General features: G+C 60.4%; 48 protein-coding genes and 2 pseudogenes (2 of these 50 running past the window's edge). 25 read left to right on the top strand and 25 right to left on the bottom strand.

Features of this window, described 5'->3' with window-relative positions:
- On the top strand, positions 1-4 hold the final stretch of the coding sequence (locus ACJ7Z0_RS17310) for a hypothetical protein (RefSeq protein WP_434792744.1). It extends 155 nt beyond the left edge of the window; 4 of the gene's 159 nt are visible here — the last part of the coding sequence; its start codon lies beyond the left edge, outside the window; the stop codon is at positions 2-4.
- 1,211 nt (positions 5-1,215) lie between these two features.
- Here ACJ7Z0_RS17310 and ACJ7Z0_RS17305 read toward each other — a convergent pair.
- The 5 genes from ACJ7Z0_RS17305 to ACJ7Z0_RS17285 form a co-directional block, all read right to left on the bottom strand.
- Positions 1,216-2,460 (bottom strand): site-specific integrase, encoded by a 1,245-nt coding sequence (locus ACJ7Z0_RS17305; RefSeq protein ID WP_434790807.1) that lies wholly within the window; start codon positions 2,458-2,460, stop codon positions 1,216-1,218.
- A complete protein-coding gene (locus ACJ7Z0_RS17300) occupies positions 2,453-3,115 on the bottom strand; it encodes a hypothetical protein (protein WP_434790806.1) in 663 nt (220 codons plus the stop codon). Before ACJ7Z0_RS17300 ends, ACJ7Z0_RS17305 begins: the two co-directional genes overlap by 8 nt.
- The gene (locus tag ACJ7Z0_RS17295) at positions 3,063-4,088 is read right to left on the bottom strand and encodes a hypothetical protein (protein ID WP_434790805.1); all 1,026 of its coding nucleotides are present in this window, start codon (positions 4,086-4,088) and stop codon (positions 3,063-3,065) included. The genes ACJ7Z0_RS17300 and ACJ7Z0_RS17295 overlap by 53 nt, the downstream gene beginning before the upstream one ends.
- Positions 4,072-5,325, bottom strand: a complete 1,254-nt coding sequence (locus ACJ7Z0_RS17290; protein WP_434790804.1) for a hypothetical protein — start codon at positions 5,323-5,325, stop codon at positions 4,072-4,074. Before ACJ7Z0_RS17290 ends, ACJ7Z0_RS17295 begins: the two co-directional genes overlap by 17 nt.
- Positions 5,326-5,404: 79 nt before the next feature.
- Complete coding sequence (locus ACJ7Z0_RS17285) at positions 5,405-7,273, bottom strand: hypothetical protein (protein ID WP_434790803.1); 1,869 nt, start codon at positions 7,271-7,273, stop codon at positions 5,405-5,407.
- A gap of 94 nt (positions 7,274-7,367) precedes the next feature.
- Here ACJ7Z0_RS17285 and ACJ7Z0_RS17280 point away from each other — a divergent pair.
- The 3 genes and pseudogenes from ACJ7Z0_RS17280 to ACJ7Z0_RS17270 form a co-directional block, all read left to right on the top strand.
- Positions 7,368-8,060: pseudogene (locus ACJ7Z0_RS17280) on the top strand (ATP-binding protein); the annotation flags it as partial.
- A gap of 299 nt (positions 8,061-8,359) precedes the next feature.
- Entirely contained in the window at positions 8,360-8,611 is a 252-nt protein-coding gene (locus ACJ7Z0_RS17275) for a hypothetical protein (RefSeq protein WP_434790802.1), read from the top strand.
- An 18-nt stretch (positions 8,612-8,629) separates the two neighbouring features.
- Positions 8,630-9,298, top strand: a complete 669-nt coding sequence (locus tag ACJ7Z0_RS17270) for a Shedu anti-phage system protein SduA domain-containing protein (RefSeq protein ID WP_434790801.1) — start codon at positions 8,630-8,632, stop codon at positions 9,296-9,298.
- A gap of 149 nt (positions 9,299-9,447) precedes the next feature.
- Here ACJ7Z0_RS17270 and ACJ7Z0_RS17265 read toward each other — a convergent pair whose 3' ends face one another.
- Positions 9,448-10,254, bottom strand: coding sequence for a hypothetical protein (locus tag ACJ7Z0_RS17265; protein ID WP_434790800.1), 807 nt, complete (start codon positions 10,252-10,254; stop codon positions 9,448-9,450).
- Between the two features lie 182 nt (positions 10,255-10,436).
- On the opposite strand from ACJ7Z0_RS17265, the gene ACJ7Z0_RS17260 reads away from it, so the two are divergent.
- From ACJ7Z0_RS17260 to ACJ7Z0_RS17245, 4 genes are all read left to right on the top strand, one after another.
- Positions 10,437-11,258, top strand: coding sequence for an abortive infection family protein (locus tag ACJ7Z0_RS17260; protein ID WP_434790799.1), 822 nt, complete (start codon positions 10,437-10,439; stop codon positions 11,256-11,258).
- A gap of 422 nt (positions 11,259-11,680) precedes the next feature.
- Positions 11,681-13,108 (top strand): HEPN domain-containing protein, encoded by a 1,428-nt coding sequence (locus ACJ7Z0_RS17255; protein ID WP_434790798.1) that lies wholly within the window; start codon positions 11,681-11,683, stop codon positions 13,106-13,108.
- Positions 13,109-13,269: 161 nt separating this feature from the next.
- On the top strand, positions 13,270-14,049 hold the full coding sequence (locus ACJ7Z0_RS17250) for a hypothetical protein (RefSeq protein ID WP_434790797.1): 780 nt from the start codon (positions 13,270-13,272) through the stop codon (positions 14,047-14,049).
- A 284-nt stretch (positions 14,050-14,333) separates the two neighbouring features.
- Positions 14,334-14,996 (top strand): hypothetical protein, encoded by a 663-nt coding sequence (locus ACJ7Z0_RS17245; protein ID WP_434790796.1) that lies wholly within the window; start codon positions 14,334-14,336, stop codon positions 14,994-14,996.
- A 183-nt stretch (positions 14,997-15,179) separates the two neighbouring features.
- Here ACJ7Z0_RS17245 and ACJ7Z0_RS17240 read toward each other — a convergent pair whose 3' ends face one another.
- Positions 15,180-15,593, bottom strand: coding sequence for a hypothetical protein (locus ACJ7Z0_RS17240; protein WP_434790795.1), 414 nt, complete (start codon positions 15,591-15,593; stop codon positions 15,180-15,182).
- 134 nt (positions 15,594-15,727) lie between these two features.
- Positions 15,728-17,407: a hypothetical protein gene (locus ACJ7Z0_RS17235; RefSeq protein ID WP_434790794.1), complete on the bottom strand. Its 1,680-nt coding sequence runs from the start codon at positions 17,405-17,407 to the stop codon at positions 15,728-15,730.
- Positions 17,408-17,569: 162 nt separating this feature from the next.
- Here ACJ7Z0_RS17235 and ACJ7Z0_RS17230 point away from each other — a divergent pair, with 162 nt between their 5' ends.
- The gene (locus ACJ7Z0_RS17230; RefSeq protein ID WP_434790793.1) at positions 17,570-18,262 is read left to right on the top strand and encodes a phytanoyl-CoA dioxygenase family protein; all 693 of its coding nucleotides are present in this window, start codon (positions 17,570-17,572) and stop codon (positions 18,260-18,262) included.
- Between the two features lie 22 nt (positions 18,263-18,284).
- On the opposite strand, the gene ACJ7Z0_RS17225 is transcribed toward ACJ7Z0_RS17230, so the two are convergent.
- Positions 18,285-18,968 (bottom strand): sce7726 family protein, encoded by a 684-nt coding sequence (locus ACJ7Z0_RS17225; RefSeq protein WP_434790792.1) that lies wholly within the window; start codon positions 18,966-18,968, stop codon positions 18,285-18,287.
- Positions 18,969-18,993: 25 nt separating this feature from the next.
- Here ACJ7Z0_RS17225 and ACJ7Z0_RS17220 point away from each other — a divergent pair, with 25 nt between their 5' ends.
- Positions 18,994-19,317: a helix-turn-helix domain-containing protein gene (locus ACJ7Z0_RS17220; RefSeq protein ID WP_434790791.1), complete on the top strand. Its 324-nt coding sequence runs from the start codon at positions 18,994-18,996 to the stop codon at positions 19,315-19,317.
- 181 nt (positions 19,318-19,498) lie between these two features.
- Positions 19,499-21,121 carry a TniQ family protein gene (locus ACJ7Z0_RS17215; RefSeq protein WP_434790790.1) on the top strand — a complete coding sequence of 541 codons (1,623 nt, stop codon included), beginning with the start codon at positions 19,499-19,501 and terminating at the stop codon, positions 21,119-21,121.
- Positions 21,122-21,246: 125 nt separating this feature from the next.
- On the opposite strand, the gene eruA is transcribed toward ACJ7Z0_RS17215, so the two are convergent.
- The 5 genes from eruA to ACJ7Z0_RS17190 all read right to left on the bottom strand — a co-directional run bounded on the left by eruA (position 21,247) and on the right by ACJ7Z0_RS17190 (position 29,892).
- Positions 21,247-25,356, bottom strand: a complete 4,110-nt coding sequence (eruA, locus tag ACJ7Z0_RS17210; protein WP_434790789.1) for an NACHT domain-containing antiphage protein EruA — start codon at positions 25,354-25,356, stop codon at positions 21,247-21,249.
- A gap of 564 nt (positions 25,357-25,920) precedes the next feature.
- Positions 25,921-26,817, bottom strand: a complete 897-nt coding sequence (locus tag ACJ7Z0_RS17205; protein WP_434790788.1) for a TniB family NTP-binding protein — start codon at positions 26,815-26,817, stop codon at positions 25,921-25,923.
- Entirely contained in the window at positions 26,810-28,729 is a 1,920-nt protein-coding gene (locus ACJ7Z0_RS17200) for a TnsB C-terminal domain-containing protein (protein ID WP_434790787.1), read from the bottom strand. Before ACJ7Z0_RS17200 ends, ACJ7Z0_RS17205 begins: the two co-directional genes overlap by 8 nt.
- 1 nt (position 28,730) lies before the next feature.
- Positions 28,731-29,390 (bottom strand): TnsA endonuclease N-terminal domain-containing protein, encoded by a 660-nt coding sequence (locus tag ACJ7Z0_RS17195; RefSeq protein ID WP_434790786.1) that lies wholly within the window; start codon positions 29,388-29,390, stop codon positions 28,731-28,733.
- A gap of 244 nt (positions 29,391-29,634) precedes the next feature.
- Positions 29,635-29,892, bottom strand: coding sequence for a helix-turn-helix domain-containing protein (locus tag ACJ7Z0_RS17190; RefSeq protein ID WP_434790785.1), 258 nt, complete (start codon positions 29,890-29,892; stop codon positions 29,635-29,637).
- Between the two features lie 194 nt (positions 29,893-30,086).
- Between ACJ7Z0_RS17190 and ACJ7Z0_RS17185 the strand changes: the two genes are divergently transcribed.
- Genes ACJ7Z0_RS17185 through ACJ7Z0_RS17155 form a run of 7 tightly spaced genes read left to right on the top strand, consistent with a single transcriptional unit; the run spans position 30,087 to position 34,391 of the window.
- A complete protein-coding gene (locus tag ACJ7Z0_RS17185; protein WP_434790784.1) occupies positions 30,087-30,527 on the top strand; it encodes a hypothetical protein in 441 nt (146 codons plus the stop codon).
- Between the two features lie 30 nt (positions 30,528-30,557).
- Positions 30,558-31,391, top strand: a complete 834-nt coding sequence (locus tag ACJ7Z0_RS17180; RefSeq protein WP_434790783.1) for a metallophosphoesterase — start codon at positions 30,558-30,560, stop codon at positions 31,389-31,391.
- A complete protein-coding gene (locus tag ACJ7Z0_RS17175; protein ID WP_434790782.1) occupies positions 31,388-31,603 on the top strand; it encodes an antitoxin Xre/MbcA/ParS toxin-binding domain-containing protein in 216 nt (71 codons plus the stop codon). Before ACJ7Z0_RS17180 ends, ACJ7Z0_RS17175 begins: the two co-directional genes overlap by 4 nt.
- Before the next feature lie 26 nt (positions 31,604-31,629).
- Positions 31,630-32,136: an HAD domain-containing protein gene (locus tag ACJ7Z0_RS17170; protein WP_434790781.1), complete on the top strand. Its 507-nt coding sequence runs from the start codon at positions 31,630-31,632 to the stop codon at positions 32,134-32,136.
- Positions 32,137-32,156: 20 nt separating this feature from the next.
- Positions 32,157-33,092 (top strand): metallophosphoesterase, encoded by a 936-nt coding sequence (locus tag ACJ7Z0_RS17165; protein WP_434790780.1) that lies wholly within the window; start codon positions 32,157-32,159, stop codon positions 33,090-33,092.
- A 31-nt stretch (positions 33,093-33,123) separates the two neighbouring features.
- The gene (locus tag ACJ7Z0_RS17160) at positions 33,124-33,528 is read left to right on the top strand and encodes an HAD domain-containing protein (protein WP_434790779.1); all 405 of its coding nucleotides are present in this window, start codon (positions 33,124-33,126) and stop codon (positions 33,526-33,528) included.
- 44 nt (positions 33,529-33,572) lie between these two features.
- Positions 33,573-34,391 (top strand): metallophosphoesterase, encoded by an 819-nt coding sequence (locus ACJ7Z0_RS17155; protein WP_434790778.1) that lies wholly within the window; start codon positions 33,573-33,575, stop codon positions 34,389-34,391.
- Positions 34,392-34,549: 158 nt separating this feature from the next.
- Here the strand turns inward: ACJ7Z0_RS17155 and ACJ7Z0_RS17150 are convergent, their stop codons facing one another.
- Positions 34,550-34,981, bottom strand: coding sequence for a hypothetical protein (locus ACJ7Z0_RS17150; RefSeq protein WP_434790777.1), 432 nt, complete (start codon positions 34,979-34,981; stop codon positions 34,550-34,552).
- Positions 34,982-35,019: 38 nt separating this feature from the next.
- A complete protein-coding gene (gene dgt / locus ACJ7Z0_RS17145) occupies positions 35,020-36,402 on the bottom strand; it encodes a dGTP triphosphohydrolase (RefSeq protein ID WP_434790776.1) in 1,383 nt (460 codons plus the stop codon).
- Between the two features lie 479 nt (positions 36,403-36,881).
- Here dgt and ACJ7Z0_RS17140 point away from each other — a divergent pair, with 479 nt between their 5' ends.
- Positions 36,882-37,559, top strand: a complete 678-nt coding sequence (locus ACJ7Z0_RS17140) for a DNA adenine methylase (RefSeq protein WP_434790775.1) — start codon at positions 36,882-36,884, stop codon at positions 37,557-37,559.
- Positions 37,556-38,413 (top strand): 8-oxoguanine DNA glycosylase, encoded by an 858-nt coding sequence (locus ACJ7Z0_RS17135; protein ID WP_434790774.1) that lies wholly within the window; start codon positions 37,556-37,558, stop codon positions 38,411-38,413. Before ACJ7Z0_RS17140 ends, ACJ7Z0_RS17135 begins: the two co-directional genes overlap by 4 nt.
- Here the strand turns inward: ACJ7Z0_RS17135 and ACJ7Z0_RS17130 are convergent.
- Positions 38,383-38,991 carry a 7-cyano-7-deazaguanine synthase gene (locus ACJ7Z0_RS17130; protein WP_434790773.1) on the bottom strand — a complete coding sequence of 203 codons (609 nt, stop codon included), beginning with the start codon at positions 38,989-38,991 and terminating at the stop codon, positions 38,383-38,385. The genes ACJ7Z0_RS17135 and ACJ7Z0_RS17130 overlap by 31 nt on opposite strands.
- Positions 38,988-40,205 carry a PfkB family carbohydrate kinase gene (locus ACJ7Z0_RS17125; protein ID WP_434790772.1) on the bottom strand — a complete coding sequence of 406 codons (1,218 nt, stop codon included), beginning with the start codon at positions 40,203-40,205 and terminating at the stop codon, positions 38,988-38,990. Before ACJ7Z0_RS17125 ends, ACJ7Z0_RS17130 begins: the two co-directional genes overlap by 4 nt.
- Positions 40,206-40,812: 607 nt before the next feature.
- On the opposite strand from ACJ7Z0_RS17125, the gene ACJ7Z0_RS17120 reads away from it, so the two are divergent.
- Complete coding sequence (locus tag ACJ7Z0_RS17120; protein ID WP_434790771.1) at positions 40,813-41,253, top strand: helix-turn-helix domain-containing protein; 441 nt, start codon at positions 40,813-40,815, stop codon at positions 41,251-41,253.
- A gap of 27 nt (positions 41,254-41,280) precedes the next feature.
- Here the strand turns inward: ACJ7Z0_RS17120 and ACJ7Z0_RS17115 are convergent, their stop codons facing one another.
- On the bottom strand, positions 41,281-41,991 hold the full coding sequence (locus ACJ7Z0_RS17115; protein WP_434790770.1) for an NYN domain-containing protein: 711 nt from the start codon (positions 41,989-41,991) through the stop codon (positions 41,281-41,283).
- Between the two features lie 63 nt (positions 41,992-42,054).
- Here ACJ7Z0_RS17115 and ACJ7Z0_RS17110 point away from each other — a divergent pair, with 63 nt between their 5' ends.
- Positions 42,055-43,245 (top strand): hypothetical protein, encoded by a 1,191-nt coding sequence (locus tag ACJ7Z0_RS17110; RefSeq protein ID WP_434790769.1) that lies wholly within the window; start codon positions 42,055-42,057, stop codon positions 43,243-43,245.
- A 79-nt stretch (positions 43,246-43,324) separates the two neighbouring features.
- Here the strand turns inward: ACJ7Z0_RS17110 and ACJ7Z0_RS17105 are convergent, their stop codons facing one another.
- Complete coding sequence (locus ACJ7Z0_RS17105; RefSeq protein WP_434790768.1) at positions 43,325-46,006, bottom strand: S8 family peptidase; 2,682 nt, start codon at positions 46,004-46,006, stop codon at positions 43,325-43,327.
- Between the two features lie 3 nt (positions 46,007-46,009).
- Entirely contained in the window at positions 46,010-47,020 is a 1,011-nt protein-coding gene (locus tag ACJ7Z0_RS17100) for an AAA family ATPase (RefSeq protein WP_434790767.1), read from the bottom strand.
- 178 nt (positions 47,021-47,198) lie between these two features.
- Here ACJ7Z0_RS17100 and ACJ7Z0_RS17095 point away from each other — a divergent pair, with 178 nt between their 5' ends.
- The 3 genes and pseudogenes from ACJ7Z0_RS17095 (at position 47,199) to ACJ7Z0_RS17085 (ending at position 49,514) form a co-directional block, all read left to right on the top strand.
- Positions 47,199-47,495 (top strand): hypothetical protein, encoded by a 297-nt coding sequence (locus ACJ7Z0_RS17095; RefSeq protein ID WP_434790766.1) that lies wholly within the window; start codon positions 47,199-47,201, stop codon positions 47,493-47,495.
- Positions 47,496-47,591: 96 nt separating this feature from the next.
- A pseudogene (locus ACJ7Z0_RS17090) lies at positions 47,592-48,275 on the top strand (ATP-binding protein); the annotation flags it as partial.
- A 6-nt stretch (positions 48,276-48,281) separates the two neighbouring features.
- Positions 48,282-49,514, top strand: a complete 1,233-nt coding sequence (locus ACJ7Z0_RS17085; RefSeq protein WP_434790765.1) for an MFS transporter — start codon at positions 48,282-48,284, stop codon at positions 49,512-49,514.
- Here the strand turns inward: ACJ7Z0_RS17085 and ACJ7Z0_RS17080 are convergent.
- The 4 genes in view from ACJ7Z0_RS17080 to ACJ7Z0_RS17065 are tightly spaced (at most 1 nt apart) and all read right to left on the bottom strand, a layout consistent with a single transcriptional unit that may run on beyond the window.
- The gene (locus tag ACJ7Z0_RS17080; protein WP_434790764.1) at positions 49,507-51,669 is read right to left on the bottom strand and encodes a serine/threonine protein kinase; all 2,163 of its coding nucleotides are present in this window, start codon (positions 51,667-51,669) and stop codon (positions 49,507-49,509) included. The two genes, ACJ7Z0_RS17085 and ACJ7Z0_RS17080, sit on opposite strands and share 8 nt — an antisense overlap.
- Positions 51,666-52,388, bottom strand: a complete 723-nt coding sequence (gene tagF, locus ACJ7Z0_RS17075) for a type VI secretion system-associated protein TagF (RefSeq protein WP_434790763.1) — start codon at positions 52,386-52,388, stop codon at positions 51,666-51,668. Before tagF ends, ACJ7Z0_RS17080 begins: the two co-directional genes overlap by 4 nt.
- Before the next feature lies 1 nt (position 52,389).
- Positions 52,390-56,025, bottom strand: coding sequence for a type VI secretion system membrane subunit TssM (gene tssM / locus ACJ7Z0_RS17070; RefSeq protein ID WP_434790762.1), 3,636 nt, complete (start codon positions 56,023-56,025; stop codon positions 52,390-52,392).
- Positions 56,025-57,298, bottom strand: the 3' portion of a protein-coding gene (locus ACJ7Z0_RS17065) for a DotU family type VI secretion system protein (protein WP_434790761.1). It continues 88 nt past the right edge of the window; the window shows 1,274 of its 1,362 coding nt (coding positions 89-1,362); its start codon lies off the right edge, out of view; it ends in the stop codon at positions 56,025-56,027. Before ACJ7Z0_RS17065 ends, tssM begins: the two co-directional genes overlap by 1 nt.

Here is a 57,298-nt window from a genome sequence, read left to right as displayed (position 1 = left end):
CTGAGTAGTCATTCGCGCAACAAGGCCTGGATGAACCGCTCGGGCTTGCCATTGGTCCTGGGCGTGTAGGGTCGGGTGCGGATGTGTTTGATGCCCATCGACGCAGCGGCCTGCGAAGGACTCGTCGGCTTAGCCGTTGTCGGGCATCACCTGCTGGACCTTGACGCCGAAGTTCTTGCAGTAGGCAGCGCTGCCAGCAGGAACGCGCGGGCGCTGTTGCCCTCTCGTCGGGCAGCATCTGGCTGAAGCCCACGCACCCATGGCCATTTCCCCGGTCACTTTCTGAATGGCAGGCCTATTGTTGTCTGCAAGAAGGACAGGGGCGGCCATGCAAACAGTCAAACATCTGCATGTTTGTTCGATTGGCTCCTGCGGCGCCAGTCTTCCTAGCTGTTTCCGGCATTTCGCGTCGGGAAGGCGCAGAAAAAAGGCCGGATGAGTCCGGCCGATTGCTTAGAAGAGGTTGTCGTATATCCAGATGAGTAGATCAACTAGGGCGAGTACGAAGTTCAAGATTTCAATGAATCTCATGATGTGATATTCCTTTTTGTTGTTGTGTCACAAGATCGCGACCTAGTACTTACCCTTTTGACCTTCCTGATTTCTGGTACAAACATATACGTTTGTCGGAAAATGAACCATGCCATACGGTGCTCCACCGCCCACACTCGAGTACTTGAAGGCTCAATGCATGATCAATCGACAAATGCAAGTGCGCGTCAGCGCGCATCGAGACTTTGAAGGCGAGGCGGCTCTGGCCTCAGTGACGAGCGGCGCTGCGTCAAAGAATGTGGCGCCTCGCTGGTACTACACGGTGGACTTCCACCAGTCCGGACGAGGATGGCTCGCGGTGTGTGAGGCTCGAAGCGCATTGAGGGTGCGCACGTGGGCGCGCCTTGATGACTGCATAAGAGTCCTGCGCGAGCGAGGGGTGAGCCACGCCGATCTGTATCTTTTGGCGCGTCCCCCGGAAATGCCGCCGCTACGGAAGTTAGAGCCCACCAGGGGCCGCTCTAGGCGTCGCGCGCCATCCTTGCCGCCGGATCCTCCTGGCAGCACTTAAGCCAGGCCTAGGTTTACTAGGTGCGCTTCGACTTCGCCAGTTCGAAATGCGCTGGAGCAGAGGTAACACAAGCTCGCAGTGATGCTGGCACGGTCTTCAGGATGGCCCTTTGGGTACTCTTTTGTTGCCGTAGCCAGACTCGGATGCCCGAGCTATTGCTCGGAAGATTTTCGTAGCCTTTTGTTTTCCATTTGTAGCTCGCGCACCCGCGCAGTCAATCGATCTACATGTGCCGCCGCATCCGTTCTTTCTCGCAAGGCCGCAGAGGTCTGGGCGGCGACAACGTACGAGTAGATCGAGTCAAAGCTTTTCTGGCCAAGCTTCATTGCGACCGCTGCGGCGACCGCGCTGCTGCTTGTATCCATGCCGCTCCTAGTGCGAACATCTAGCTCTTGCTCGATCTGATCGTTTGCGAATTTGGCGCGAAAGGCATGCAAAGCGGCCCCCTTAGGAGCACCTACGGCACGCATTGCCTTGCTGAATATTTGCGTGATTGCTCTTTCCGAAAGGGGATGCGCATCACGAGAAGAGAGAAAAATGCGATCCTGAGTCTGTGTCGGCGTCACCTTTTTTTGTTCCACCAACGGTGCTCGATATGCTTCGCAGAAATCGCAAATGCGTAGAGCGAGCCATACCGGAAATGGAAAATCGTGCTCATAAGAAAATTTTTGAGACGGCGGGCGAACCAAGACGACTGCTTGCAACTCTCGCTCGAGTTCAGCACGGTCGAATTGTTTAGTACATAAGGACGCAATGGATCCTCGGCGAAATCCGACTGCATCCGCAATCGCTAGGATCAGAGCGTTGCGGTGCGCCGCATACAAACTCTGCCCCGCGAAGAACTTATCTGTGATCGCGTCATGCGTCTCTGCCGTTGCGACATAGCCGGACCGAGTTTTTGATCCGGAGCCGGTGCGGCGAAATGAAACCGTCCCGCGGCCCACTGCAGTCGCGATAGCCGGTGTCTTGCCATGGAGGACAGTGCGCCGAATTGGTCGTGTGGCGCCGCAGTGTGGCAGTCGTCCTGATCCGACCATCCATCCGAGCCATGCATAGACGGCGCCAAGTTTATCGTTGACGGTTCGCTTCGCCTTGAGCTCATTGCCGCGCGAAGTCTTTCTCTTCAGAACCCTTTGAAGCTCATCATCGCGAAATTGCACTAGCACTGCATCGGATATCTCTTCAACGAGGATATTCTCGCGTTTTAGAAACGCCCAGAAGTTTAAGAGTTGGCCGATCCTCTTCTCCAGCGTTAGTCGGGATAGTTGCAGGTCAGTTGAAGCATGAAGAGAATAGTCAGTCAGTTCCGCGATAGTCGATCCCCGAGCCAAGTCATACGCGATGACAAACCAGCGATCCCGGATTCGAACCGGCGAAAGAGCAAAGTGTTTATTCATTCGCCGTCGATGGTGGAGCGAGCGTGAGTTTAGTAGGGCTCACGGTGGACGGATTTTTCTGTGCGCGAGCTTGCGCCAACTGCGCGTGGAGTTTTTTCACCATCTCTTTTGATTCGCGCTCAGTCGCTTCCCTGCGACTCGTCTCCAGCGCGAGTAAATCCTTCAGCCGCTGTACTTCTTGACGACTTGCAACGAGTTCGCGCTCGGCGATTTGCCGCATTGTCTTGGCCCCCTCAATCCGCCTTCGCAACGAGGCCACACTATGCTCTCGCCGCGACTCCACGGTTGGCGTCAAGAGAGCTTTGCGCAAGGCCGTGATCACGTCTTCGACATTTGTCATCAGTTGGCGGTGACGTTTCAAAGTGACGCCGGCGTTGCGACGGAAGGAGGGCAATTTTCCCTTCAGGTCTTGCGGCACGGCTTCTGTATCCCACAGATTAAATTGCCGAATCGTTGTTGGCAGTGCACCACTCTCGATGGCAACGGCCATATCGGGAGCCCACGCACTGCGGACGTGCTTCGGTCGAGTCGACTGCATTAGCGCTTCGGTGAGGATCGTGAGTTTCCGCCGAATATTCGCCTCAGCTTCGGCTGCGTTTAGATCAGCGATCGCCGGTTTGACACTGCGAGTTTTTAGAGGATGAATCTGCTTCATTGACGTAACTTAGTTGAGCAAGCCGCCGAGCGTGAAGCTCTATAAGCTTGCGAAGTAAAGCAAGATCAGCGATTCTGCGGACCCGTTGAAGCGACGGTTGATCACTGTTTTTGCGAAGCTCCAACTCCGCCTGGTCGTACTCTGCCTGGAGCGCACAAAGATGCTGTTGCGTAACCACGTGATAGGGACAGCGTGCGCATTTCGTGGGGTTTGCGTTTGAACGATCTAGGGCCCCAGAATCAATATCAAAGCAATGACCACGCAGCCGCGAAACACTTGTTCCCGCCATGCATGTACCGTGCGCCATAGGCCGTGGTTCATGTCCACGAGAGATGAGCGTTTTGCCCAACTGCTTCGCTCGTTCCCGCAGATCCAGCGCCGAGTACGAGATGCTTCTGCCCAATTGTTGGTGAAACCGCTGAACAAGGCGCGCGTATCCTCCTGAGAAAGTCGCACGCCCCCCGACCACGCTCTGGACAAAAAGCATCAGCTTCTCGTTGGCCACGTCCTTGAGATCGACATCGAGCGAATCCCGATCGGTCTCAATTTGGTTCCTTTGTGCAGGGGTCAGGCGACCATAAAGCGATACGCCGGTGTCGGCCACCGCTGTCCCAGCGGAGTCGGATACGTAGACACGCGTGTTCTCGATGTCTTGATGCTGCAACTGCTGGGACAGCGCCTGAAGGGTCGCGTTTTCGTATCGATAGTGAAAGATCAAAGCGTATGCGCGCCTCAACATGTGTGGTCGCAGTGACTGGAACAGCCAATCACGTTGGAGCCTCTCCAGACCTCGATCCATTCTGCGCATCGAATGAAAATCGAACGACCTTGGTATATTGTTTCCTACCGTTGTAGGGAAGCTAGGCATCGCGAAAACAGACTGAGGGGCGCCACCATTCGGATTGGCGCGGCCATCTTGATTGAGAGCGGCAAGGTCTCGCGCAATATTGGAGAAACTAGTTAAGGTGTCCACGGCGGTAGCGGTGAGCTGGCCAACGTAGAACGGGACACAGCCCCGAACGGTTTTTTTCGATGTAGAACGAACAGATGTACAGCCCAAGTTGTTTGTCCACGACGGACAGGCTTCCGGTTTGCAGTCCGATGACCGGGTGCTGTACTTCGTCCTTTCGCCGTGCGTTGAAAAGGGCGATCACGATGAAACAAGCTGCATAAAGCAGCTTCACCACCGAGTGCAAGCTGGTCACTCCGTCGAGTGCAACTGGATCTCGAAGCTTATCAACCTGCGTTACCTTGCAGGCCAAGGCCTCTTCTAAGGCTGGAAGCGACCTGCATGTTAAGAACATCGCGGATCTGGCCTTAGCGCTGATGTGCGGTTTTGGTAGCAGCTTGTATTTTTCGAAAAATTCCAGCAGTACGTCCTGAAGAAGCGGTGCTATCGATTCAATCCATCGCACTGCTCCTTTGAGCAGTGCGGCTGCATCGTCTGGCCCCAGGGACGGCGTGCGCGTCTCTTGTGACGACGCGAAGCGCTTCACGAAGGTCTCAACGCGAGGAAAGGGGCGGAACGAAAGCGATGCATTCGATCCATCGGCAAAGAGATTGATGATCGCTAGCTCGGACCTCAGCGCCGTTCTAGACCAGGCGACAGGCTCTCGATCGACTGGCTGTGGTTTGGTTATTTTCGGTTGCGTTGGAGCACCCAACCGTCGAGCAACGTACTCTTGCAGCCGATACACTTCGTGCAATCCAATATTGCAGTGCATCAAGCGCGCCAGCTTCCGCCCATCAAGTCTGTACTGACTTGAGTGCGAAGGAAGCCATAGCGCGTGGATATCGCCTGCCGACATGTCATCTAGAAGTCGATCGACGCGCGCATGAACATCAAGTGCCTCGATCCAGCCTCCGCTGGCGAGCTTGGTAGCGAGTGTTTCGTAGGCTTTGACAGTCCAATCGGACATCCGATATATCCCCGTCAGCCAGCCGAATTCAATGGTTTTAACCAAGCATCTGGCCCTGAGGATCAGGGTACGGTGCTGTGATTTGCTAGGCCGAGTGACACGCAATGAAGCATTTAGGCCCTGAATAACCGCCTCGCGAAGGTCCGGCCGATCTGCCACGGACGTGCCGTAGGGAACAAACGGCGTTGGCGCCAACCGCGCCTCGCGCAAATCGAACCTGCTGTATTCCAAATGCGGTGATGGCGCCCAGGGACGGTGAACTGCGATCTCCCCTTCGGGAGAGACAAGCAATCGATGCTTCCCTCCGATCCCAAGATCCCAAGGGACTTCGGTAGGACATGGGCCGGTTGGCCGCTCCTTGCGCCTCGCGCTATGCATTGGGGCCTCCCGCTTCGACGCGGCGCAATAGATGACCGTATGGTCCTTTCGACACAAAACCGTGGAGCGCCATATTGAACAACATCGCGGGAAGATGCTTCCCACGGAACGCATCAATGTTCTGGCTGGCGAGTCGCTGCCAGTTGTTCTCGTAAAACCGCATCGTCAATGCGATTTCTTCGATGCGAGGAGCGTCAAGCGTCAACTTGCTGTTAGGACAGCCGCCATCAATGTGACAGTTCTCGGCTTTACATACCCCATCTTGGAGCCAACTTGCGTTGGGCGGCTCAGCCGGTTGGGAACACATTGTTCCATCTCCGACGGGGTAAAGCATCTCTTCATCGAAACATGAGGCACGGGCCCCACCTACGCTGGCAATGCGATAGCGCACATTTTCCTCTAGCCTTCGCTGAAACTCCAAATTAATCGCGCAATTTAGTCGATTTAACAAGAGTTGATCAAGATAGTGCGCCGTTGTTCGAATGCTTGCATGCCCCCCAGAGCGCCTTGCTGCTTCTAAACCTCCTTCGCTCACATAAATTCTCGCCAGGCATTGCACTCTGATTTGCTCAAACGAAAATATGGGCAAGCTGTGCTTGTCTATTAAATTTTTTAGAGACGACGAAAAGCCGCTTAATATTTGCGTGTTTAGGCTATTGGATCGACGGGAAGCCATCCAAATCCGATTCTCATCTGACGCAATTCGGCCTAGGTTTTTTAGGTACATCACGCGCGAAAGAAGCATTTCGACGCAATCAAAGATAATCCCATCTCGCGGAAATATCCACACCTTTGGAGTTTGGCTATTTGTTCGAGATTTGAATCCTTGAATCAAAAATCCTGCCCCTTCTTTTTTGATGCAATCCATGGTCAGCTCAAGAACAGAAGAGACATTCCAGCAGGAATGAATCTGAAGCAAAATTAGGAAATACACGAGCAAATTCGAGGTTAGGAGATGTGGCGAACGGACCAGTGAGGCCAGTCGCTTTGCGGTGGCTACTCCGGTCTCCTTTGCCACGTACTCTAAGATCCGCCCCTGATCGACATAGGCCGCGAATAAGCTGGGACGAAAGGCGGGAGCAAGTGCGTGCCTTAGTAAAAATTCTCGGAGCAAATCGCGCTCGGAGAACTGGCGCACGCTTTTACGCCATACATCACCATGACGACCTGCTAGCTCGTCCCATTTTTCTTTCAACGCCAGATTTCTAGGCTCATTTGAGATTCTTTCAAGCCAATCGAAGACGCCAAACTGATCTCGGATTTCCTTGGTGCATGCATCTTGAATTTTTCTAAGGTCGCCATCGAGCCTCTTTTCAATTTTGGCCTTGAGTTCTCTAACCGTAGAATGACGGAGCGCCCCTACCGGCTCCCGATCTTCTTTGTGACCAGGAAAGCTCTGATCGCTGATCAACTGACGAGCTTTTGAAAAACTGAACTTGGTATGCGGATAAAACGATCGCAACATTGACACTTGCGGGCAGTCGCCACGTTGTTCGAGATAGGTTTTAACGTGCCGCCGGATTCCGTCAAACATTTGCCGGGACGAGTTAGCTGAAAGTTTTAGCAGGGCGATCGCTACTTCCAGTTCCTGATACGTATCGAGCAGATCATCAACTCGGAGCTCTCGAGGGTGTTGTCGAATTAACATCTTCCAAGAGTGATTCGTAGACAGCAGTCTTAAGCCTTTTAATATGATTTCGAGTTCGTTACTTTGGATGGGGTTAACGAAGCTTTTTTTTGAGACTGTTCGCAATAAATCCAGCAACCAAGTATCGATCGTTGCGCCAATCTCTTCCAAGTCAATAGTTTTGGATTTCAATTTGCGGTTGGCATATCGTGTGGCAACGGTTTGGATATCCATGATTACCTGGTGTGATGTACGTACGGGTAAGCGCAGGAGCCGCTGCCAGCTCTGGCTTCAGGCTTCCTTGATCATTTACAAGAGTACATCTGCCCTGACGGTCAATCTCGCCCCGGCCGACCTGCCCAAGGATTCCGGCCGTTTCGACCTGCCTATTGCGCTGGGCATCCTCGCCGCCAGCGAGCAGATCCAGGCCGCCCGCCTCGCGGGCCACGAATTTGCCGGCGAACTCTCTCTTTCGGGCGAGTTGCGGCCCGTGCGCGGCGCGCTGGCCATGGCGCTGGCCCTGCACACCCGCGGCATCGCCACGCGCCTGGTGCTGCCCACCGAGAGCGCGCAGGAAGCCGCGCTGGTGCCCGGCGGCGAGGTGTACGGCGCCAGGCACCTGCTGGACGTGGTGCGGCGCTTCATGGCCGAGGACGCGGCGCTGCAGCAGGCCGAGCCGCCCGCCGCGGACGGCTGGGCCCGGGTCCACGTCGCGGCCGCCGCGGCCATGCCGCTGTATGCCGACCTGGCCGACGTGAAGGGGCATGCAGGCGCCAGGCGCGCCCTCGAGATCGCGGCCGCGGGTGGGCACAGCCTGCTGATGGTCGGGGAGCCCGGCTCGGGCAAGTCCATGCTCGCGCAGCGCTTTGCCGGGCTGCTGCCGCCCATGAGCGTGGACGAGGCGCTCGAAAGCGCGGCGGTCGCCAGCCTGGGCGGCAGCTTCTCGACCGCGCGCTGGATGACCCGGCCGACTTCAGCGCCGCACCATACGTCGAGCGCCGTCGCGCTGGTGGGCGGCGGTGTAAGCGCGGTCGAGAAACACGAACGCATTTAAATAAATGCGAATCTGCGCTTTCGTCGGTATTTAAATGAGAGTGTGGCCAGGACTTCAGGCCAACCCGCCAAGTCTTGACGGCCGGCGTTTTCAAGACAGCGGTTTCGACGCTGAAGGCGATGCCGTACTGGAAGAATTGACGGTGCGTGCTTGGACAGGTTTGTACGAGCCCGCGCACCCGATTAGGCTAAGACGTGTTGGTCAATTTCGCCCCAAATCAGCATCCGAGCGAGAATGGAACTGCTATTTGGATTCCCGAGGGACCGATGAAATTCCAAGACCAACTGCTCCTGCCCGATGGCCAGACCTTGAAACACGTGAGCTCCAGAGAGAAGGGCTTCATGGGTGAAACAGATGTGGACACTTACGACGTAGTGGACGCTGCGGGCGCAGTCGTAGGACGCGTTGTCTACGAGAAACACATCGCAGTCAAAGGCTTCAAGGTTACTGAGCGCGTGGAGCAGCGCGATGCCACGGGCAAGATTGTCGTCGAAACGAGCTGGCACCCAAAGGACTAGCTGCTCTCAGTAAGCGCGATGAAGCTCACGACAGTTGCCGAGATTAATGCTCAAACGCTCAGAGATGATCCTCTGGCGGAATTTCAAGTATGGTGGGATGACATCCTGCCGGAAGATGCATCCGCACTGCTTGCCGTTCTTGAACGTGCTACGCGTGAAGAAGATGTTCAGCAGTATCTGCAGCAGAACCCGAAGCTGCTGATTCAACACCTCGGCGGAGGCCATGGTCGATGGGTAATTCCCAAACAGCGACTGGGCGCGGACCATGTGACCGATTTTCTTATTGGCGAGAAGCATTCCTTCGGCTTCGAATGGCAGGCTGTCGAGCTCGAGAGCCCATTACGACCGATGTTCAACAAGAGCGGCGACCCGTCCAGCTACCTGATCCACGCCATCAGGCAGATCCAGGACTGGCGAATCTGGCTGCATGCCAACCAGAACTACGCGAGCCGGCTGCGACGGGATAGCGGCCTCGGGCTCACAAGCGTTCGCGCAGACCTTCCTGGCTTGATCCTTATTGGTCGGCGTTCAGCGCTTCCGCCTGGCGTCGAGCAGAGGCGGCACCAGATGGCTCGCGAGCTGAACATCAAGATTCACACCTATGACTATCTGGTTGAATCGGTGAGCGGGCGCGCGTCGAGCCTTGCGACAGGGCGCTTGCGGTGGGATGAACGAGATCACCCTTGATATAGGGACAGCGAACACACGTTGATGCTGGGTCTTCGATGAAGAGGCTCGGCTTCCAGACGCCAGCTGAGATGTTCAACGAATTTTTCGCATCGACCGGTTGAAGTCGCCGCGCTGAGCTGAAGCCCCCTTGTGTGAGGCTCCTACTTCTAAGCTCCCGAGCCGAAGGCGGTTTGCCCGCGAACGTGCTTCTCCACCATGTACATCCCCATTCTCATGAAATCCCGCACCTGAAAGACCGACACGGCAGGAATTTTGAGGGCGAGTGTGTCACGCACAAACCCTGGTACGTTCGATACCCGACGCGTGACCTTTGAGGTAATGAAGTCAACGACGTATCCTGCAAAAAATAGTCGATAGCCTTGAAGGCCTCCCTCTGATAGCGGCATCGGAGTGAACATGAAATTTTCCAGGTCAGTGAGCTTCAGTTGCCCGGATGGGTCGACCAGCTTACGAACTCGATTTCCGATAACTGTTTCAGTTGGGGCTTTCCCGGCGCATAGGTCGACACGAATCTTTTCGAGCCCATCCTCAGGGAATTTCACAAGTGAGAACTCCTGCCGGGAACAGACAGCCGCGCGCCATACGATTGAAATGAGGAAGCATCGAAACGACTCGTACTCGAACGAGGGGACTGCGACGCTTTCCACTCCATCTGTGAATAGCTTTGCGGTCAAGCGCAGCTTCCGAATCCACGATGTTTCCCACTTTCCAAAATGTCCTTCGCAGTCAGAGCAAAGAAGGGGTTCCGACAGGCTGTCTTGGCTGTACGTCGCCCGTGTATTTGGATCAGTATCCATCGCGACGAGCTTCCCGTTGGATGGACGCTTCATCGCGCGGAAGTACGCGTTCGGAATAATATGAGAGACAACTAGTACTCGACGTTTTAGACAAAGAGCACAGTGCGTCACTGGGGCTGCTTCAGCGGGTGTCGGCAATGCTTGTTCGGTCATCATGATTCCAGGTCGAGTGCGATCAATGGCAGGTTCTACGAGCGGCGAGTTGACAGAACCGACCATGTTCGACCGTCGCCGAGTTCGAAATTCCAGGTCCCAGCCACTCCACGGCAAGCGTCTGGCCGAAGAATAACGGAGGCTGCACCGGACTAGGATCCGACTCCCGAGAGGAACTCATCACAATGCCCAACCAGATCCCCAACTCGGTGATCGGCGCCGTGTCGTCGGTCATCGCAGCTCACTACTACTCGCATTCAAAGCTCGACTCGCTCTTCCTCGAAGCCGGAGCGCCGGGGGATGTCCCGGGCGGGAACTGCGAGTCCAAGTGCTCGACTTGGCTGCGCAGCTGCAACGAAGCCCCAGACGTCGACGCGTTAACCGTGCTGGGTCGCATCATCCAGCCTTTCATGGATATTCCCGAGGCGGATTGCCATCCGGAGGTCGTCGTCGGCCAACAGCGAATTCGGGATGCCCTGGCGCGGAATCAGCTTGGGTATCGGTTCAACGGATATATCTCGTTGGCTGGTGCAAGCCCGGCCGCTCGCACGTTGGCCGACTACCTGCGGGCCGGAGACTACGCGTCGATTGACGCAGAGTTTGACCGTGCGCTCGGACAGTTGGATCGAGATCCGCACGCCGCCATCACTGCTGCTTGCTCGATCATTGAGGCAATTTGCAAGACATGCCTCGACACGCTTGGTGTGGAGCTTCCAACATCCCAAACCGTCGTGCCGCTGTGGCGCGCGGTTCAGCCGCACTTGGGCTTGAACATGAATCAGATCCTAAGCGACGATCAAAAGCGAATCCTTCAAGGCCTAGCCTCGGTGGTGGACGGCGTCGGGGCCTATCGGACGCACATTGGATCGGCTCATGGTCGTGGAGTGAACCCGCCGCCGATTGACGTCTCGGAGGCCAGGCTCGCAGTGAACGCAGCTCATACTCTCGTCGCCTTCGTCATGGAGAGATGGCAGGCAAAGACGAAGTCCCTGCCCGCGCCGTCGTAGGCGCCTTCGGGCACGCATCAGTGAGCAACAAGACAACACATGCTTGACGCAGTTGGGTGCTATCGCCCGATGCCGCGAGCTCGAGGAGCGGCGCGGCCTGCTGCGGCGTCAGTGCACCGGTGATTTCGTTGTTCTGGAAAAAGTCGTTGGATGTCGTCATGCCTGTCCGGCCACATATCGCCGTGGCCGCAAAGGGGCCAGCAATCCAGTGCGAGCCACATGGGCCCGCGCCATCTGCCTTGAATCCACGGCGTTGCCGCCGTGACGTCACCCCAAGGCTCGCGCGCGGTGCTTGAGGGGCAGTTTCAAGAGACGGGAGACAATGGCGAAACCCTACAGGGGGTTCAACCCGGAACTCGTTCTGGTGCAGCACTGGTAGGGCAAACTCCGCGCTCCGTGCTTGCTGCTCACCTGTCAATCCAATGAAAACGATTCAGCTGGAAGACCGAGGCTTTTTTTGGACCTCGGAAGAGGCCTTGGCGGCGGGCGAGGTCCCCGCTACGGCGGTCCCTGGCCTACTCACAATCGACACTGACGGGGGAATTCAGCTCGAACTCGACGGAATGTTCGCCGAGAGCGGGCATCCCTGGAAGGTCATCCTCGAGGACCAGCACGATGCTCTCAAGGACCGAGTCTGTTGGGGGCTGCTGAAAAAGAACAGCCAATACGTCAGGCTGAATGGTCTGCTGAAAAATGGCGGCTCCGCTCGATCGCGCGGGATCTCCTATGTGATCTACGTCGTTGAAGCATGCCTAGTCGCGGGCGGTCCGTTTCCAGACAGCGACATTGGGAACGACGTTCGGGAGCTTGAAGTCGATTTGGCTGGGTTTGAAAACTGGATCAGTCGTGGTGAACTGCAGCCAACGAAGACTCGTCGTACCCTCAGCGTTAAACACACAACCACTAAGCCGACACGCTATAAGCTCGACGATGGGGCCTTGGAATTTCGATCCGACATACTCGGTCCGGCAATTCCGCAGATTAGACGCCATAGCGTCGAACTCAAAACGCTGCACTCTGTATCTTGGGCTCCTCGAAAGCCAATGACGTTGGTGGCCGCGATTGAGCGGTATCGGGCTCTGCAGGACTTGCTGATTCTGCTGACCGGCTCGGATCGAACGCTCGAGTGGCCCACAGTCACGCTCGGCACGACGCGCCACCCTGCGACGGCCTACTTCCATCGGATCGGCGGGAAGTCCGAGCCGCCAGGCATACACCAACTTTTCACATTCTTCGAACAGCTAGCTCCGAAGTTCGGCGAACTCTATCAATGCTTCATAGAAATGCGCAGAGACATCGGTCCAGGCATCTTTCTTTATCTCGCAACTCGACGAGGGATGACCTTCTACGTTGAGCACCGCTTCGCGAGCTTGGTGTGGGGGCTGGAGTCACTCCATCGTAGGAGCAAGGCAGATCAACGCACCGCGCTCGACGAAAAGATTGCGCGGATTCTTGAAGCTGTCCAGCCAAGGGATAAGCGGTGGTTGAGGGGGCGCCTCGCGTTTGCCGGAGAGCCGTCGCTCGAAGAGCGTCTTTTTGACCTTTTTAGTTCTCTTCTTTTGCCTATGGACGTGCAGGAAGAGAAGATCAGAACGTTTGCAAAACGATGCGCCGACGTGCGCAATTTGATCTCTCACTTCGGAGGGCGTCGCGATGCTGATAGCGAATCACTCACGATGGAAGCTCAGGAATTGTCCGAAGTACTAGGGTTTATTTACCACCTGTTGTTGCTCCAGAAACTCGGCATTGAATCAGCCCGCTTACGTGCGCTCCTGTATGAGGCCCATGCAACATTTCGAGGGCGCCACTGGTGTCAACGGATCGGGCTCCTTGAACCGGCCAAAGCATGATCCGAGGGCAGGCTGATCGACCGTCCGCCAAGCTTCACCGTTCTAACCCCGTTACGGGCGAATGTTCTTGGAAGAGGTGAGTCAGGCGCTTTCCGCACGAGCCATGACTCATTAGATGGCCTCACGTATGCTTCGCCAGAATATTTGGAGAGTTAAGACGAATGGCGCACTTCCTGAGGGACAAGAAAATCCGCTCGGTCACCATGACCGAAGACACCGTGCGCGAGCTGTGTGACATCTTCTGGGCAAGGGTGGGCATCCCAACCCTGACGGTGAATCAGACCGAGGAAGTGAAGGCTGCGGTGTTCGTCATCCGCTTCGACAACCGCGGATATAAGGTGTACACGGCAGACGACGTAATTGCCTATTGGAAACAGGCCGCCAAAGTCGAAAGATTGGTTCTGACAACCGAATCGTTGCAGAGCATCAGGACCAATCGCGCGACGGGCTCTTTCTTGGAATTGAAGCTCGATGCTGGTGATGACAATGCCTGCTGGCTCGTGTCCTCATCCGAGAGCAAAGACTGGATGGACGGGTCATTTTCCGCGGTGGACGATTGCCTGAAGAAGTGCAACAACCACAGTGGGATAGTTCGAACTCCATGGACGCCGCTGCTGATTCAGGTCGTCGGCACGTTGCTTGTTCTGGCATTCAGCCTCTGGCAGGCCGTGAAACTCGCGCCTCGCTTAAACGTGGACAACCCCGCGCTGGTCGGTTTTATCGTCTTATTCTTTTTCTATCTGCCAATCTGGCAATTCCTCCACAACATTGCGGGCCGAGCAATTGGCGCAATGGCTCCCAACATCAAATTTTTCAGGCCGACGCGTAGCCTTCATTGGTTCGGCCAGGCACTGATCGGCATTGCCGTGACCTCCGCAATCGGCTTGGCAGGCGCCGGGCTCGTGAGCCTATTCGGAGAACTGATTAAGGTGTCTCCGTAGACCGGTAGACCGGTAGACCGTCACGTCGCCCACGCTGGCGCGTTGTCGGTAGTGCGTCGTCTCGATGCCGTCCATGCCGCTGGCTCCCTCATCTGCTCGCGCGGGGAATGTCGGGCTGCTCTCGCGTACGGCCGGTGCCGCGGACGCCTCGTCGCGGAGGTCAGATGCCAGAACACAGGGCTCTGGGTTGGTTGTCGTGGCCGCTACCCGTTGACGTGGCAATGGTCGCGAGCCATCGGGCATGCACCTACCCCTATAGGGGGGCTATTTGCTACGCTTGACCCATGACCGCACCAACACCCGAACCCGAAGCTGAACTCGAAATGCCATCCGAAATCGCTATGGCGCGCGTCGCAGCGCTGTTCGGTGGAGTCGACGCGGTAGTCAGGGCCAGCGAGCAGCGCCGGTCCGAGTTCATGGCAGTGTGGGATCGGGATTCCGCCGTTCTGGGCCGCGTCCTCCACGCGCATCTCGTCGTCGAGTACTTCTTGACTGAATACCTGAAGCACATGCACCCAACGCTCGATCTAGACCGGCTTCGGCTGCGGTACGAGCAGAAGGTGGGCATGCTCCCGGGCAGCAGCACTCTGCTGGGCACTATGAAGCCCGGACTGGGCGCGCTGGGCTCGATTCGAAATCGCATAGCTCATGTCCGGCAGGTCCAAATTTCCAAGGACGACGTGCAAGCGATCGTCAATGTGAAGTTCTATGCCGAGCTCATGCGCGCCGGCGGTGTAATCGACTTCTTCAAAGCTGAGCCGCTCGATGTCGTATTGAACTTTGCGCAGTGGGCGGCAAGCACCCTGCATTCGGGGACCGATCCGGCCAATGAGAAATGGACAGCCGCTTTTGATCCCAAAGTACCGGTGCCAGGCTTCGAGGTCTTCCTGCCGAAACACCCAAGGGAGGGTTTCGGAGGAGTCGGCCGCCCCAGCATGTACGGCTGACCTGCGCAACTCAAGCTGGCACGTTGTCCGCGGGTCGCTCCGTTTCGATGCCATCCATGCCCTGCCCACTCTCGCCAGTTCTCGCGGGGAAAGTCGGAGTGCAGGAGCGCGTGGCGCAAGAGGTCACGCTCGTCTTCGGACCGGTCTCGGGCTTGTCAATGCGGATCGTGCGCGCATCCGCCATCAAATTGGCCGACCATCCATGTGATAGATCCCGCGGATAGATTCAGGCGCGATAAGTCCTTGATGCTTGCAATACCCGACCAAGAGTGATCGGTGCAAGGCTGATTTTTTATCGACTGGATGAGAAGAATCGTTCGGTGCGAACACGTTTTCGTCCACAGACAGATTGGCCAAGGGGACATGGACCAAGACCGCAATCCCGACACCCCCAAATGCACGCGTTGCACGCTCAGAATAGAACCGGTCTGCACGTGCGGCTAGGTACACGTCGTCCAGGCTCGTCACAAGGTTGTCGAGGATGGGCTGGATGCCAGCATTGCGCGGCTTCAGCCCCTCCGAACGGATGGCCTCCAAGAAGGCTGAAGAGGTGAAGTGAGCCAGGGCGACGTGGGTGAAAGCATTGAAATCCTGCAACGAATCTGGGACTCGTACAGATCGCCATCCCGAGGACGGCAGGAGATCGCCAAGTTCAAAGCATGAGAGTAGTAGCACTGGAGTTGCCCTTCTGTTGTGCGTAGGTTTTGTTGGAAGCGAATCTGCGGGCCGCCTTACTCCGCCAAGACGCGCCGTTTGAACTCGCTCAAAACCCAGGCGGCAATCTCCTGAGGGCTCAATTCGTCGGCCAGCGCGTTCAGTTCGTCCGTCGTCCAAGCAATCGTTGCCCCAGCGTCCCGGTTCACCTCGGACGGCACGGTAGACGTCCAGCAGGGCTCGAACAACATTTGCCCAATCTGCTCCATGGTTGGCTCACCCGCCCCCAAGAGTTGCGCCACCACTTCCACGCTGATCTGTCCCTCCGGGAACTCGGCGACTCCCAGAGCCGCGCATCGCATTGCGCCTCCCGTCGCCCCATATTCGACGATCGTGGAAAGCCAAACCCAAAGGTCAGACCACGACGCGACACCGGCCGGTGCAGGCACTGCCATGCGACGGGCCACCTCACCGTCCTCGAGCGGACAGAACTCCCACCCGGGCAGGCAAGCCGGCAACGCTTGGCGCAGGTCGGCCAAGAATGACGGCTCAAGTCTGCGTTCATCGTAGTCATTCTGGCTCCCCATGATCTCCGCCGGCGGCAATCCTGCGGCGTCCGAGGGACCGATCGCGTACAAACATGCATCCTCATCTTCGGCATCGGTTCGATTGGCGCGAAAAGGCGCATGCGACGTTCGATGAATCGAGGTTTTCTTGAGATACGGAAAGGGATCCCCGTCGTCGTCGTCGCTGTACACCTCGAGCGCCACTTGGCTTCTGTCCGCCCATTGGTTCACGATCTTCGGCTTCCTCTCCTTCTTCTCACCTGGCCCGCGCTCCTTGCGCCCCCCCGACACCGGTGGCCGAGTCCTCAGCTGACCATCATCGATGCTGTAGTTGAGTCGCTCGAACGGATGAGGGTAGGTGCACCTGATCAGGCGCAGCGCGACGAAGGTTCGCTGCCCAGGCGTATCCAGCCACAGACCATCGACCGTGAGGTTCGTCTTACCCGTGAAGGGAAAGCCCATCCGAGGCTGCCAGTCGGTCTTGTTCAGCCCGGCGATGCGTCCCCCTTTGACCAGGGAAAAGAATGCCTTCTTGGCTTCGTCATCCAGAGCGATGCGCGCGACCGTCGGTGCGGCCGCCGCGGGCATCCCCATACCCAGAACGACGTTCGCCGCATTGCTGACCCGGCTGATGTACGCAGCGTGATATAGCCTCTGCTCGGCGTCCCCGCCTGCCATGACGCCCTCGAGCACCGATCCTGTCGCGCCAAAGTAGAAGCGAAACAGCTCCAGGCTTGGCACGACCAGCACGGTGCGTACGTCAACCTGAACACGGGTGACCCATGAGCGCGTGTGTTCGTTGTGCGCATTGAACACATTGAAGGGAAGGAGGTACGAGGTCGAACCTCCCGCAGGCGAATACGGGAGACCCGAAGGCAGGACCTCGGAGGTTTGTTCGTCGACGGCCATTTCCTTGAAGAGCATGCGCGTCAACGGCGCCGACTCGACACGAGCTCCATCCTTCCAGACCTCCCCGAGACGAATGTGCGGTAGGACCGCGATCGGGATTTCGATCTCCTGGCGCTCGTCGCTACTCCGCAGCATCCATCCCAGACCGGGACGCCAGAGCGAGCATGACACTTTCAGTGTGCGTTGCTCGGGCCCGAACTGCAGTGAGTTGCCGACGTTGCCAAACCAATCGATGCGAAGCGCGACGCCGTCTTCGCGCGCCAGTTCATCGAAAGCACTCATCCCGTCCCTCGCTCATCCTCTTTGGAGCGGAGATGGTAGCGCCGCCCCCCGTCCTCGACACAAGGCCATTGCGCGGCCAAGCTACTTGCTCCTGATCACCTGCGACTTGTCTACGGTAAATTCTGACCGCCGAGACAACATGCCGATATGTAGGCCGACAAGATGACCTCCCCCGAAGCTACTCAGTTCATTCAACAGGGTTTCACAACATTGGAACCGTCGGACTCCATGAAGGACTGGGCCAGGTCGGTTCTTCGAAGGGCCCAGAACGAACCACGCAAGAAAACGGGAACGCCTGGGTGGCACATCAACAATGGCGAGTTTCAGGTGGAAATGCCGCGGGACACCCGACTCCAGGAGCTCCTTACAGAGTTACTTAAGGAAGAACTCAGGATTCTTCCCAACGTTGCACAGCTATCGAGCCTGGCTGACGGCTACACGCCTGTGGGGCTCAACCGCCATGTCGATGGTGCCTATGCGGACGAACTTTCGTGGTTCGGACTGTTGGTCGGCATCCTGCTCGTAGAGGTGAAGTCTGGCGAGGACAATGGAGCGCTTCTCGTCTGGCCGGAATCACACCGCGTAACTCAATCTCGCTTCGATGGCCTTGAGAGACCGGTGACTCGCAAGAATGTGCGGGAGGCGATCCTTAGCCAAGAGGGCATCAACGGCGAGCCGCTCGAAATTACCGGCCCTCCAGGGACCGTGGTCGTATTGGACCATCGGACATACCATGGCATGCGAGCGCATCAACAGCCCGATTTTGTACGGCACATGATCTATTTTCGTCTACCAGACATGACATCGATTCCAGAGCAAGTCGTAGATGGACATCACTTTCTGCGACATGGTTAGCGCTCCCAACTGCGCGCCTTGTTCAGGGCGCAGGGCATAGCGCAAGCCCGAAGTTCTTGCGAGCGAGGTTCCAGTCGATGCTTGGCTCCCGAGGCTCGGGCTTTGCAACGAGGCGAGTACGCGCCCTTAGGCAGGCGCACAGATAGGAATCCGCCTCCTCCACGGAGAGCATGCTGACGACAGCCTCGAGCATCGTCGCCTTGCTCCAGCCGCTCAGCCCGCGCGCCGCGCCCCCTTGTTTGAGCTTCGCCGCCAGCTCCTCGCGGCAAAGCAGAGAACACATGGCATGAGCGCTGCGATGAGGATTGAGCCCCGCGGCTCGAGCCTGATGCAACTGCAGATCAGTGCGACGGCCCGTCGGGAGCATGACGCCCCACCACGCCGGCACCAACTCGAGCACAGCATCGAAGTGAGCAGGCACTGTGAGGATGTTCACCCTGGCGAATACCTTGCCATAGCCAGCGATTTGGCGAGGCAGGCGCGTCAGGCGGTCAGCGCCAGCCTTGATCTCGTAGCCCACGAGCTCTTCTCCAGCCGCAGCAAGGTCCGCTCGAACCGTGTTGCCTGGTAGGCAGAACTCGTCGACGACCAAAGCATCGGCGGCGATCAGCCCACTTCGCTTCAAGAGCGCCCGCAACTGGCAGTCCGAGGCGACGGACCACGTATCCAGCGGCAGACCCATGTACGAAGAGCAGAGGTAGTTCATTCATGCACTATGCAATAATATTTGCATGACCGTCAATGTTGCACTCCGACAAATCGAGAACTACATGACTGAGCACAATCTCACTCAGATTGAGCTTTCTCGAAGGACTGGCATTCCTCAGCCGACGCTCAGCCGGGCATTGCGCTCCCCACGCCGGCTCACGGATACGCACAGGCGTCTATGCAAATATGCAAATATCCCGCTAAAAGTAGACACCCCGGCTTCGACTGCGAGCGAGAGGTTGCAGCAGACCATTGCTGACGTCTGGGACGGCACCGAGCGCCACGCCGATGCGCTCATCCGGCTCCTGCGGGCCGCCTCCGAGATCTCGAGCGCATCAAGGGGCTAGACGCCAGGCCAACGTTCGGGACGCGCGATGTCGCTGAAGCGGACGCCGCATTGACCGAGCTGGACAGCCTGGTTGGACAAACGGCCCCGAGGAGAACACCATCGCCGGCTGATCACCCCTCAGGGAGCCAACGAGAGTGCGGCCCGAGCCGCAGTCAGAACGGGCGGGGGCCAATGTCGACATGTCGGAGATCGAAGAGCAGATTTCGCTCTGGCCATTTCACTTCAAACCACTTGAAGACGAGCTGCTGAGCATCTGGCTCATCCGCCTTGCGCACGCGCATGGCTACAAGGTGGAGCAGCTGTGCACCATGCTGCTCGGCCGCGGTCGCCGGCTGTGGAACTCGGACGTCGACAAGTTTCAGTCCCCGCTCCTGAGGGATGCACTCAAACGAGTGACCGGCATCACCGATGCCCAACTGGATGCGGTGAGCCTGCACTCCTTCGAAGGATACATCTCCGACTACTTCAACGCGCAAGGCGGCAGCTGCTGGGTCGTGCCCCTTCACATCTACCACCGGACTCGGAAGAGTCCAGGCCTGAGCTACTGCCCCGCATGCTTAGCCAGCGATAGCATTCCGTATTTTCGCCGCACTTGGCGCCTATCCTTCGCGACGGTCTGCCCTCGCCATGGGGTGGAGTTGTTGGACGCCTGCCCCGAATGCTCGGCTCCGCTCGCGCCACATCGCGTGGACATCGGACCCAACGGCTTCGTGCCTGGACCAGACCGGATCGTCTATTGCCCCGCCTGCGGACACGATCTGCGCAAGACGGCATCCAGCGCTGCCCAGCCGCTGCTGACGGAGTGGACGTCACGGCTTCTCGCTGCCAGTCGCGACGGCTACATCGGCTGGGGCGCACGCGAGGGCGTGCACTCGATCCTGTTCTTCAACGGCTTGCGCATGCTGGTCACCGCGATCAGAAAACGGGTGGTACATGCCGAAGGAAACGGCTCGCCGACGAGAAATTTCGACTTCCTTACCGTCGCACAACGACGCGAGACGATGATCCATGTGGTGACCGCCATCGCGCAAGGACCCGAAGGGCTGCAGGCCTATGCCCGCACGCACGGCATCAATATCAGCGATGTCCTGCACCCGCGGGAATCGGCACCATTCTGGTTGACCGAGGCACTGATCCCGATCATGCGCGTACAACACCCCAAGCGATCAAAGGAAGAAGTCACCGAGATCGCCCGCGTCGCCCGCAACCTGACCGGCGCACCACTGACACAGACGCAGATATGCCTGAAGTTCGGGGTGAATGTGGACGACGAGCGCGCGGATAGCTTGCGTCATTTCGTCAGCGACGATGCCTATGAGTTGCTGATGGCGAGTGTTGACCACAGAATCTCCCAGGAACACAAGCCGCAAGAGCGGATGGCGCTCTTGCAGGACAAGATGGTCTTCGCGTTGATGCGCGTGATGGGGTGGCCTGCCAGGCTAATCTGCCGGCTGACGGTCGACGAGTTGGGAACATTGCTGCCTCGGCCACAAGAAGACTCCCCAGTGGATTTCACAACGGAGCCTCGTGATATCGCCGCCGTCTGCTCACACTCGTGGTGGTTCATCGAAACGATTCGGCCGAACATTCCCGGAGCGCAGATTACAGATCGCCTGGTCGTCTCTCCCACGACTGCTAAGCCACTGGGAGGAAATGCATTGTGGAAGCGCTTTCATGACGCCGTTGCGGAGGCTTTTCTCACGGCGGAGATTCCTGATCTCATCGCGTTCAGAAGGGGCGCTCAATCTGCCGGGACTGTAGAGGATCGGGCGCCCTTGCATTCACGTGTCAACTGCACTTGAGCGAGCCAGGCAGAGCCGTAGTCTCCACCAAGCAACTGCGCCGAACCCGGCCGACCATTCATGCGGACGAGTCCACGCCGGCATTGATCTGTAACGACGCGGACGCCTTGACCGAATCAGGTTCGCTACTTGCGACCCGTAACAAGGTCGAGGACGATCACATCGATGAAAGGACGCCGTGCAAGTGGAATGCGATCAATGAGCATCGATCGCATCTCGGCACTGCTAGATGGCGCGGGCAGTCCGTCAGGATGGGCCCTGAGACGCTTGCGCGTTGCGGCGGCAAGTTTGCCAAACCAGAAGACGCAATAGATGCCACGCCCCTCACTCCGCCAGTCAATCAGGTACTGGGATTCGAGCTGGGAGTTCGCCGCATCCCAAACCTTGTCGTGCCATTGACCTTTTACTTCAATCGGCAATTGCATCGTCGATCCCACGGCGAAAGCCAAATCAGCCCGCTTGTCCCTCGGCATGTCCGCTTCGGTCATGCGCTTGACCGAATACATATCGGACAAACGCGTATCGACGATACCAGCCAAGCGGTCTCGGCATCGATTCTCGTCGTAGGGCTTGCCATTGTCTCCCCAGAAGTCACGAACTGGGTCCAGTTCGTCGCCCAAGAGCTTGCGCTGTACCTCATGAAGTTCCTCGACGATCAAGGCCCTCAGGTCATCGATGTTTGCGGGTGGCCCGCTGGTCAAAATAGCTCCCAACTCGTGTGGCGCGATTGGCTTGAAAGCTTCTTCGGCGCGCTTCTGGCGCTGTTCAGCCAGCCTGTGAAGTATTTCATCGGTATACGTATCCGTCGGTGCCTCGGCGAGTTCGCGCAATAGACCGACTGATTCATCGCTTGTGTCGTCGGCAATTCGCACGATGAGCGCTTGCAGGAAATCGGTTGCATCGAAGCCGTTCTTGGTGCCGGACGAAACATCTATGAGTGTTGTGAAGGGACAGGGGCGTCGGAACTCCGACACGATCCACTTCGCAATCGCAGGTGCAATATCCACGGCCGAACCTCGCCTGCGCGACTGGACCCTGTCGCGGAGCTCCCAGATGAATTCGGAATTTTCGTCTCCGATACCAGCGAGATGCGCCCGCACCTCATCGAATCTGTGTACGACATCGATCGCAAGCCAGGCCAAGGCCTGCTCATCGTCCCGAAAGATCCCATGATCGCGCTCACGGGAAGCGTCGATGATTTGTTCTTCGCCCCCTCGCATACTGGCTAGCAACGCGACGATCGCCATTTCTGTGGCCAGCGGAATATCGCGAAAGCGCGATAGCCAATCCCTGGCAAGCGAGCACCCAGCCTCCGACCAACCGGGCAACTGCGCCATGAACTGAATGTCGCTCTCGGCCTGGCGGCGCGCAGCCAGAAGCGGCTCAATCCATGTGCGCAAAAACTGCCTTTTTTCGTCGATAGACGGAGCTACAACACGCTCAATTGACGACCGGAGGGCAATGAGGTCATCCTCGTCGCCGCCGAACAAGTACCGTCGATCCATGCATAGCAAAAGGCCCGAACGGAGTACTTGATGAGAGAGGTCTCCGAAACCACGGCCACCCTTCTCGCGCGCGAGCAAACCTGCGATGAGTGGGTATGAGTAATTGAATACCTTCCCCTCCGCGTAGCTCGCTGCCAGATCGGCAAGCGACGGAAGGTCTGCTCGATGGAGAACGGCTTCGAATCCTGCCATGAACTCCTTTGCCAAGCGCTCATTGAAGAAGGCAGGCAAGCGTGCTTCCAGCGGCTTCTCGAAGTTGCCGTCATCCCACGCCCTGCGGCCCAGATAGACCTCCGCCGGCTCAAATACTTCCTGAAGGTCGCCTCGCCCGATCGCTTCGATGTTGGCTTCGTAAGCGCGATTGTTTTCGTCGCGTTGCGTCGTCAGTTCCATCGCTCTCTGGGCTGCATAGACTTCCTGCTCGATCTGCCATCCGTGCTTGCGTGGACGCAGCTTTGCACTCAGATGCACCCGCTGTCTACTCGACAGGTTGGGGAACTTGAGGGCTGCGTCAATGACCAGTGCATTGTCGGCACCGGGGCGAACGCTCAGGTCGACAAGATCCTGCCAGTCGTTGCGCTGCCGTCGGCTGATCCGCGGCTGCTCGGAAATTTCTTGCAGAAAGAAAGCCACGTCACGTGGATCCGCAGCGATCGAAATTGCCCTCCTGCTTAACTGATACTCCACATGCCGGAGTCGTTTTCTACGATTCACTCGCCAGATTCCATAGCGCTGCACCGCGCGCCTCAATTCATCGCGCGCACGTATCTCTGAGACCAGAGGCGCTTCGGCTTTTCTGGCGTAGAGGTCTTCCTTGCTTGCCGCTTCAAGCCATCTCCACAAGGCAGGGGCGTCTCTCGTCGATATCTGTCCACCTCGAAGCGCACGAAGTAGCAGCAAGGAAGTGAGTTTGGAAAAATCGCGATGCTCCTCAACATTGCCGGGAGAGGCGCTTGCGACAGTCGAGAAGAGCCAATGCAAGACAGCTTTGGCTCGTGCGGGGCTGAGGGCAGCAGCGAGTTGGTCGAATCTGTGGAGTCGAATCGGCCGCCGGCTTCTCGTCTTCGATGCAGGCAAATCGATAGGGCCAATCTCCGCCAACAAAGTTCTTGCCAAGAGTTCGTCCGACAGGTCGTACTGGATGTCGTCAGCTAAGCTTCTGGCCAGGCGGGCAGAGTCGTCGGCACGCTCCTCAAGCAATTTTTCAATGATCCCTTGCCAGAATGTGCGACCGCGAAGCGTCAACAGAGCTGCAATAGCCAGACGGCGTTCCGAGTAGTAACGATCCGCCGCAAGGACGATGCGTTCCAACTCCCGCGAAAGTCCCTCGACAATAGGTGACCCCTTGACCGATTCCAGGAGGAGCGAGCGCAAGTGAACGTTGCTCGTGGAATCGCCGATCGCCGACTCGATCCGAGACGCGAGTGCAGGCTGCGCCAAGCTCAACGCTGTGCGCGCGTCCCAGTCCTGCGCCCGAAAATGGGGGTCATCGCGAGCGAGTGCTTCAAGGGATTCAAGCAGCGCGGAAGCTTGCGCCACGTCAAGCGCGGCACTTTCCCCGTAACGCAGTAGCCCGAACGGATCGGCCGAGATGACCGCCGCAGCCAGCGGCGGGCTGTGAAACGCCAACCAGGCGTGTAGCCCACGAAGGCTCGATGGCACCGCACCGGCCCCTTGAAACTGCACTATGAGCCGCCGACGAGCTCGGCTCGTGGCTGCCTGATCAGCCAACCATTTAGCACCCAGAAACTCTGCGACGACGCGATGAATCGGGGCTGCCCGGTTCGCCCCCACACTCCTGAACAGCTTCGAAGAGATGACAACACGGGCCTTCTCACCTCCTGGAAGCCCCTCGAGCTCGGCAATCGGAATGTCCTCATTCAAAGCAACGCCTGCACCGGCAAGGCTGATCGCCTCCGCCCCTGCAAATATCGACGATGCCATCATCGCGCCAGCGGCCGAAAGTGCTTCCGCCTGAGTGAGCTTGGCGAGTGGCTCGCTCTGTCTTGATTCGTCAGACTCTGACCAACTCAACTCGCAGACATGCCGGAACAGATCGGCACGGGTAGTGGGCAGCCCCCGGCCACTATCGGCGACAGAACCAAGCAAGCCTAGCGTCAGAGGGTTCTTGTAGAGGGCTGAAAGGTTCTGCTCGTCCATCCGATTCAACACGGGATCTGCATCGCTCGCGAAACCGCGCATTGTCCAAAAGGTGCGTGCCTCGTCCCGGCTTAGTTCCTCGATGGATACGACGAGTGGACTGGCCCCATATATCTCCTTCAGATCGCACTCGGTTCTGGATTGCCATTCGCGCGCACGACACGAAAGGATGAATCGAGGACAGCCCGCACCTTCCAGACGCGCGAGGACCTTGTCAACGGCATCGCCTGCCGAACGGGCCATGGCTTCATCGAGTGCATCGATAAAAAGTGGATCCTTGCCGTTGACGAAGAAGCCGGGATTCATGCTGTTCATGAACCGCGAGGCCGATATGGGTGAGGCGCCGGCCCTTTCGCTCAGATGGCGAATCATTTCCGACTTGCCCATGCCAGGTTCACCAAGAATGACGATAGGCCGCTCGATCTCGAGCAGCTCGGCGTCCTGGATCACATCCATATTGGGCTCGCCCAACGCCCTGAGCCTGCGAGGGAAATAGGGCCTAGGGGTTGCATCAAATGCATCACTTGCCTGCAGCTGCGTTGCAATGCTCACTTGCGGGTTGTTCGACATACCGATTCGTTTCCTCCTGGCAGCTTGACTTCGACACGCACGAGGAAATCATAGGGCAGCTTCACGGAGAATCAGGCCTCGAGAACTGCACGGGGGGCAACGACTCATGCTGGCTGCAACTGCTCAGCCGCGGTGACTAGTTCACCAGATACCCCTGCCCTCCCAGATGGGCATGGCGGGACAGATCGACGGCCTCCTGGTCACCCGCTCGGCATCATGCAGTTCGGGCAGTCGCGCACTGATCCGCAAGAGTTCCAGACTATTCATTCTGTCGAGCGCCCCCTTCGCCCAAGCGTTAACGCCAAAAGGGTTTCAAGGAAGTATGCACGGCGCGACTTTCGTTCGCGGTGCAATTGACCTTCCATTTGGCGGCCCTCACCTTGACCCGAATGCTTCGCCAAAGCTTCGATACATCGAATCGAAGACGGGCGGGCAAGCTTGGTGCTGAGCATCGCCGATGAACTCCGCCTCTGAGGCGTGCTCTCGACACAATCATCAACGGCGCCGGCTCCGCTCCAGTAAGGCGCCCCTCCACCGAATAGCACTCCCCCGAGGAGCGACGTACTACACGATGCTCTTGCACTCCGCCTCCCGCGCGCGCTTGTCCGCGATCCACTTCCTGAGAATCCCCTCGGTAATAGCCTCGGCCTTGCACCGGATGGCCTGGACCGCACATTCACGGATCACGGTCGCAGTACCACCAATCTGCCGCTCGCTCTCGCCATAGATAAGGGCGGCCAGATCCGATCGATAGAGATTCGAAGGGCAACGCAACGGCAGCGTGGCCTCGAATAACGCCAGCAATTTCTTGTACGGAGCGTCATTCTCCCAAGGCGGCAGCGGTCGCTCAGGAAATCGTCCGATCAGTTCCTCGTCAGTAGATAAGGCCTGTCGTGCGGCGGCCGTGCCGGCAAGCACCAACGAGATCTGGCTCTCGTTGCTGATGTACTTAATGAGATTCATGATGTACGACGTCTTCTTGGAGGCGCCCGCCAGCATCTGGTGAACCTCGTCGATCATGAGGACTCTGGTCTCGACCTTCTCGAGAGCGTCGACCAAGCACGGGATTTTCGCCGCCGAGGTCATGCTGTTGCGAGGAATGATTCCCAACTGGAGCAGAGCCTTGTTGAGCAGAATTTCTTCGAACGGTCCTGGTGGCGCCTGCAGATAGAAAGTGGGCACATGGATCGCATCACCATCGGGACGGGCGCTCGCCGGATGCAACCTTCGGAACTTTTGAAGAATTTCGGTCTTCCCCGAATCGGTCGCACCAATGATCAGGAGATTGGGTGGACGATATACCTTCGGACGTGTCATCAGGTCTTCCATCTCTTCCAGAATCGCCTTGACACGTGCGGGTTCGAAGAAAGACGTTTTGTAGATGTGATTGATGCGAATTTCATCGGTTGCATCGAGCAGTTGCCTCGCCTCCGGCGCGAGTTTCCTTTCAGGTTCAGTCATATGCGCCCCCTAGTTCCTCAAGAATGTCGATTTCCGGCACGTACTCCGGCACCGCGGAAACCGGAGGCTCGGTGACTTCCGTGCGCGGCCGATCCGACGCCGGCGCACTGGCCTTTGCGGTATCCCTTTTCCGTTCGGCCTCGGCATTGCGGATCCTCTGTGCAGCCCGCCTTGTGGCAGTCCTAGATTTCTGCGCCTCGAGTACGATCTTGCGCATGTACTCGACGGCCTTGAAGATCAGTGGCTCGTTCGTCGTGGGTTTTCCTTCATCCCGCAGACGCCGCTTGGCGGCCTTGACCTGCCACAGGGTGACTGGCGGACGCGTGATGTCGCGATAGGGAACTTCGATGTAGACCTTGTGCCGGTCGTCGTAGAGCCAGATCTTGCTCAGGTCGCGTGGGTTGAAGCGGCAGATGAACTTCCGCGCATTACCATGATCCCCCTTGGTTCCGATGAGCGCGCGAATTCGAGGGGAGAACCAGTCGATGCTCCAGTTGCGGATGCCGTATCGCTGAACTGTGGCCTCGAAAAAGGGAAGCAGGTCCAACCGCAGCCTCTCAACATTCTCGATCGCTGGCGGAAGTCCCAGCGGAGGAAGTCCGTTCATGCCTTCGAGATGGAACTTCTCCCACTTATAGTGGGGAGACATCTTGTTCTCGTTGCCCCGGTGCTCATGCTGGTGGTAGATGCCCAGCACATACAGGGTGAACCACCGCTCCAACTCTCCGAGAGTCATAACCGCGTGGCCCTCCGAGTCGTAGTTCACCTTGTCATGCACGCTGGAGAAGGTCGTGCCTGGCACCTCCTCATGGATCTTCTTCATGAAGGTGCGAAAAGCTCGCTCGACAGTCCCTCCGTAGCGTGCCTTTCCCTTGGGTCGGAGCTCCGGCACGATGTTGTGCTCGCCACAGGCGTATCTCAGCATCTGGCCTCGGAACTCCGCCGCGTTGTCGGTATGGATCTTGCGCATGAATCCGCGACACGGCCAGGTGAACTCCTCGGGGATGTTCTTCTCCTTAAGCCAGTCTTCCTTCGGCAGAATGGACAGGAGCAGACACTGCCCTGTCGCATGGGAACCGGGATGGTCCAGCGAGATCGCAAAGCCGACGATCATCTTGGTACAGACGTCAATAGCGATAGTGAGATATGCACGGCCGATCGGCTTTCGCTCTTCATCGTCAACGAGGATTGCGTCCATCGGCGTGTGGTCCATCTGCACCACTGCCAGCGGATAATCCGCATTGGGGAAGGATCCGATCAAAGGGAGAAACTTCTCCTCTGCGCGCTTTTTTCCGTAACGGCGTGCCTCCACCACCTCCGGATCGAGTTGCCCGATGCGCGTGCGCAGAGATGAAATGTGCGGCACGTGCAGCCCCCGCGCCTGGCAGACCATCTTGACCTCGCGCGAAACCGTCGCCATGGACTTGCGGTTTTCGGTGAGGTAGTGCTTGTCGATGCACTCGTCCATCACCTCAAGGACCTCGGCTTCGAGTCGGCTCTTGCCTGCATCCTCGCGTTCCGGCCGAAGCAAGCATGACAGCCTTTGCGACTTCTTGTACTTCTCGACCCAGCGATAGATCGTCGAATGGTGCCGCCCCACCACCGTAGCGATCTTCTGCACCTCTTTGAGCGTGCGTTCGGCCTCGGGCAGTTCCAACAGATATTTGATATTGCGGTAGATCTCTTCCGCCCGCATCCATTTAGACGGGTCGATTCTGGCGAGATCGATCTTGCGCTCGCGCCCGACGTGCCGCACAGGGCGCACCTCGTTCAGATGCTTGGTGACAAAGTCGCCTTGCGCGTTCCTGAGCACCAGGTGCTCGAGGTCGACGTAGTCGACCACCTCGAGGACATCCTGCCCGAGGAGGACCGGTGTCCCGGGTGGCGTTCGAAACTCAGCGACGGCACTCATGTCAGGCCTGCGCGTCTGGCAGCCAGAACAGGGTGTCCAGGCGAATGGCCTGCGTGATATCGAACTGAATGCGCTTGCCGGCCACGAGGCACCACCAGGTCCAGATGATTTCGCTTCGTCGCGAAGCCGTCGGACGGAGGTGGTCGGTGACCGTGGTCAAGGAGGCGCTCGGAAAGTGAGCAAGGGCGTCAAGGACCGGCGCGACCTCGTGCTCGTACATCGCCGCGTGCCGGTACGACCAAAGAAAGCGGATGTTGTCCAGCTCTGGACCACGGATTGCATGCTCATCCAGTACCAACCAATCCCATCCGCGGGAATCGCAGTACGACTTCGCGGCCCGGAACTTGCGTCGCAGCCGCCGCCATTCCGTCGTCAGTTCCTCTCGATACTTGATCTCGCACAGAAGGGGGCGACGTACAGGCACGCCATTACGCGAAACGAACGAGGTCAGCACGTCCGGTGTATAGGGAATCCAGATACTCGGCGCGACCTCGTACTCCAGCGTCAACGGCTGGGTGACGAACCATTCGACCTCGGACTCCCAGGCCATGCGCATCAGGAAGTCGCGTTCAAGCGCAGACTCGTACCCTTGCCCATTCAACTTCCCCGTCATGCTGATTTCGGACACGGGAATACGCCGCGATGGCTGGGGTGGTTGCATGACGAACTGTGTTGAGTTGAGACCTCGTGAAAGGATCGCAAATCGAGAGCTCAGTCCGCTAGGTTGGCGACATGCGCATCTGTAAGGATTTGCTTCATGTACCTGGCGTGCCGAAGCCTCTGCCTACGACTTCACCGGTAGGTCGCTTGCATCACAGCATCCGCGTTTTGGCATTGAGGCGCAGCGTGACCGTCAGCCAGCGGAACGAGTTCGCCCCGTGTCCGCGACCGATCGGCGCGCGCCCTTACTTGGCGCGTACCGATCCGTCCAAGTGCTTGAAGAACTCGGATGGCTTCATTTCCAGTCCGGTGACGATCCGCATGATGTTCGTAAGCGACAGGTTGCGTTCACCTCGCTCAACACCCCCCATGTAACTCCGGTCAATGCCGATGTGGTCGGCAAATGCCTCCTGCGAATAGCCCCTGGCTTTGCGTTCGGCACGCACCCCGGCACCAAAAACCTCCAGGGGATTCTGAGCGGCCGCTCGCGTCTTCGTAGTCATGTCGCGATGTTCGGAGTACGCGGTCTAAAGCACTACGGCCAATAGGTACGCGGACTTTTAGAACGCGGACTATAAGTATCTTTTTGATATGATTTTTACCACCGCTTCCGGGCCGAGGCGTTGAGGCGCGCAGACTCACCGGAAGATTCATTGCGATGGATGCGGGGCCGCCCCCACAACAGGAATATCCGACCATGACACTCCCACTGCTGCTGATGCTCGCAGTCGCACTGGTTCTCTTCTACTGGGCCTGGATTGCATCGCCTCGGTCGATTCAGGCTGGGCGCGAGCAATTGCTTCGAGCACAAGGCCAGGCATCTGGCGCGACCTTTTTCCCAGTCGATCCCCGCCGCATGCTGGGCGATTGGGATGAAACCTGCATCCTGTTCGATCCGGATGCGCGCAAGGCCTGCATCGTCAGCGGTGGAAAGAAAGCCCGAACCGTCGATTTCGAGTACTTCAACACCTGGCAGCTCAAGTGGACCGAATATCCCAGGAACCCAGTGCTTCGCTTTCAGCACGTGCACTTCCTCTTCGAGACCAGGGACTTCGATCGCCCGACGATCCGCGTCGCCGTGCCCTCCAGGTCCGACGGCGAGGCATGGAACGCCAAGCTCTCGATCCTGATGCCCTGAATGCGCTGCTGAAGCAATGGACCTACCGATGTGAAGCTGCTCATCCTTTCGGACCTTCACCTCGAGTTCGGGACCTTTCTCGTCCCGAAGGTCGACTACGACGCAGTGATCCTTGCTGGGGACATTTTCGTCCCCGGTTCCAAGGCCATGCGCTGGGCCCGGCGGGCGGGGAACTTTGGGGAGACAGCCCCCATCGTGTTCGTGCCCGGCAACCATGAGTTCTACGAAGGTGTCCTCCAGACCTCGCTCAAGGAAATGGCGCTCACCGCGAGTTCGTGCAACGTGCATCTCCTGGCGCCCGGCGAGGCCGTGATCGCCGGCGTCCGCTTTCTGGGCTGCACGCTGTGGACAGACTTCGAACTGCCGATCCAGACCAAGACAGGGTCGCTGGTAGACACCGAACGGGCCACGAAGGCGGCCAAGGTCCGTCTCAACGACTACTCATCGATCCGGTGGGCCGAGGCGCAGGAATCCTCCGACGCACCCGTGGTAGCAGCCAAGTCAAGAAAGCGCCGCCTGGTCCCCGAGGACACACTGGCGCTCCACCAGAGTGACCGCGCCTGGCTGGCGCAGAAGCTGGCCGAGCCCTTCGACGGGCCAACGGTGGTTGTGACCCACCACGCCCCGCATCGAAACTCTCTCGCGCGGCACTATCAGTCCGACTGGCTGTCCGCATCTTTTGTGAGCGAGCTCCCAAGTTCCTTCTTCGAAGTGCCGTCACTCTGGGTGCATGGCCACATCCACGAGAGCTTTGACTATCAAGTGGGCAACTGCCGGGTGGTGTGCAATCCCCGTGGGTACTTGCGGCATGACCGCGGCCTGGAGAACAAGCAGTTCAACCCCGAACTCGTGGTCGATCTATGAGTGACATCCAGTCATCTACCCACACGATCCAGCAAGTGCTGGCTGCCGCGACTGCGGTCTCGGGTGGGGACCTCGAGGCGGCCATTCTCTGGTACAGGAACGAGCCACTCGCGCTGTTTGACAACAGGACCGCCGAGTCGCTGGTAGCCGAAGGGCGAGCTGCCGACGTGCTCAATCTCCTTGAGTCCTTCCAGGCCGGGTTTATTGGATGATGAAGCCCTTTGCTTGCCGTCTACCCATGGCAGAAGTGACGCTGACCCATGATGCCACCGGCTACACGGGCGATTCCAACGATTTGCTGTTCCTGGATATCGATGGTGTTCTTCATCCTGTCGGCGTGGACTACTCGTTCAGCAGCAGGTTCTTCAGCCATTTGCCGCGGCTGGAAGCGCTTCTTCGAGAGTTCGAGTCTGTCGACGTCATCATCTCGTCGGATTGGCGACTGGCCGAGAGCATCGAGCAGTTGCAGCGGTATTTCAGCGCTGACATTCGGCATCGGATCATCGGCGCGACGCCTCAGATTGCTCCTCATGTGGCGATCCACCATCGTCGTCAGCTGGAGATCCAGGCCTGGCTCGACGGGAACGGCCGTAGTGATGCAGAGTGGGTTGCGCTTGACGATTGGCCCTCGAACTTCGAAGCGGGCTTCGCGCGGCTCGTGCTCACGGATCCCGCGCGGGCATTCGATCAGGACAGCTTCCAGGAACTGCGCTCGCACTTCCTTCGGTTCGCGGCTGGCCGATGAACCGCCGTTCGGCATATGAAATGAAACCGCTCATCTCGTCGGACCTCCATGCGCGATCCGAGCACAACCAGTCGAAGCCCAAGCTCATGTTCTTCGGCGACCCGCACGGCGATCTCGATCCGGTGATTGCCGCGGTCGAGCGCTTTCAGCCTGAGGCGATCGTGCTGCTGGGCGACATCCAGGCGCGCCGGCCTCTGCACGTCGAGCTGAGGCCGATCCTGGATCTCACCGAGATCTGGTTCATCCACGGGAACCACGACACAGACTCCGACGCCGACTACGACAACCTGTTGGGATCGGACCTCGCCACCCGCAACCTGCACGCGCAGGTTGTCGAGATTGCCGGGTTCAAGGTCGCGGGCCTGGGCGGCATCTTCCGTAGCAAGATCTGGGATCCGCGGCGACCGATCGAGGAGGCGGCGTTCCAGTCAAGCGACGCCATGCGCCGCACCATGAAGCGCCAGGAACGGTGGCGCGACGGCATCGCCCGCAAGCACCGGTCCTCCATCTTCCCGGCCGACTTCCAACAACTGCTCAGGCACCAATCTGCCGACATCCTGGTGACGCATGAAGCGCCTGCGGTTCACCCGCACGGTTGGCGAGTGATCGACGAGCTCGCCGAGACGCTCGGTGTCCAACTGGTGGTCCACGGTCACCATCATCAAAACATCGACTATCTCGCAGAGGGAATGCAGACCAACGCGGCACCGTTTCGCGCCGTCGGGGTCGACATGGGCTCACACCTGGCGTGGCCGCGCGATGAGCCTGGGCCGGGAGGGCCTCTACAAGACGTGCTCGATCTCGCTACTCAGGTATTCGGCGCAGCGGCCCAAGCCTGGCTTGACAAGCCGCACGAGCTGCTCGACGGTCAAACGCCGGCGGCATTTGCTGTCGGGGGCGGCGCTGACAGAGTGCGATCGATCCTGATCGCGATTCAACACGGCGGTGTCGTATGAGGGCCGATGGATATGGGCTAGGAGATTCAGGATGATCCTGTTTCTCGACTTCGACGGCGTGCTGCATCCGGAGGGGGAAGATCACGCCCTCAACGGCGGCGCTGACTTCTGCTTCCTGCCACGCCTGGAGGCGTTGCTGCGCGAGTTCCCGCACGTGATGATTGTGATCAGTTCATCCTGGCGTGAGCAGCTTCTCTATGAGACTCTGCTGAAGCCGTTCTCCAGCGACATCCGGGCCCGGATTCTGGGGGCCACGCCACATTCGGGTTTTGGCCTTCCACCGCCATACGGGAAGCGTGAAGGAGAAATCCTTGCCTGGCTCCAGATCCACGATGCGGTCGACGAACCTTGGGTCGCACTCGACGATGCCTATTGGCAGTTCGACCACTGCAAGGACCACTTGGTGGTGTGTGGTTCGTTCACCGGCTTCGACTAGAAAGTGAGTGCCGGGCTTCGCGCGCGCTTTGACGAGGTGTCCCGATGAAAGTGCTGATTCTTTCCGACCTTCATCTCGAGTTCGCACCCTTCGATCCGGTGCCTGATCTCGAGTTCGATGCTGTCATCCTCGCCGGCGACATTCATTCGCCAGCGAAGCGCGCCGTCCAGTGGGCGGCGGATCGCTTCCGTGGCAAGTCCGTGGTTTACCTGCCCGGAAACCACGAGTACTACGATGGGCGCCTCGACACGACACTGGCTGAAGCACGTCGCGAAGCCGAAGGCAGCAATGTCCATTTGCTCGACGGTGACGAACTGGTGATCGACGGCGTGCGCTTCCTCGGCGCCACGCTGTGGACCGATTTCGCGCTCGCCATCGAGACGCCTGAAGGGCCGGTCAGCGATGTCGGGCGCGCCATGAAGATGGCGACCAATCTGCTGAACGACTACGCGCTGATCCGCACGTTCGACGAGGCGGCGGAGCCTGATACCTGGCGCTACAAGCAAGGAAGAAAGCTCCAGGCGGCGGACACGCTTCGGATTCATCAGGCGCAGCGCGCGTGGCTGCGAGACAGGCTTTCACAACCGTTCGCCGGACCGACAGTGGTCGTGACACACCACGCGCCTCATCGCGGCTCACTGGCGCAGCGTTACGCCGATGACTGGTCCTCGGGCGCCTTCGTCACCGAGCTCCCTGAAACCTTCTTCGATGTACCCGTACTCTGGGTTCACGGCCACACACATCAGTCGTTCAATTATCAAACCCGTTCTTGCCAGGTCGTGTGCAATCCGCGCGGCTATGTGAACTGGAGCGGCAGGATCGAGAACAAGGATTTCAATCCTGAATTGGTGATCCCCGTCTGAATCGCGGTGGACAAGGGGCATCAATGAACCGAACTACACAGAGGCCGCGATCAATGGAGCGACGCGTCATCGCGCTCGGTGCGCGTGAGATTGCGGAGCGACTGTCGCGAGAATCACACTAAGAACAACTGGACCTGATCCTCCGACCTCATAGCGCTTCATACCCGCACCAAGTTAGCCGTCCCTGCAATCAAGCCAGCAATGTGTCGGACGGTCTCAGCCTGCTGAAATCTTTGCACCGCAGTCCACTTTGGCTTTGACTCGCTCTCGACGAGCCTCGCGAGATCAATCTTCGCGATCCCCGGGACATCGGCGATATGCCTCAACCACAGAGTGAGTTTCGACGCGACCTCTTGATTTGTCTGCTCAAGGACAAATTTTTCGAGATTCAAGACGTACACGTCCAGCTCTGCGCAGAGCTTGGTTGGATGTTCGTTTTTCTCGATCGCGTCAGCGATTCCTGATGCGCAATCAGCTACAGACGCAAGTAGATCCGCAAGTCGCTGACGCGTGCGGTCATCCTTCTTGATCTTCAGGAGACCAACCGCCAGGTCCAGTAGCGTTTTCGGAAGCGATAGAAGAAAATCCACAGTACCTCCTGCTCAGCCTAAGCGGGGAGTTCCGGCCCTTACAACGGCTTGAAGATGGTTGCGCCTGACTCACGCAATCGGGAGTAGAACTCAACGGCATATCGATCCGTCATGCCTGCAACAAAGTCGCAGATCAAGCGCCGCTTTGAGTCAGTATCAGTCAGCCGTCCATACATGAGCTGGAGGTCATCCGGAAGCAACAGATGGCCCTCTTCCGAGTCCAGCGTATCGAATATGGTTCTCACAACTTCATAGCCCCGGTACTCCACCACCTTCAGACGGGGAGACATGATGGTCAGCAGGAAGTTCAGGTGTTTGAGCGTCTCGATCTTGATGCGGATATCACGATCGACAACTATCTTTGAGAATCGGATCTCCTTGCCCTTCAGCATCTCCACGCGCACTCCGCGCATGAAGCGTCCCACGAGTTCCGAAGAGAACTCGCATCGCGTCATCCCATCCGACGCAACCAGTTTGGACGTCTCGTAGCTTCCGAGGCTGCTGCTTGCTCCATGGGAGTCGACTTCATCAAGATTCAGCAGATCGTCGATTGCGCCAAAGACCTCGGCCTCTTCGACATTCGGAACCTCTGGCGCGATCTTCGCGAGCAATTTCGCAATAAGGTCAGGGCTGCCAAGAACCTTCGCACGCAGCTGAAGCGGGTGCGCAAACCCGCCCTTCATCGCATCCTCCAGGTCGTAGGTGGAGTAAGCAATGTCGTCTGCTATATCCATGATCTGACACTCGATGGTCTTGAATGGTCCACCCGATGACGGTACTCCCACATGCTCTTTGATGCTTTCGACCAACTGCTTCTCGCTGGCGTAGTACCCCTTCTCGAGAGACGCCCCTTTGTTGCGTCGCAGTGGAATCGGGTTGTCATACTTGAGCACGGCAGCGAGGCTGCGATAGGTGAGGTTCAGACCTAGTCGTCGATCACTACCATCTACAGAAATGCCGCAGACGTCCTTGTCCTCGGTAGCTCGAAGTGCCTTCTTTTCGACGCGCGCGAGAATTCGAAGAGTTTGAGCATTGCCCTCAAATCCCCCATTCTTCTTCATGCAGTCGTCGAGAGCATGCTCTCCGTTATGTCCGAACGGTGGATGCCCTAAATCATGTGCAATGCCTGCGAACTCGACAAGATCGACATTAATGGGATCACGCTTGAATGCGGGTTCCTTGGAATTGAGGAGTTGCGCAATTCCCTTTGCAATCTGCGCAACCTCCAGTGAGTGAGTGAGTCGATTGCGAAAGAAGTCCGACTCATGCCCAGGGAACAACTGAGTCTTCCCCTGAAGACGTCGGAAGCTCGGCGAGTGCAGCAGTCGCCCATAGTCACGACGGAAGGCTGAGCGGCCAACATCGTCTTCTTCCTTCTCGAGCTTTGCACGCTTGAAGTCGCGAGCCTTGTCGTAGAGCATCTCCCTCGTCTCCAAAAAAAAGCCACCCGCGGGTGGCCTGCTTTTACTTCTTCGATGGTTTACCTGGGACTGGAACTGGTTTCCCGGTCTCTTTTTTTGCTGGCAGTGTCGATGTTCCAGATGGCTTCGACGCATTCATGACAGCGTTGTAGTGATCAAAACGGCTGTGTGCGGCACGTCGAGCATTGGCCACAACGGCAAGTTCAGCTGTTTTCATAACACACTCCTCGATACGGCATTTGATTGTAGTGTGTAGCCCGCGCTCAGCATAGCCCCGGGGCAACAGCTCCGGTAGACGAATGGGCATCCTCGATGCATTTGCATCGCTTCCCCGGGATGTCGGTGCTCGCCCACGTTGCTTTGGATGGCGTGCAGCGCCGTCTCTGTCGTGCCGCAATACAGCTTTCCAGGATCCGGCGCGATCAACGGGCGCGCTAGAAATCACTGGACATCATCACCGGATTTCGCGATGATTTCGCATGCGCTATCCCGGTGGAAAAGGCAAGACCTTCCCTCACGTCATCAATTGCATGCCCCCTCATCGCGTCTACGTCGAGACGCATTTGGGAGGGGGAGCAGTCATGCGCCGAAAGAGGCCCGCCAAAGAGTCCATCGGCATCGACATCGACCCCCAGGTCATCGCTGCGCGGCGTGAAGATCTCGACCAGCCATGCCAGTTAATCTGTTCCAACGCGACGACCTGGTTGCAACAGCAGCGCTTCAAGGGGGATGAACTTGTCTATTGCGACCCCCCGTACCTTCGCTCGACGAGGCGCAGTGAGCGTGTGTATCGACATGAAATGTCCGAGCAACAGCACATCGACCTTCTCACCGTGCTGCGCAAACTACCCGGCCCAGTGATCCTCTCGGGTTATGCAAGTGATCTCTACGATGAGCTTCTGTGCGACTGGCGCACAGTAACTTTCCGGTCCAAAACTCACGCCGGCGTCCGCATTGAGACCTTGTGGATGAATTTCGACGCGCCTGCGCAACTGCACGACTACTCGTGCCTCGGATCAAATTTCCGCGAGCGGGAGGCCATCAGGCGCAGAGTCGCGAATCTTCAGGCGCGTATTGAACGTCTGCCGGATGTGGAGCGCGCATGCTTGGCCGCATGGCTTTCCGAACGAGTTGCCGATCGAACGGGGGCCACATGACCCAAACCGCATTTTTCCGCTTGAACGACGAGCTCAGGTCGCTAGACCTTCCCGAACCCGATCAGCTGGTCGTGGAAGGTGTCGCTTGGGGGCGCGTCGACGAGATGCTCACCCCTGCATCCTGGGCCTTTCAATGCAACGCGCAGATGGACTCGATCGATTCGCACCGTTTTCGCATGGGCGATACGCTTGAAGAAGAGTATGCAACCTGCGTTTTGGCCGGCTATGGCATATCCGCTGAAATCGGCATGGCAGCTGCCTGCCGACTCAGGGAGTCCGGGGTATTGGATGGCACCAGCGACTCTTCTGAAGATGCAATTACACAACTGCTGGAAAAGCCTCTGGATGTCGATGGGCGGAAAATCAGGTACCGGTTCTACCGCACGAAATCCCGCCATCTCAGCGCAGGCTTGAAAGCACTACGGGAAGGCAGGCCTGATGAACAAGATGCCACCTCTTTCCGGGCATGGTTTCGCCGTCTGCCGGGGGTGGGCCCCAAGACGTCGTCTTTCATCACTCGCAACTGGCTCGGAAGCGACGATGTCGCCATCCTCGATATTCACGTCGTGCGGGCCTGTCAGGCATTTGGCCTTTTCGAAGCTGCTGCAGATGTCAGTCGCCACTATTGCGAGCTCGAACAGAAGTTCATCCGCTTTGCGCGCGCACTCAACGTCAAGGCGTCTTGGCTGGATGCAGTCATGTGGGATGGGATGCGCCAGCTCAGCCCACAAATCATCGAGGAATACGCCCCCGTGAAGCAGCCCTCAACACCGAGTTCGTTCAAACCCGCTCCCAATGCAACAGCACCATTGGTCAAGCAGCATCAACTCTTCGACTGGCCGCTTTCCAACTGAAGCTGCGCAAGTGTCTGGAGATGCTTCTGACATCCCCTGCAAAGACCGCATGCGTGGTTGGCTACGTGGCATGAGTGAGTCCAACCGTACACACTCGCTGGGACTCGGGCACGCCTTGCAAGTTCGACCGCGTCCAGCTTCAGCGCAGGGGCGATCAGCCTGATGTGCCGCTCCTGCAGCATCAGCAGGTCATTCAGTCCGGCCACGAACTCGGGACGACCATCCGCGTGAAGGCCATCGGTCTTGAGCGTACCGATCATGACAGCATCAACACCGAGGGTGGCAGCTTTTGCCGCGGCCAGCGTGATCAGCAACTGATTTCGGAATGGCCACCACTCGGGCGTAGGAGCGCCTGAGTCGGGGCGTTGTCCCGCCATCCGGCCCAGACCAAGCGTACGTAGATCGAGCGTTAAGACGTGATGCGTGATTCCGAGCTGTCGCGCTATCTGGACGGCTGCACGAAACTCCCCTTCCGCGGCAACCTGGCCATAGTCAATCGTCAACGCATGCGCCGGACGCTGCCAATAGGCGAGTGCAGCGGAATCCATCCCTCCTGAAAGCAGGAGCACCGCGTTCACTTGCGTCTTTCAGCCAGAATCCAAGCCGTGCGATAGATCGCCGAAGCGATATCGCGCACCACGACGCACTTGCTCCCAGCAATCATCGTGAGATCTTCGTCGTTCCCTGGTGCAGTGGAGAGTGCGACCACGGGGATGCTTTTCGCGCGGGCGTAACCAATCTCGAATACAGTGCCCGGGTCTGCCCCGTCGACGCAAGCCAGCACGACGCTCGCGTCGCGAAGTCCCTTCAAATCCGCAGGCGCAACGTGCTCTGGCGGGCCGATGCCCACGTCGTGCAGCGGTGAAAAAACCTGGAAGCCTTGGTCACAAAGGGCATTTCGGAGTTGCTCAACGACCCAGCGCTCACCTAGCGAGAAGAACGGAGCTGCCAGATAGACGGACCCAGGCGTCCCGCGCGGCTGCAGACGCTTGTAGCTGCGACTCGCCTCTTGCTCGAAATTGACAGGGAGGGGTAGATATTGATTGGCGCAGTAGTATGCGGTTGCCAGCGACGCAAACTCGGCTGCTTCGACAGGGGGTTGTCGTTCGTGAGCCCACTTGAACGCGAAAGCGGCAGTGAATACATCTCCTGAACCGAGCGCGAAGACAGAGGGCGTCTTGCGGGGCGCAACCCATGAGCGCTTTTTCTTGGTGCAGACGTATGCGCCGCGCACGCCGGCCTTGATTACGACGACTGTCGCTGCTCCAGGGCCGGTCAGCAGGACTTTCGCTGCCGACTCTAGATCTGAGGTCCTTGAAAGTGCGAAGGCCTCCGACGTATTGAGGACCAGCGCCAGATGCTTGGCCCTCGAGCCATTCAGCCCGAACGGCTCTGGCTCCACCTCCGATTGCGGGTCGTACACCGCCCATTTGGCGTCTACGGTTCCTGAGCCTTCGAGCATGCCGTACCGCACGACGATTTCACCCTCGACTGCGATTGGCTCCGCCTTTTCAATCTTGCGCAAGTCGGGATAGAGGCTCGGAGACACGCAACCGTGCAGGTAGTCGAACTCAATTGCTTGAGCACGCTCACTGACGTGCGCGGAGACATTGAAGGTGTTCGCGATGGCCTCCAGTTCCGGACGCTGTGCGTCGGTTGCGTACGTGAAGAGTTCGATGCCATCACTGAATTTGGCGAGAGCGGCCGCCGCACGGAGTCCGGAGCCGAACGAGGCCTCATGATGAGGATGCATCATCCGTTCCCCATAGAAGCCACCGACGATCTTCATCATCGTCCGACGCATCGAAGAGCTCCCTCGCACCGACCGCCGGAAACTGTGAGTACGGTAAAGGTGAACTTGAATCCGTGTTCCAAACAGCTAATGAGTCGAATGAGATCAGTCGCGACTATCGAACCTGCGATGCGCCCTTGATAGAGGACTACAACGGACCTGCCCTGGCGCGCCACAACTAGCTGGTCATCTGGCTTGACGTCCACCAGCACCGTAGGGTCTGGGGACATAAGGATCACGATTTCTGCGAGTTCGGTACAGGCCCCAGAAGCAGCTTTGCCACCGGGCGCCCCGCCACTTCCCGAGCCCGTGTTCGCGGGGGAGCTCGTCGCGCCAGCCTCAACGCGTGGCCGGGTGCGTGCCCGGCTCTTACTTCCAGTCATGCTTCTCCCTCTCCGTTTGGATTTTGATCGGGGGTGACACACAGGACGGCGCTGCTTTCCCACAGTTATTGGGAAACACATGCCTATGCGCCTCAGTCTAACTGGATAGCTGCGGATATCCGAGTTCCTTAAACGTTTACGAGAGGATCGTGGATTCGTGGGAACATCTGCTCTAAGGAAATCCGCCTACTGGCAAGGCGGGAATGCAGCGGCACAATTCCCCTATGCCAAATATCGCCTCGATCCTCAAAGCCGAGATCTCCCGCGTTGCTCGCAAAGAAGTGCGCGCTGAGATCGAAACACTCAAAAAGACATCCGTCGCCCATCGCGCATCAATTGCGGAACTACGTCGCCAAGTGGATGCGCTCGAGAAGGAACTGCGTCGGATTGCAAAAGGGGTGACGCGCCCCGCCAAGGCCCCGGATTCGGACGGCGAGGCTTCAGCGGGAACGAAGCGCCGATTCAGCGCAACCAGGTTAGCGGCACATCGCGCCAAGGTTGGGCTGTCCGCAGCGATCTATGGACAACTGGTTGGTGTATCCGGGCAGACGATCTATCACTGGGAGCAAGGCAAGGCTCGTCCGCGAGCGGCACAACTCGAAAACCTTGCGGCGGTGCGAGATCTCGGGGCACGCGAGATTGCGGCGCGCGTAGGCACGCAATAGTTCACGGCTGCTTGAGTGCAACATTCCCTATTTCAGCTTGACGAGCAGATGTATAGAGCCTGAAGCATCAGGCAGCTCCTTCACCTCGAGGTATTCCTGATTGCGCACGAGGTCGCTGAGCCTCCGGAACCCGTAGTTGCGAGCATCGAACGAGGTATTGTTCTTGCCGACATACCCGCCCACTGCCGCCAGCGAAGCCCAGCCGGCATCACGTGTGGTTTCCTTGACTGCCCCTACGAGAAGCACCTTGAGATCCGGGACGTCCGCAACCTGAACAGGCGCCGCTGATTCCAATGGCTTTTTCAAAACCTCAAAAAATATGAACTTGTCGCATGCGGCAATGAACGGCTCGGGCGTCTTACGTTCACCGAGTCCATAGACTACCTTCCCGGCCTCCCGCATGCGCGTTGCCAGCCGGGTGAAATCGCTGTCACTCGAGACGATGCAGAAGCCATCGACGTTGCCGGCATACAGCAGGTCCATCGCATCGATGATGAAGGCCGAATCCGTGGAGTTCTTGCCTTGCGTGTATGCAAACTGCTGGATTGGCTGAATGGCATGGCGATGCAGGTGCGTCTTCCAGCCGGTCAGATTGGTGGTCGTCCAGTCGCCGTATGCGCGCTTGACCGTCGCCGTCCCGTACTTGGCTACTTCTTCAAGCAGTTCCTGCACAACCGAGGAAGATGCGTTGTCCGCATCGATCAGAACTGCCAGCCGAGTGGAATCTGTATTTGCCAAGGCGGTCCTCCTGTTGGAACAATATGCCGCAAACCAAACTGCCCAGATGTTGACACAACAGTCATGACGAAGACGCTGACTCGAACCGAGCTCTACGAACTTGTTTGGACCCATCCCCGTTCGACCCTCGCCAAGGACCTGGGGATATCCGATGTTGCGATCGGAAAGCTCTGCGTCCGGTCTCACATCCCGGGGCCACCGCAAGGCTATTGGGCGAGGAAGGCGGTTGGCAAGGCTGGGCGCCGTCCTCCGTTGCCGATACGCCTCCCAGGCCAGTCAGTTGAAATCACCTTCGGAGATCGCGGCTATAGCAGTTGGTCAATGGATGAAGATCTGACCGAGGCCATTGCCGCTCCGGAGTTCGCAGAGCAGATAGACGAGCAGGTGACCGCGGCGATCAGGATCATCGGCAAGGTGACCGCATGTCGAGATCTGTCGAGCCCTCATGGTGCACTGAAGCGCGTACTCGACGCCGAGGCCAGGCGCCGTCAAAAGTCTCTGGAACGCGAATGGACCTTTGACAAGCCGCACTTTGATGGGCCGCAGCACCAACGCCAGTTGAGGATCTTCAACAGCGTTGCCCGTGCGTTGACGCCTGTGACGGCTGGCCTGGAAGTTCTCAATTACGACGAATGGGTCCAGGGGATTGGAACCCTCCATTTCCTGAAAATGAGTCTCCATTTTGGGGGATGCCGGCTCGAACTCTTGATCATCGAGCCTGACACCTCGGTCCATCAGAGGAAAGCACAGAACTCCAAGAAAGTCGATGCGACGACGCTCAGGGTCGGGACTGAATCGAGTTCGCTTGGCGTTATTGAATGGGCGGACAAGCCGGGCGAAAAGCTGGAGAGCCAACTGCCGGCCATCATCCGCACACTGCTCGAGCGAGCCGAACTGGCCATGCGGGACTTTGCACAGTTCGCGTACGAGCAAAGGGTCAAGCGGCGCGTCGAGATCGCAAAGAAGCGAGAAGCCGAAGAGCGTGCCAGGGAAGCTGAACGCGTGGAAGCGATCGCAGCGAACCGAAGGAAGGTTCGGGAGCGCATCATCGACCTGGGCCAGCAACACAGAGCCGCGCTGGATATTCGAGAGATGGTTGGTGTGCTTTCGACTCATCCAGAGTTGGGGCCTGAAGGGAATCCTCAGTTCGAAGACTGGATCCGCCTTGCATTGGACGTCGCCGATGAGCTCGACCCATTGAAGCGCCCGCTGAAAGCGCTCATCACTGGCGCCGGGACCGCGCCGATAGGCTAGAAACCGCCGCCGATAGTTTGCAGATGCCGGCGAGATGGCGCACTACCACGCCACACAATAACCACGATCACCCACCCCGTTATTCGAGCTCGCTCTCGATCTCGCTCTCTATGGATGCACGCAGTTCGTTGACCTCGACTCGCAAGGCATCGTAGATCTCAATTTCCTTACCTACGATCTCGAAAGTGACGGCCAGCGCATATTTCGCCGTCGAATCAGGGTCCTGACTCCAGCCTTTGTGGCCACGAACCGCGATGCAAAAATGGTCCGGCAGTGTGTTGGACTTCACTACCGCCCAGTCCTTTTGAACGGTCCCGCTATTTCGCCGGACGCCATGCATGACACCCGCATGAGTAGCCTCATGCAGCGTCCAAGGTAAAACTTGGCCTTCAAGGTCTTCCATCGTTCCGACGTGATCCTTCGTCGCTTTGCTTAAGAAATCGTTCATGCCCTGGCCAAGCTTGTTCGTCGTCCAATCCACCCACGTGGAAAGGTACCGATTCAAACGGCGGCGAGTCCGACGAGGCTGCGCTGCGTACGAGAGCGTCACATCGACCCGCACCTCGTACTCGTCGCCCGGCCGCCGCATGGAATTCGGGATCGGCACCTGATACACGTGGCACTCCCCCGCCTTGATCAATCCGACCTCGTCGGTGATCAGTGTCGTGCGGTGCACATCGTTTTCCGTTGCCCGGCTTTCATTCGGTATGCCGAATCCAATGGTGCGCAGAATCGCTGCAGCGTCCTGTTGCAGCGCGGCCAATTCTTGCTTCACCTTGGCAGGCTTGCTCTTGCAAGCCCGCAGGTTCTGAAGTCTGGCATGGACAGCTCCTGCCCACGCCGGCCATTGGGCAGACTGAACAACGAGCGCCCGGTAAAGAAGTGCGCTATGCGCCGGCAGCACCTGCTGAACCCTGGCGGCAATACGAGCGACCTTCGGTGCGGCGAAGGAAGTCCCTGCAGCGTCCCGGTCGGCTGCCGGCCCTGGCGGATACATCGTGGACCTGACGAGTGGCGGGCATGCCACGCCCTCACTTCCGCGGACATCGTGCGCACCGCTGGTTGAGCGAACGAAGTCACCTCCGTACTCGACCACTTCGGGCTTGAGAACATCCCAGATGCCCGGGCCCGAGCGAGAGAATGCAGCCGGATGATCGCCGGCAGGCACAAAGCTTCTCCAGTCAGTCCCCGAGTATGCGCCGTAGCCCACAGAGCCGACGGTGAGGGCCTGCAGACTCTGCGCGGGACTCGAGATGCGCGAGGCCGGCTCGCAGAGATACGCGGGATATTCGCGACCGGCGTTCAAATGATCCTCGATGCCGGGATGACGCTGCGGGCCGGTGGGCGAGAGGTTGCCCGCACTCTGGACCACGAGGACGTCGTATTGGGCACTCACAGCGTCAATCTCCGCGGCCCATGAAGACATATGCCGCAGACGACAGTACCCATAAGCGTTGATGGAGTGGTTGAAGATGCGTGTCGCTCTGGCGCTGCTGCGAAACCGCTCTACGGCCGCCCGAATGGCATCTGCAGGGAACAGCCCCTGAGGCATCTGGTTGTGCTGGTCGAGCACGCGGGCATTCTGGATCCAGAAGGGCAACTGAGGAGTGCCAGTTAAGGGGATGTTCTCACCGTACAGAACCGCGCCGGCGACTCGCGTGCCATGCCCTCCACCCGAGACATAGTCGGCAACATCGGTCGGCTGCGTGCCCGGCATGAAGTTGTACGAAGCCGCAGTGTCAATGGCAGGTCGCAGCAGGACATGTCCTTCCTGGATACCACTGTCGATGATGCAGACTGCTGGCGCGCCCGCATCGGGCGGTATCGGCGCTACCCCTACGCCAGCGGCGCCAGCGGTGCCCGTTGCGCCTCGAGGGAATTCGATGTCTTCAGGCTCGGCGACCTCGAAGATGAAAGGGAAATTCAGGATCAGGTCGCGCAAGCCCTGCCCCGAAATGCGCAACCGAACCGAGAAGCTGTCGGAAAGGACGCCCGACTCGAAATCCATTGCATCCCGAATGCGCAGGATCGTTCCGCCATAGGCTTGGACAAACGTGTTCAGCGCGCTTTCACGGCTGCTTTTGAGCACATCCCACGCGTCATAAGCCTCATCTCGCCGTCTTGTCCACACGCGCATTCGCGCGTCCCACTTATCGTCAGGGGTGGTTTCCCCGCGTGTGGGCTTCGACGGGATTTCGATGGTGCCGACACAGGCGACGCCAATGTCGATGACATAGTTCTGGACGTCGTCGATCGCTCCCCACGCCTCCATCAACTGATCCGAAAGGATCCGACCCAGCCGCTCCTGCTGATCAGGATCGTCGAACAGCATGTGCACGCTTGCGACGGTGGCGGACCCGTGAATGCTGACACCGAAGTCCTTGATCTTTCGGCGGAGCACGGCCAGATCGATGGATTCGGAAGCCACGATCACATAGCCGTCTTCCTGCTCACAAACTATCTCCAGCCCTAAGGCGGATCGCAGCTGGTCGATTTCGAGGTCCGGATCAATCTTGAGCAGGATCGGAAACCCAGCTGGTACCGGCGGAACAGCATCGCCTGCACGACTTCGACTCTCCAGACGCGCCTGCCAATTTGCAGCCAGGCGGTCCGCCGCTTGCGTCAGCGTAGCGGTATGTGCGGCACGAAATTGCTTATTCGCAAGCGTCTGAGGCGATGGCTTGCCGTTACCACGAAGCTTCGCCTCGCCCTCAAAACGTCGAACCAAAGAAAGATGCTCAAAGTTATGGTTACCTGGCAATCCCTACTCTCCTCGAGCGGAGTTCTCGTGTCTCCGTTGCTCGAGGATAGCTTGTCGCAAGTGCGCTTGGGTTAGTAGATGCCCGCCGCCCAGCACCGCGGCCTTTGCGGCATCCTGCGCAGCCTTCACGACCATCGCTGCCGACGCTCCGTGTAATTGCTCGACGAGACTTTTCCAGTCGATGGGCTCCACGAACTGGACCGAGGCCAGCGTCTCCCTCAGCAGCCTTTCGATTTCAACCGCGCCTGGCAATGGGATCATGAACACGTCGTCGAAGCGACGGAAGAGCGCCGAGTCCAGCGACTCCTCGATGTTCGTCGTCGCCACGAGCAGGCCCGGGGCGTCGTAATCTTCCATCAGCTGAAGCAATGAATTCACGATGCGCGAAGCTTCACCGACATCCCGTGAGTTCGTACGAGAGCGGGCGATGAAGTCGCATTCGTCCAAGAGCAGCACGCAGGGACGCCCGCGCGCAGCGTCGAAGATCGAGCGCAGGTTGGACGCGGACTCACCGAAATAGGAAGACACCAGCGCATCGAAGCGGACCTTCATCAGTGGCAGGCCCGTGGCCCATGCGAGCCGTTTGGCACCGAGCGACTTTCCGCAGCCTGGAGGTCCGTACAAGAGGATCGTCTTTCTGGGCTTGAGGCCAAAAATTCGCAACCTGTCTCGCGCGGCATATTCGGATTCGACGCGCGCGAACCGGTGCTCGATCTCCTCAGGCAAGACCATGTGATGCTCGAGCGCATCGGTCGCGATGAGCGTTGCCAAAGACTCGCCATGGCGGCGGCTTATCGGCAGTGCCGCCAAGGGGCGACCAACTTCCGGGCTTTCCTGCACGGTAGGCGCGCGTGCCGGCTTGGCCTGCTTCAGGATCGCCTCGAGCTGGGCCGCGAGCTTGACATGCCCAGTCTTGCGCTCGGACTCAACGATCTTGCCCGCAAGCCGCTCCAAGTCTTCCTGAGAACCGTCTGCGATGGCCCGGACCACTCGCTTGAGGATTTCTGCGTTCATAGGTTGTTCCAGATGCGGTTAGGAGTCGTTCGGACGCCACCATGCACCGCGAGGTGCTGTTAAGGATATTGCGCTGTGATTAGCTCTGCCAGCTCAACTTGGACTGCCCTTTGGGGTTGATCGTAGATACATTTCGCGTGCTATTATCACACAATCTGTGCAATAGAAGCACAACCCAATGCCCTTTCCTGCATCTCAAAGCGAACTGATTCAGGCCGCCCGCGGCCCCCTCACGAAGACCGACTTCGCCAAGGTGCTCGGGGTCGACCGTACCTGCCTGAGCCGGTACGAGAGCGAGAAACTGGGAGCGCCGACCAGCGTGCTGAACTTCTGCCTGCGTGCAATAGCAGCACGCCATGGCACGAACGTGGCCTCCGATGGGGGCGTCGAGCGAGCGCTGGTCCATGCGCGCCAGGCTGTGGCGATTCTGGAAAATGTCTCTGCAGAAGGGCCGGCAGGCCCGGCGGATCGGTAGGGCGCAAGCGCATCGGGTGTGCCGAAGTGCAGCTTGCAACCACCAGTCACCGTCCGGGACCGGTCCATTCGCATTTGGCGGCAGTAGATCCAGGGCCATTCGCATTTTTCGACGTCGCTTACAGGCGGCTCGCCCCCGCGGCCGGGCGAGATCTCGCAGGCGCACCACGGCGTGCTGTTTTTGGACGAATTTCCCGAGTTCGCGCGATCCGCGCTCGAGGCGCTGCGCGAGCCGCTCGAGACCGGCACCATCACCATCGCGCGGGCCGCCCGGCGCGCCGAGTTTCCGGCCCGCTTCCAGCTCATTGCGGCCATGAACCCCTGCCCTTGCGGCTACCTGGGCTCGACGCTGAAGGCTTGCCGCTGCACGCCCGACCAGATCTTGCGCTACCAGGGCAAGCTCAGCGGCCCGCTGCTCGACCGCATCGACCTGCACATCGAAGTGCCCGCGGTCTCGGCGCAGCAACTGCTCGGCGCGCCCGCCGGGGAATCGACCGGCAGCATCCGCACCCGCGTGGTCGCCGCGCGCGAATTCGCGCTGCAGCGCCAGGGCAGCCCCAACCAGGCGCTGCAGGCCGGCGCCATCGACCAGCATGCGGCGCTGGACGATGCGGCGCGCAAGTTCATGGTGAATGCCGCCGCCAAGCTCGGCTGGTCGGCGCGCAGCACGCACCGCGCGCTCAAGGTGGCACGCACGGTGGCCGACCTGGCGGGCGCCGAGTCGGTGCGAGCGGAGCACGTGGCGGAGGCGGTGCAGTACCGCCGGGCTTTGCGACACTGATCCGCGGTGAACCCACCCGCTCCCACGCTCTACAACCGCCGCCTGGTCGGCTGGCTGTCTGTCGGCCAGCTCATCACCTGGGGCAGCGTGTTCTACGCCTTTGCGCTGCTGATGGAGCCGGTCGAACGCGAGCTGGGCCTGGGCCGGGCGCAGTCGTCGCTGGCCTTCAGCCTTGCGCTGCTGGCCGAAGGCGCGCTGGCATGGCCGGTCGGACGCTGGATCGACCGCGGGCACGAGCGCGCGGTGATGGCGGGCGGCTCGCTGGTCATCGCGGCCGGCCTGTTGCTGCACAGCGTGGTGCACGGCGCCCTCGGCTTCTACCTGGCCTGGACGCTGCTCGGGGCGGGGCTGGCGGCCACGCTCTACAACCCCGCGTTCTCCATCGTCACGCGTCGCTTCCCCCACGACTTTCGCCGCGCGATCATCACGCTGACTTTTCTCGGTGGGCTGGCCAGCACGGTGTTCATCCCGCTGGTGGCCTGGCTGATTGCCGAACTCGGTTGGCGGCACGCGCTCTGGGTGCTGGCGGCCATCCATCTGTTCATCTGTGCGCCGCTGCATGCCCGCGTGCTGCGGCATGCCCCGGCTCCCACGCCCGTGGCCATACGTGCCGGCAGCGTGGCCGGCGCCGCACCCGTCGGGCGTTCCGCGAGTCACCACATGCGCAGCGCGCCTTTCCTGTTCGTGGGCGTGTTCACCGTGCTGCTGATGGCGGTCACGGCCGCGCTGCCGCCGCACATGGTGAGCCTGCTGCGGGGTGCCGGGCTCGCCGAGTCGTGGGCCATCGCCCTGCCCGCGAGCATCGGGCTGGTGCAGGTGCTGGGACGGGCGCTGCTGTATTTCTTCGAGCACCATTTCGACCTGCATCTTGCGAACCGGCTGATTCCCTGCCTGATTCCGCTCGGCCTGCTGGCGCTGCTTGCGGGTGCGGCCCATCCGGGCGCCGCGCTGCTGTTCGTGTTCTTCTACGGCATGGGCAACGGCATGCTCACGATCGTGAAGGGCACCGCCATCGCGCAGTACGTGAGCCGCGAGCACGTGGCCACGCTCAACGGCGCGCTGGGCCTGCCGAGCGCCATCGCCCGCGCGCTGGCGCCGCTGATGCTCGGCGTGATGTGGCAGCCGGACGCCGGCTACACGCCCGGCCTCTGGGTGCTGCTGGCGGCCAGCGTCGTCGCGGTGCTGGCGCTGGTCGCCGCGCAGCGCTGGCGCCGGGCTCCCGCCGACGCCGCTACTTGAACTCGTGGCTCACCACGGGCGCCGAGCGGCTGTCCTGCACCGTCACGCGCTGCCGGTACACGTCGAGGTCGCCGTTGCGCACTTCGATGTTGTAGATGCCCGGGCGCAGCGACAGTGACTTGAGCGGCGGGCTCACGCCGCGCTCGGCGCCGTCGACCAGGACCTGGCCCCAGGGCCGTATGTTGAGCACCACGCGTCCCATGCCGGGGGGGGCGGCCGGCTGTGCTGTGGCCGGCGGCGTGGCGCCGCCCGCCACCACGGTGGGAACGGCGTTCGTCGGCGTGGTGCCGGGCGCCGCCGGCACGGTGGTCGAGAGCCGGTTCAGCTCGGCAAGCGCATTGCGGGCCTCGCGCGCATGCAGGCCGCGCCGGTAGCGGCGCAGGTAGGCCTCGTAGCCCTCGCGCGTGTTCTCGGCCTGTGCCAGGTTCCAGTCTTCGACCTCGCTGGTGGCAAGGGCGGCCTCCGGCGAGATGGCCGGTGTGGCCGGCGTGGCGGCTGTCGGTGCCGTTGGCGACGTCGCTGGCGTCGCCGGTGTTGCCGCGTTGGCCTGCGCTGCCGGCGCCGGGGCAATGACCGGCACGCTGTCCAGCGGCGTCAACGAACCGGCCGGCGCACTGGCCGCCGGCGCGGAAGGCGTGGCGCCGCCAGGGGCTGCGGCCACGTTGCCTCCTGCGGGCGCCGTGCCGCCATCGCCCGGCGGCACGGCGGCGGGAGGCGGCGCGTTGGCGGACATCGGGCCCGAAGGCGGAGGCACCGGCGCCATCGCGGTCGAAGTCTCCTGCTTCCACGAACCCAGGCGAAGTCCGATCCAGCTGCCCACGGCCACCAGTGCGATCAACAGCGCGCCGACCAGCAGCCACGGCGGGCGCGACGATTTTTTCTTGGCGGACGACAACGGTGGCAGCGGCTTGGCCGCTGCCGACGGGGCGCGTGCCGGCACTGCGACCTCGCGCGGCGCGGCGGCCTTGGACGAAGGCGCCGGAGCCGGCTTGGCCGTGGCGACGACCTCGGCCTCGGGCTCGGGCTCTGACTTGGCCTCGACCGGTTCGGGCACCGCGGCCTTGGCTTGCACGACCCCGGCCGATGCGGCGGCTTCCGGTGCCGCGGCGGGCTTGGCGGGCGCGGCCGGCGCTTGCTGCGGCGGAGGCACCACTGCTGGCGCCGCCTTCGAAGGCGGCGGAACGATGACCGTCGGCGCCGGCAGCCCGCTCACGTAGGTGTCGCCAAGTTTGGCCAGGCCCAGCTCGGCCGCGAATGCGGCCACGGTCTGCGTGCGGTCCTTGCTGTGCACCGCCAGCGTGTGGTCGACCGCCGCGCAGAAGCCCGGGCTCAGGTCGCCGCGGCCGAGCGAAGACAGCGGCACATAGGCGTCCTGCACGCTGCGTACCACGGCCGAGGGCGGTGGATGCCCGGTGACCGCGCGATACAGCACGGCGCCCAGTGCATAGAGGTCGGTCCACGCGCCCTGCAGCAGCGTGTTGTCGTCGGCGTACTGCTCGATCGGCGAATAGCCCGACTTCACCATCACCGCCACTTCGTCGACGAGGTCGGCAATCGACTTGCGCGCCGCGCCGAAGTCCAGCAGCACCGGCATGTCGTCCTGCTGGATGAAGATGTTGTCGGGCGCGATGTCGCGGTGGAAGCACTGGCTGCGGTGCAGCGTTTCCAGCGCGCCGAGCAGCGGGCCCAGCATGCCGAGCAGCCAGGCCTCGGAAATCTTCGACGGCTCTTCCTCGGCAAGGCGCCGCAGCGTGCGGCCGCGATAAAGCTGAATCGCCATGTAGGCGGTGGAGTTCGCCTCCCAGAAGCGATGCACCCGCACCAGTGCCGGATGGCTGAACTGCGCGAGCGTGCGCGCCTCGTTGATGAAGCTGCGCAGGCCCGCCTGGAAGGTGGCCGTGAGCCGGTCGGAGCGCACGTGCACGCTGTCGTCGCCCACGCGGCGCGCGAGCATCGACGGCATGTATTCCTTGATGGCCACCTCGCGCTGCAGCGAGTGGTCGTAGGCCCGGTAGACGATGCCGAAGCCGCCTTCGCCGATCACCTCGAGCAGTTCGAACTCGTCCAGCCGATGGCCCGCCGCCAGCGGATGGGGCCGCTCCTGCGGATCGGCCGGCGCGCTGCTGCTGGTGTTGCTGCTGCTGGCGTTATTCATGCCCATGGCACATGCCCCTGTGAAAACAACTTCGAAAACAATGGTGTGTTGAGGCCTCCGCCGTGCGCGGCGGTTCGCAGCGGCGAGCCGTCCGCCTGGTTGGTCCACCAGTAGCTGGTGCTTCCGAAGGCATCGAAGCACAGCGGAAGCTCGGGCCAGCCGAGGCGCTGCTGCGCGCCCGCGCCGACGCCTCCGGCCGCGGGCCCGAGGATCGAAAGGATGTCGTCCGAGCCGCCGCTCGCAGTCTGGAAGCCGCCATGGGCCGCGGCCAGCACCTGGTGGTCGAACTGGTCGGGCGGAACGCTGTGGCGAATCGCCTGCAGCAAGGCCGTGCCGCACTGCCAGTACCACGCGGCGGAACCCTCCAGCATGGACGGGCGGTAGTTGGATGCCGCCACCTGCAGCGTCACGCACACGGGGTAGTAGCGCCCCACGCGGTCGCAACTGGGCGCAATGCAGCCGAACTGCACCGCGTCCACGCCCTGCGTTGCGGGAATGGCAAAGTTCCAGACCGGCGCGACGACGTAGTGCCGCGTCATGGCGTCGGGCCAGCGCTTGAAGGCGCCAAGGCCGTTCTGCATCCAGCGGTCCCACCAGGCCTGGAGCTCGCGCGGCATGCGCCGATAGAGAAAGTCGCCGGCCGCCGGCAGCTTGCCGTACCAGCCGATCTGCTCGTCGGCCGGCACCCACACACGGGGCAAAGGAATGCCGCTGTTCATGTCAGGACTTTCCGGGACAAGAGAAGCCATTCATCTGCGACAGGCGCAGCGGGTTGTAGACGCTGTTCGCAGTCACCGCCAGCACCACCTTCTTGCCCTGCAGGTCGAAGGTGGCGTTGAACGATTCGGGCGAGTTGCCCGCCGAGACAGACGCCTTGTCGAACAGCCGGTGCAGCGCCCACGGCCCTTCGGTCACGATGCCACCGGCCGGTGTGCCATTGGCGGTGGTGACCTGCAGCCGCACCTGGTTGCTGTTGCGCGGGCCGGGCCACTTGACGGTGCTGGGCGCCTGCGGGCCGTGCGCATAGCGCACCGTCTGGCCGTCGATGTCGAGCGTGAACTGGCTGATGGCGGCGTCCATGTCCTCGGGCCGGATGTCGATGCTGAACGACGGCGTGCGGCCGCCCGCCATGCCCATGAAGAACACGTCGCGGATTGCCTGCGCCTTCTGGAACGAATCGAGGTAGGCCGAGCGGCCCTGCGAGCTGCCGTCGACGCTGCGCTTGAAGGCCCACGGGTTGACGGAGGTGTCGACCTGCGAGGCCAGGTTCTTCTGGAAGAAGTCGTCCATCATGCCGCCCGGTGCGAACAGCTGCGCAAAGTCGCCGGCCGCCACGTCGCGGTTGGAGCCGCGGGAGAACGGATAGCGCCCCGCGATGGCCTGGTTGCAGAACTGCCCGATGGTGGCGGCCGCACTCTGCCCGATGTTCTGCCGCGTCACGGCCGCTGCCTTGGACGACGCGGTGGCCGAGAGGTCGTTCAGCATGCCCTGGAACGGCACCGGCAGACGGCCCGCCTCGGCCTGCACCTTGGTCACCGCATCGCTCGAAGGCGGGATGTTGCCGCTGCGCAGTGCCGTGTCGGTGGCCGTGAGAAAGGTGTAGAGCTCGTTGATGAGCGCGGCCGTGGCGTCGATGGGTGCCTGCCCGCCGGCCTTGGGCGCGGTGACCATGCGGCGAAGCGGCGCAAAGTGGTTGTCCACCAGCGACTCGGGCCGGTCCGGCGCGGTGTTGCGGCGCTGGCTGCCGTCGGGCTGGCCGATGAGCTGCTCGATGCGCTCGCGCGTGCTGGCCACACGGTTCTGCGCCTGGTCGAGCAGGCTGCGCGCGGCCTCGTCGTGGTTGCGCAGCAGGTCGGTCTCGCGCGCGGCGCCGCGAATGAGGCGCGACATCGGCGACTCCGAGGTCGAGAGCACGCGCGTCATCTGGATGCTCTGCAGCAGCGAGCGGCTGTCGGCCAGGCGAACGTCGGTCAGGTACTCGTCCCAGATGCGGATGTAGTCGGTGAGATAGAGCCGCCGCACCTCGCGCAGCAGCAGCTCGCGCGAGGTGATGTCGGTGATGCCCGGCGCGCGGATCTGCAGCACCCAGCGGTCTTCCTGCTCGAGCGCGAGCGTGGTTTCCGCCATGCGCTTGTCGAAGATATCCCAGTAGCCGCGGTAGGTGAACAGCGTCGGAATGCCGTCGGTCAGCGGCTTGCCGCTGGCGCGCTTGATGACCAGCGCGGACTCGGCCCCCGCCGCCTCCGCAATGCTGAAGGCGTTGGGCGGGCTGGTCTGCAGCAGGATGCGCCGCAGCCGCGCATAGGAGCGCTGCGCCAACGGCACGCCGGCCAGCCGGCCGCGCGTCTCGGTCACGAGCCGGTCGTCCTTGGCAAACGGCGAGGTCACCACGCGCCCCGCGAACAGCGCCTGCAGGTGCGTCTCGAGGTTGGTACGCTGCTCGCGCGTGAGCGAGGCGCCGATCTTGCGGTCCACGTCGGTGAGCAGCCAGGCCTGCAGGAAGTCGGCGTCGTAGCGCTCCGCGTCATACAGCATGAGGTAGGCCTTGAGCGCCTCGTAGCTGTATTCGGCATCGGTCTTCGAGGCCTCGCGCAGCGCCTGCTCCACGCGCTGCGCGGCCTGCGGCAGCAGCACGCTCTCGAGCGCGCGCTGGTAGACGCCATCGGTCGCGGCCTGGAGCTTCTCGCCCTGGTAGAGCCCGAAGCGGTAGCCGACGGGCGGATCGCCGATGTCGAACTGGCCCGACTTGGGCAGGTCGCGCAGGCGGTCGAGCACCGGCAAGGAGGTCGCGATGTCGCTGTTCGAATCGACCACCGTCGGCAGCTCGCCGCGCGCCGCGGCCTTGTTGAAGGCCTTGGCGTTGTTGTCGACCTCGGCCACGTAGTCGCGGTTGTTGCGCCAGCTGTTGATGCCGGCACCCAGCAGCACCACCAGCAGCAGTCCGATGAGGCTGTAGCCCGCCAGGTCGATGGCCCGCTTGCGCCGGTACCAGCGCAGGTTGGTGCCGGCCACGCCCGCGTCGCGGAAGATCACCTGCTGCAGCAGCTCCTTGAGGAAGTAGCTCTTGCCCGGGCCCGGCGGCGGCGCGGGCGGCGCGTTGACCTGCAGGTAGCGCTTGATGGCGCCCATCACGCGATCGAAGGCCGTGCCCTCCTGCGTGCCGCTCGTGAAGTACACGCCCCGCAGCATGGGCGCCACCTCGAACTTCGAGGGGTTGAACACGTCGGCCAGGAAGGTGCCGAGGATGTCCTCGAAGCTCGCGAACTGCTGCGGCAGCAGGTAGGCCTGCGCGCGGCGCATCTGGTCGGGCTCGGCCGCCAGCAGCTCGGGCAGGCGCTCGTCCAGGCGCTGGTGCAGCAGCTTGTATTCCTGGTGGAAGCGCTCGCGCAGGTCGGCCTTGGCCGGGTCCGCCGGGTTGGCGTCGATCGGAAAGGTAAAGCCCCAGACCTGCGAGCGCTCGGCGCGGCCCAGCGAGCCGAAGTACTCGTTGAAACCGGCCAGCAAGTCGGTCTTGGTGACCAGCACGTACACCGGAAAGTTGATGCCCAGGCCGTTGCGCAGTTCGAGCAGCCGCTTGCGCAGCGCCATGGCGTGGCGCGCGCGCTGTGCGTCGTCGGCCAGCGGCAGGTCGGCAATGCTGATGGTGAGGATCGCGCCGTTGATCGGCTGGCGCGGCCTGAACTTCTTCAAGAGGTCGAGAAAGCCCTTCCACTCGCTCTCGTCGGTTTCGCGGTTGCTCTCGTGCGTGGTGTAGCGCCCCGCGGTGTCGATCAGCACCGCCTCGTTGGTAAACCACCAGTCGCAGTTGCGCGTGCCGCCGATGCCGCGCACCGCGGCCTTGCCGAGTTGGTCGGCCAGCGGAAAGTCGAGGTCGGAGTTGACCAGCGCCGTGGTCTTGCCCGAGCCCGGCGCACCGATGAAGATGTACCAGGGCAGCTGGTACAGGTACTGCCGGTCGAACACCGCGAAGCGGCCCGCGGCCTTGCCTTCGGCGCCCGTACCGAATCGCATGTTCTTCAGGATGGCGGTGGCGTCGGTGAAGCCGCTTTGCAGCTCCTTGATCTCGGGCGCGTCTTCGGGCTTGGCGGCCTTCTCCTTCGCGGACGGCGTGCGCAGCTGGTTGAGCAGTTGGGCATTGAGGCGCCGCTCGCGCCATTTGCGGTAGAGCACCCGCGCGATCCAGATCGCGAACATCAGCGCGATCACGACGATGCGGACGAACTCGCTTTCGAACGGCCGGTAGCGGCCCACCGCGATGACGGGACCGATGACCCAGATCAGGAACGCGACGGCCAAGAGGCCGAGAAAAACCCACAGGTCGCGGCTCACGAGGAAACGGAAAATCGCGCGCAGCATCAGCGGGCTCCTCCCTGCGGCGCTGCGGCTGCGGCGCCGGCCACGGGTGCCACCAGCAGCGTCACCTCGACCCGCCGGTTGCGCGCGCGGTTGGCCGGTGAATCGTTGGGCGCCAGGGGGTCGGCATCGCCGCGGCCTTCGGCGCGCAGGCGCTCGGGCCGTGTGACGCGCGTGGCGATCATTTTCTTGACCGCATCGGCGCGCGCCTGCGAGAGCTGCCAGTTGGACGGGAAGCGCACGCTGCGAATCGGCTGGTCGTCGCTGAAGCCGCTGACCAGCACGTTGCCTTCCACGGCGTTGAGCGCATCGGCCACGCGCGCGAGCACGGGCGCATAGCGGTCGAGCACGCGGTCAGAGCCCGATGCGAACAGGCCGTCGCCGCGCAGCACCACCACGCTGCGGTCGGCCTCGTCGCGCACCGTCAGCAGGCCGTCGCGGATTTCGGGTTCGAGAAAGCGCTGCAGCCGCGGCTGCGGCGCGGGTTGCGCCACGGCGCGCGCGGTCTGCGGCAGGCGCACCGCATTCACGGCCGCGAACGCACCATCCGAGCGGCCGGCCAGGCTGAACGTGAGCACGCCGAACACCAGCACCAGCAGCACCGCCGCCACCGCGCCCACGGCCCACAGCGGCAGCCAGTTGCGCGTGCGGCGCACCGGCGCACTCGCGTCCTGCCAGTGCGGCGACAGCGGCACGGCAATTTCTCCGCGCGTCTGGCGGATGATCTGCAGCAGCCGCTGCTTGAGCGTTTCGAGCTGCGTGCGGCCGTTGTCGATGACCCGGAAGCGCCCTTCGAAACCCATCGCCAGGCAGAAATAGATGAGCTCGATGAGCTGCAGATGCTGCTGCGGGTTCTGCACCAGGCGCGACAGCAGCTGGAAGAATTTCTCGCCGCCCCAGGTCTCGTTGTGGAACATCACGAGCAGGCTCTGCGACGACCAGATGCTGCCGCCCCAGGGCGTGAGCGCGGCGGCTTCATCGACCGCGGTGCACAGGCAGTAGCGCGCGCCGATGATCACCTCGGGCGCAATGCCGCTTTGCTGCGCGCGCGTTTCGAAGCGCCTCACCTCGTCGACCAGGTGCTCGCGCAATTGCGCGGGCGCATCGTGGTGGCCGGTGGCGCGGATCTGCGGGATCAGGTCGAGCAGCGGGTTGGCCGCGGCAACCAGCGGGTTGTTGCCCGCCAGCGCCGTGTCGCCCGCATGCGGACGGCGCGCGTCGTGCCATGCGGTGAATGACTGGGGTTGCTGGCCGAGGCCGCGCGACGCCGGCGGTA

This window comes from Variovorax palleresanus, assembly GCF_051144945.1.
Taxonomy (GTDB): domain Bacteria; phylum Pseudomonadota; class Gammaproteobacteria; order Burkholderiales; family Burkholderiaceae_C; genus Variovorax; species Variovorax paradoxus_S.
The sequence above is the reverse complement of the archived record's forward strand: the minus strand, read 5'-3'. Positions and strand labels throughout refer to the sequence as shown.

What these genes read in the sequence shown, in the direction of transcription:
- ACJ7Z0_RS17195 (WP_434790786.1), bottom strand. Translation starts at nt 29,390, where the DNA reads ATGCAACCACCCCAGCCATCGCGGCGTATTCCCGTGTCCGAAATCAGC.
- ACJ7Z0_RS17265 (WP_434790800.1), bottom strand. Translation starts at nt 10,254, where the DNA reads ATGATGACCGAACAAGCATTGCCGACACCCGCTGAAGCAGCCCCAGTG.
- ACJ7Z0_RS17235 (WP_434790794.1), bottom strand. Translation starts at nt 17,407, where the DNA reads ATGAGTGCTTTCGATGAACTGGCGCGCGAAGACGGCGTCGCGCTTCGC.
- ACJ7Z0_RS17155 (WP_434790778.1), top strand. Translation starts at nt 33,573, where the DNA reads ATGAAAGTGCTGATTCTTTCCGACCTTCATCTCGAGTTCGCACCCTTC.
- ACJ7Z0_RS17300 (WP_434790806.1), bottom strand. Translation starts at nt 3,115, where the DNA reads ATGAAGCAGATTCATCCTCTAAAAACTCGCAGTGTCAAACCGGCGATC.
- ACJ7Z0_RS17260 (WP_434790799.1), top strand. Translation starts at nt 10,437, where the DNA reads ATGCCCAACCAGATCCCCAACTCGGTGATCGGCGCCGTGTCGTCGGTC.
- ACJ7Z0_RS17270 (WP_434790801.1), top strand. Translation starts at nt 8,630, where the DNA reads ATGAAGCTCACGACAGTTGCCGAGATTAATGCTCAAACGCTCAGAGAT.
- ACJ7Z0_RS17110 (WP_434790769.1), top strand. Translation starts at nt 42,055, where the DNA reads ATGACGAAGACGCTGACTCGAACCGAGCTCTACGAACTTGTTTGGACC.
- ACJ7Z0_RS17275 (WP_434790802.1), top strand. Translation starts at nt 8,360, where the DNA reads ATGAAATTCCAAGACCAACTGCTCCTGCCCGATGGCCAGACCTTGAAA.
- dgt (WP_434790776.1), bottom strand. Translation starts at nt 36,402, where the DNA reads ATGCTCTACGACAAGGCTCGCGACTTCAAGCGTGCAAAGCTCGAGAAG.
- tagF (WP_434790763.1), bottom strand. Translation starts at nt 52,388, where the DNA reads ATGAACAGCGGCATTCCTTTGCCCCGTGTGTGGGTGCCGGCCGACGAG.
- eruA (WP_434790789.1), bottom strand. Translation starts at nt 25,356, where the DNA reads ATGTCGAACAACCCGCAAGTGAGCATTGCAACGCAGCTGCAGGCAAGT.
- tssM (WP_434790762.1), bottom strand. Translation starts at nt 56,025, where the DNA reads ATGCTGCGCGCGATTTTCCGTTTCCTCGTGAGCCGCGACCTGTGGGTT.
- ACJ7Z0_RS17125 (WP_434790772.1), bottom strand. Translation starts at nt 40,205, where the DNA reads ATGATGAAGATCGTCGGTGGCTTCTATGGGGAACGGATGATGCATCCT.
- ACJ7Z0_RS17225 (WP_434790792.1), bottom strand. Translation starts at nt 18,968, where the DNA reads ATGAACTACCTCTGCTCTTCGTACATGGGTCTGCCGCTGGATACGTGG.
- ACJ7Z0_RS17100 (WP_434790767.1), bottom strand. Translation starts at nt 47,020, where the DNA reads ATGAACGCAGAAATCCTCAAGCGAGTGGTCCGGGCCATCGCAGACGGT.
- ACJ7Z0_RS17170 (WP_434790781.1), top strand. Translation starts at nt 31,630, where the DNA reads ATGGCAGAAGTGACGCTGACCCATGATGCCACCGGCTACACGGGCGAT.
- ACJ7Z0_RS17215 (WP_434790790.1), top strand. Translation starts at nt 19,499, where the DNA reads ATGTCGGAGATCGAAGAGCAGATTTCGCTCTGGCCATTTCACTTCAAA.
- ACJ7Z0_RS17080 (WP_434790764.1), bottom strand. Translation starts at nt 51,669, where the DNA reads ATGAATAACGCCAGCAGCAGCAACACCAGCAGCAGCGCGCCGGCCGAT.
- ACJ7Z0_RS17285 (WP_434790803.1), bottom strand. Translation starts at nt 7,273, where the DNA reads ATGGATATCCAAACCGTTGCCACACGATATGCCAACCGCAAATTGAAA.
- ACJ7Z0_RS17250 (WP_434790797.1), top strand. Translation starts at nt 13,270, where the DNA reads ATGGCGCACTTCCTGAGGGACAAGAAAATCCGCTCGGTCACCATGACC.
- ACJ7Z0_RS17135 (WP_434790774.1), top strand. Translation starts at nt 37,556, where the DNA reads ATGACCCAAACCGCATTTTTCCGCTTGAACGACGAGCTCAGGTCGCTA.
- ACJ7Z0_RS17120 (WP_434790771.1), top strand. Translation starts at nt 40,813, where the DNA reads ATGCCAAATATCGCCTCGATCCTCAAAGCCGAGATCTCCCGCGTTGCT.
- ACJ7Z0_RS17140 (WP_434790775.1), top strand. Translation starts at nt 36,882, where the DNA reads ATGCGCTATCCCGGTGGAAAAGGCAAGACCTTCCCTCACGTCATCAAT.
- ACJ7Z0_RS17245 (WP_434790796.1), top strand. Translation starts at nt 14,334, where the DNA reads ATGACCGCACCAACACCCGAACCCGAAGCTGAACTCGAAATGCCATCC.
- ACJ7Z0_RS17205 (WP_434790788.1), bottom strand. Translation starts at nt 26,817, where the DNA reads ATGACTGAACCTGAAAGGAAACTCGCGCCGGAGGCGAGGCAACTGCTC.
- ACJ7Z0_RS17175 (WP_434790782.1), top strand. Translation starts at nt 31,388, where the DNA reads ATGAGTGACATCCAGTCATCTACCCACACGATCCAGCAAGTGCTGGCT.
- ACJ7Z0_RS17165 (WP_434790780.1), top strand. Translation starts at nt 32,157, where the DNA reads ATGAAACCGCTCATCTCGTCGGACCTCCATGCGCGATCCGAGCACAAC.
- ACJ7Z0_RS17220 (WP_434790791.1), top strand. Translation starts at nt 18,994, where the DNA reads ATGACCGTCAATGTTGCACTCCGACAAATCGAGAACTACATGACTGAG.
- ACJ7Z0_RS17200 (WP_434790787.1), bottom strand. Translation starts at nt 28,729, where the DNA reads ATGAGTGCCGTCGCTGAGTTTCGAACGCCACCCGGGACACCGGTCCTC.
- ACJ7Z0_RS17230 (WP_434790793.1), top strand. Translation starts at nt 17,570, where the DNA reads ATGACCTCCCCCGAAGCTACTCAGTTCATTCAACAGGGTTTCACAACA.
- ACJ7Z0_RS17305 (WP_434790807.1), bottom strand. Translation starts at nt 2,460, where the DNA reads ATGAATAAACACTTTGCTCTTTCGCCGGTTCGAATCCGGGATCGCTGG.
- ACJ7Z0_RS17095 (WP_434790766.1), top strand. Translation starts at nt 47,199, where the DNA reads ATGCCCTTTCCTGCATCTCAAAGCGAACTGATTCAGGCCGCCCGCGGC.
- ACJ7Z0_RS17185 (WP_434790784.1), top strand. Translation starts at nt 30,087, where the DNA reads ATGACACTCCCACTGCTGCTGATGCTCGCAGTCGCACTGGTTCTCTTC.
- ACJ7Z0_RS17160 (WP_434790779.1), top strand. Translation starts at nt 33,124, where the DNA reads ATGATCCTGTTTCTCGACTTCGACGGCGTGCTGCATCCGGAGGGGGAA.
- ACJ7Z0_RS17255 (WP_434790798.1), top strand. Translation starts at nt 11,681, where the DNA reads ATGAAAACGATTCAGCTGGAAGACCGAGGCTTTTTTTGGACCTCGGAA.
- ACJ7Z0_RS17190 (WP_434790785.1), bottom strand. Translation starts at nt 29,892, where the DNA reads ATGACTACGAAGACGCGAGCGGCCGCTCAGAATCCCCTGGAGGTTTTT.